Source organism: Streptomyces sp. NPDC002825 (assembly GCF_040295385.1).
Classification (GTDB): Bacteria; Actinomycetota; Actinomycetes; order Streptomycetales; family Streptomycetaceae; genus Streptomyces.
The window spans coordinates 54,253-111,923 of sequence record NZ_JBEOVH010000011.1; the positions used below are offsets into that span (position 1 = coordinate 54,253).

Below are 57,671 nucleotides of genomic sequence, written 5' to 3' on the forward strand. Positions count from 1 at the left end.
CGCCGCCGTGGCGGAGTTCCACTGGGTCGTACCGGCCGTCTGGTGCGCGAGCATCCTCCTGCTGATCACGACCCGCTTCTGGTCGGCATGGCAGAGCCTGTGACGTCCGTACGCACGCCATGGCGCGGCCCGGGCGCGCGGGCCGTGGGTCCGGGGGACGGCCGGACCGTGTCGAGGCCGGCGCACCGGGCCGCGGGGGTGAGTCGATCACGGCGGGCCGACAGTCCGATAGGGCTGTTCGGCCCTATCGGACCAGGGCCGTTCGGTCCGATGGAGGCGTTGCGATACTGGCGCTCGTCCCGTGCTTGGCCCGGCACCGCAGCAGCGGGTGGTCCACCGCTCACATCGCGGCTGTTGCCGCTTGATCAGGAGTTCTCCGTGAAACCCCGTCCTTCCCGTCAAGTCGCTCTCGCGGCCCTCGTGCTCTTTCTGCTCTGTACGGCCGCGGCCGTCGTGTCCTTCTCCCGGGGTTCCTGGGCCGGAGCCGTCTGGGTGCTCGCGGCGGGGTTCTGCTCCAACGCGGCCTGGTACTGCGCGCGGGGGACCCGTGTGGTGGCGCGGACGAGTGCGGCGGGCGCGGCCGTGACCTCCTGCGGGATCGGCGAAGCGTGCGGATCCTGTGCGAGGAAGGCATGCTGACCGCCCGCCACCCCGCCTCGTCATCCACCGCGCCCGTGCGGGTCTTTCTGCTCGACGACCACGAGGTGGTCCGGCGGGGCGTACGGGATCTGCTCGAAGCCGAGCCGGGCATCGTCGTGGTGGGCGAGGCCGCGAACGCCCGTGAGGCGCTCGCTCGGGTGCCTGCCGCGCGGCCGGACGTCGCCGTGCTCGACGTGCGCCTCGGCGGAGCGACCGGCGGCGATCACGAGGGCGTCGAGGTGTGCCGCGAGCTTCGCGCGGAGCTCCCGGACCTCGCCTGCCTGATGCTGACCTCGTTCGACGACGACGAGGCCTTGTTCGATGCCATCATGGCCGGTGCGGCGGGTTACGTCCTCAAGCAGATCGGGGGGTCGGACCTGGTCGCCGCCATCCGTACGGTGGCGACGGGCAAGTCGCTGCTCGACCCCCGGATGACGGGCCGGGTGATGGCCCGGATACGGGGCTCCGTACCCGATCCCGAGCCCAAGGCCGTCGCGCCCGGAGAGCTCGACCGCCTCTCGCCCCGTGAGCTGGAGATCCTGGACCTGATCGGCCTGGGGCTGACGAACCGGCAGATCGCCGATCGGCTGTTCCTGGCCGAGAAGACGGTGAAGAACCGCGTTTCGTCGATCCTGGGGAAGCTGGGTGTGGGGCGGCGCGTCCAGGCGGCGCTGATCGCCGAACGGCTCCGGGAGCCGCAGGGCACCCGACCATGAGGCGGAGGCCGCGGGCGGGAGCCGTTCCCCGTGTGTGCGGCTTCCCGCGTCTGCGTACGTGAAGGTGCGGCTTCCCGCGTCTGCGTGCGTGGAGGTGCGGCTTCCCGCGTCTGCGTGCGTGGAGGTATGCTTCCCGCGTCTGCGTGCGTGGAGGTGCGGCTCCCCGCGTCTGCGTGCGTGGAGGTGCGCTTCCCGCGTCCGCGTACCCGGATGTGCGGCTTCCCGCGCCTGTGTACGTGGAGGTGCGGCTCCCCGCGTCTGCGTACGCGGAGGTGTGCCCCCCCCGCGTCCGCGTACCGGGACGTCCGGCGCCCCGTGCCTGCATCCGCGGACCGGTCAGCCGGCGGGGAGCGGTGCGCTCCAGGTGACCCTCGTGCCGCCCTCCACGGGTGACTCCAGGCGGAGGGTGCCCCGGCACTGTTCCGCTCGCGAGCCCATGTTGAGCAGCCCGCTCGTCGGCCGGGCGTCCCCCAGGCCCGCACCGTCGTCCGTGACGGTGAGGACGAGCTGGTCGGCCGTGTCCGGGACGGCGAGCACGACATCCGCGCGGCTGGCCCGTGCGTGCCGCGCGGCATCGCTCAGCGCCTCCGCCGCCACGGCCAGCACATGCTCGGCCAGCTGCTCCGGAACGGCGCTGTCGACCGGCCCCGTGATGCGCAACGAGGGTGTGAACCCCAACTGCTGGGCGGCCAGTTGGGCCGTCTCGGCCAGCCGCCGGCGCAGCGCGGGACCGCCCAGGTCGTCGGCGGTCGTGCGCAGCTGGAGGATCGTCGAGCGGATGATCTGGATGGTGGCGTCGAGATCGTCCACCGCACGGGTGACCCGCTCGGCGGCCCCGGCGTCCCCGATCGTCCGGGTCGCGCCCTGCAGCGTCATGCCCGTGGCGAACAGTCGCTGGATCGCGACGTCGTGCAGGTCGCGGGCGATGCGGTCGCGGTCCTGGAGCACCGCCAGCTCCTCGGACTCGGCCCGCCGCCGGGCGCGTTCGAGGGCGATGGCCGCCTGATCGGCGAAACCACTGATCAGCAGGGTCTCCGTGGTGTCGAAGCCCGGCCGTCCTGCCCTACGGCTCAGCCGCAGAGCGCCGCACACAGCGGCGTCGACGGGCAGCGGCACGGCCACCACGGGGCCGTGCTCCTCTCCGGCCGTACCGCCGATGGGCAGGGCCCGGGGATCGGTACACGTCGGTCGTGACCACGGGCCCGCGGGTGCGCGCCGCGAGGCCGGCGAGCGAGCCGGACGCCGGCATCCGCCGCGCTCCCCGGACGAGTTCGGCGGCGTCGCCGTGCGCGACCCGTACGGTCAGGTCGCCGGAGCCGAGGGGAGGAGGACGGCGGCGAGGTCGGCATCGGCCACCTCCATGGCCCACCGGGCGATCAGACGCAGGACCTCGTCGGTGTCGGTGCCCGCGAGCAGCGTGCGGGTGATTTCGCCGAGCGCCTCCAGGCGGTGCTCGCGACGCCGACTGTCGTGGTAGGGCCGGGCGTTGTCGACCGCGACACCCGCCGCCATCGACAGCGTCGTGAGGACCGCCTCGTCGTCCGCCTCGAAGGTGCCGCCGCCCCGCTTCTCGGTCAGGTAGATGTTGCCGAACACCTCGTCCCGTACCCGGATCGGCGCTCCGAGGAAGGTGCGCATCGGCGGATGGTCCGGCGGGAAGCCGAAGCTGCTGGGAAGCCGGCCGAGGGATTGCGGATGAGCTCGCCGAGGATGCCGTGACCGCACCGCGCCGGACCGATCCGCGTCACCAGGCCGTCGGCCATGCCCACGGGCAGGAACTGGGAGAACTTCTGCCGGTTGTCGATCACGCCGAGGGCTCCGTACTCGGCGTCGGTGAGGCTGACGGCCGCCTCCACGATGCTCCGCAGCACCTGCGGGAGTTCGAGGTCGCGGCCGAGGTCCATGACCGCCGCGAGCAGGCCGTGCATCCGGTCGGGGACGTCGAGTCGCGGCCAGGCGGGGTGGGGTGCGGTGTCGAACACGTCCGCAGGGTACGTGGTGCACGGTCACCGCGAACGGCAGGGGTCGAACGGCCCTCCCGCCGCCCCGCCGTCGGGTACCGCTCGGCCCTGCCGGATCCCGGGACGCGGCCACGAGCATGGGTCGGCGGCCGGGAAGCGCCGCGGCAATCCCCCGTACGCGACCGCTTCCCGGCCCCTGGCAACAGAACGCGGAAGTGGAGGTCGTCGTCCGGTGGACGAGGCACGCAGTATTCAGGTGAAGGCAAGGGAGCCGCGACTCCCGCGAGCGGCCGAGGAGGGCGCCGCACGGCCGGCCCGGCCCTCGTGGGTGGGGTGGCTGACGACCACCGACCACAAGCAGATCGGCACGCTCTATCTCTGTTCCGCGCTCTTCTTCTTCGTCATCGGGGGTGTCATGGCCCTGATGATGCGCGCGGAGCTGGCCCGCCCCGGCACGCAGATCATGTCGAACGAGCAGTTCAACCAGGCGTTCACCATGCACGGCTCGATCATGCTGCTGCTCTTCGCCATGCCGCTCTTCACCGGCTTCGCGAACTGGATCATGCCCTTGCAGATCGGTGCGCCGGACGTCGCCTTCCCCCGGCTGAACATGCTGGCGTACTGGCTGTACCTCTTCGGCTCGCTGATCGCCGCCGGCGGCTTCCTGACGCCCGGCGGGGCGGCGGACTTCGGCTGGTTCCTCTACGCGCCGCTCTCCGACGCCATCCACTCGCCCGGCCTCGGCGCCGACCTGTGGATCATGGGCGTCGCGCTCTCGGGCTTCGGATCGATCGCGGGCGCGGTCAACTTCATCACCACGATCATCTGCATGCGCGCCCCGGGCATGACGATGTTCCGGATGCCCATCTTCACCTGGAACGTGCTGCTCACGTCCCTTCTCGTGCTGATGGTCTTCCCGGTCCTCGCCGCCGCGCTCTTCGCCCTCGAATGCGACCGGAAGTTCGGCTCGCACGTCTTCGACCCGGGCAACGGCGGCGCGTTGCTCTGGCAGCACCTCTTCTGGTTCTTCGGCCATCCCGAGGTGTACATCCTGGCTCTGCCGTTCTTCGGCATCATCTCCGAGGTCGTTCCGGTCTTCAGCCGCAAGCCGATGTTCGGCTACATCGGTCTGGTGGCCGCGACGATCGCGATCGCCGGCCTGTCCGTGACCGTGTGGGCGCACCACATGTACGTCACCGGTGGCGTGCTCCTCCCGTTCTTCTCCTTCATGACGTTCCTCATCGCCGTACCGACCGGCGTGAAGTTCTTCAACTGGATCGGAACGATGTGGAAGGGCTCGCTGTCCTTCGAGACCCCGATGCTCTGGGCCACCGGCTTCCTCATGACCTTCACCTTCGGCGGACTGACCGGCGTCATCCTGGCCTCGCCCCCGATGGACTTCCACGTCTCCGACTCGTACTTCGTCGTCGCGCACTTCCACTACACGCTGTTCGGCACCGTGGTGTACGCGATGTTCGCCGGCTTCCACTTCTGGTGGCCCAAGTTCACCGGCAAGATGCTCGACGAACGGCTCGGCAAGATCACGTTCTGGACCCTCACGGTCGGCTTCCACGCCACCTTCCTCGTCCAGCACTGGCTCGGCGCCGAAGGAATGCCCCGCCGCTACGCCGACTACCTGGACGCCGACGGCTTCACCGCCCTCAACACCGTCTCCACCATCGGCTCGTTCCTCCTCGGTCTCTCCTTCCTGCCGTTCTTCTACAACGTCTGGAAGACCGGCCGTTACGGGAAGAGGGTCGAGTCCGACGACCCCTGGGGGTACGGGCGTTCCCTGGAATGGGCGACCTCCTGCCCGCCGCCCCGGCACAACTTCCTCACCCTGCCGAAGATCCGCTCCGAATCCCCCGCCTTCGACCTGCACCACCCCGAGCTCGCGGCCCTCGACCGGCTGGAGAACCGGTCCGACGAGACGGCGGAGCACCGGTGACCGCGGCCGTCCTGGCCCTGGGCGTCGGTGCCGTGACCGCCTCCGGGTGTGTCTGGTACGTCCCCGCCCTCGTCGACCTGCGCGCGGGTGCGGACCGACCCGCCTCCCGGCGCCTGGCCGCGACGGCGTGCGTCACCGGCTGGGCCACCGCCGGCGTGACCGCTCTGCTGCTCCTCGCGGATGCTCCGGGCCCGTTCCTCCTGGCGGCGGCGGTGGCCGGTGCCGTCGCGAGCGCAACGACGCGCGCGGGCGCGGCGGTTCGGCGCAACCGCGAGGAGCGGGAGGACGCGGCGTGCTGGGTGGCCCTGGACTCCACCCCGCTGCGGAAGACACCCCCGCCGCCCCAGCATGCCTTCGCCCGCAGAATCGGCGCGGGGCTGGCCGCCTCGGTGGTCATCGCGTTGCTGCTGTCGACCTGGGGCCGGAACCGCGGAGCGGGCGGCGCAGTGACCGTGGCGGTGCCCACGATCCTCGCCACCCTCGCCGTCCTGGCGCTCGTCGCGGCGAGCGCGGTGCGGCGGGGCAGGGGGCGTGAGTGATCACCTCGCCCACCTCGAAGGCCGTGCCGGTCGCGCCGGTCGCGCCCGACCGTGTGGTGCGCCGGGCGGAACGGGAGGAGGAAGGGAAGGGGCCGAAAGACCCTGCCCGATGAGGCCGGACGGCAGGGAGACAGCGGTGCGAGACTGACGTGTCTTCCGGCCGCGGCCACGGTGCTGCCGCTGCCACCGGGTCTGTTCGGCGGAGTGTCCCGCCCCCGGTGTGTCATCGCCCCGAGACGGCATTGACGAAGCCTCGCTGCCGTCCGCCGGGGACGGGGGCGGAGACGCGGGACACACGCTAGGAATTGGGCCAGCAGGTGAGCACCACCACAAGCGACACGTACGACGAGTACCACGCGCTCCTCGCGCGCCACGACGCGATGCGGCTGCGCCGGCAGCTGCTCGCCCCGGCCGGGGCCGTCAGGCCGGCGGAGTCGGGGCGCGCCTGGTACGGGACCGACGACCAGGAGACGATCAACCGCCATCTGGCGCTGGTGACGCCGTTCAGCGACCTCATCACCCACATCTATCAGGCGATGTTCGAGCAGCATCCGTATCTGCGCGGGCTGTTCCCCGACTCGATGGACTTCCAGCAGGCTCATCTGGAACGGGCCTTCTGGTACCTCATCGAGCACCTGGACCGGCCGGAAGAGGTGGCCGACTTCTGCGCCCGTTTGGGCCGCGATCACCGAAAGCTGGGGGTGCGGCCCGTGCATTTCGAGGTGTTCGAGTCCGCGCTCGTCGCGGCCCTGCGCCGCAGTGCGGGCGAGCGCTGGGTCGAGGAACTGGAGCAGGCGTGGGTGCGGATGGTGAGGTTCGCCGTCACGTCCATGGTCGACGGCGCGCGTGAGGCATTGGCCGAGCCAGCCTACTGGAACGCGACGGTGACGGGGCACCGGGTGTGCGGGCCCGGTGTCGCCGTCCTCCGAGTCCGCACCGCAGAACCGTTTCCGTACCGTGCCGGGCAGTACACCAGGATCGAGTCTCCGCTGCTGCCGCACACCTGGCGGCCGTACACGGTCGCCCGCGCGCCCCGGACGGACGGGGAGCTGGAGTTCCACGTACGTCGTACCGGACCGGGCGGGGTGAGCGACGCGCTGGTGGCGCGCACACGTGTGGGCGACCAGCTGCGCCTGGGACCGGCGCAGGGATCCATGACGCTGGACGACGGCGTGGCACGCGACGTACTGATCGTGGCGGTCGGGACCGGATGGGCCACAGCCAAGGCACTGCTCGACGAGTTGGCCATGCGCCGCCCGTGCGGCCGCAGCGTGCACCTGTTCCTCGGTGCCCGCACACGGGACGACCTGTACGACACGACCGCCCTCGCCGAGCTGGAGACGCGCCACCCCTGGCTGCGTGCCGTCCCGATGCACGGTGAAGCCGGCTCGATGGCCGACACGGTGGCCCGGCACGGCGACTGGTCCGAGCATGTGGCCTATGTGAGCGGCCCGCCCGCCGTGGTCGCCGCCACGGTGCCGAGGCTGAGGGCCATGAGTCTGCCTGCGGACCGCATTCACCACGATCCGGTCGACGGGACGTCTGCCTCCTGCCGTTGAGGAGAGATCCGAGGAGGACGCACTCCGGATGCCGGGGAGATGAGTTCTGGTTCGACTTCCCGCTCCGCACGTCGGCGGCGTTCGATTCTTCTGTCCACAGGGTCAGCCGCTCTCCTCGGAGCAGGGTGTGATGCGGGCGGCGAGGAGTGCGACGTCGTCCTCGAAGGCGCCGCCGCGGGCTTTGATGAGTGCGTCGACGAGGTCCGGGAGAGGTTTGCCGGCATGCGTGGCGGCGATGCCGGCCGCCGCCTCCATGCCGGTGTCGAGGGACTCGCCGCGTTCTTCGACCAGGCCGTCTGTGTGCAGGAGGACGGCGCTTCCCACCGGGAGGTGTTGTTCGTGGTCGGGGCGCGGAAGGTCCGGGTCGACGCCCAGGGGCAGGCCGGTGTCGGCGTGCAGGTAGGCGGCCTCGTGTCCGGGGGTGACCAGGAGCGGAGGGAGGTGGCCGGCGCTGGCCCATTGCAGGAGGCGGCCGCTGCCCTGGGGTTCGAGACGGGCGATGATGACGGTGGCCATCGGGCCGCCGTGCAGTTCGTGCAGGACGGTGTCGAGGCGGTGCAGGATGCGGCTGGGCGGTTCCTGCTCGTCGAAGGCGATGACGCGCAGCATGTTGCTGATCTGGCTCATCACGGTGGCCGCGGGGAGGCCGTGGCCCATGACGTCGCCCAGCATCAGGCACGGCACGTGGTCGGGCAGGTGGATGAAGTCGTACCAGTCGCCGCCGATCCGCGGCGTCTCGGTGGAGGGCTGGTAGTGGGCGTGCAGCTCAAGGCCGTCCAGCCGCGGAATGTCGGGGAGGAGGCGCCGCTGGAACTCCTCGGTGGCCCGGCGCAGCTGCTCGTACAGGCGGGCGTTCTCGATCGCCACGCCGGCGGCGCTGGCCAGGCCGGTGACGACGGCCTCGTCGTCGTCCGTGAAGGCGCTGCCGTCGGTCTTGTCGGCGAGGTACAGGTTCCCGTACACGGTGCTGCGCACCCGGATCGGCACCCCGAGGAGGGTGCTCATCGGAGGGTGGCCCTCGGGGAACCCTGCGGCGTGCGGGTGGTGGGCGAGGTCCTGCACGCGCAGCGGCTTCGGGTCGCGGACCAGGTCTCCGAGGAGTCCGGTTCCGTGCGGGAGTGTGCCGCCGAGCCGGGCGGTCAGATCCGCGCCGAAGCCCGAGGTGATCAGGTCGATGAACTCGCCGTGCGATCCGAGGACGCCCAGGGCGGCGTAGCGGGTGTCGACCAGCTGCCGCGCCGTATCGATGATCTTGTGGAGGACCAGGTTCAGGTCCAGTTCACGGCTGATCAGAAGGACCGCGTCCAGCAGGTCGTGCATCCGCCCGTGCGCGCGGGCGATGTGCCGTAGCCCCTGCTCGAGCCGGTCCAGATTCTCCTCACCCGGGCTCCTGGACGACGGGACGAATCCGTCGTGGCTCTTGTTCTGGCTCATGCGCCGCCCCTCTCGTCGAGCACGAGCGAAGCCAAGCTGCCATCTACCCGCGGGGCGCGCCCGCATGCTCCCCGCCCGAAACCGCGCCACGGTGCACCAGCGCGGATGAGGCCTCCCTTCTACGGCGGCGGGCGACAACGACGAGATCGACCGCAACGGTCACGGTCGGTCGCGGACGCCGCCGGCAGCATCTGCCGAGCACGGAACTGAGCGACGACGGGCTCACCCGCCGCCGAGCTCCCTTCGCTCGGCATCACTCCACTTGCGGGTGTCGCGCGGCTCGACGTACGGCTCCTCATCGGCGGGGTGGCCGCCGATGATCGCGCGCTCGCGTGCCAGCTCGGCATCGAATTCCAGGCCCAACAGAATCGCCAGGTTCGTGATCCACAGCCACACCAGGAAGATGATCACCCCGGCCAGGGTGCCGTAGGTCTTGTTGTAGGCGCCGAAGTTCGCCACGTACAGCGCGAAGCCCGCCGAAGCGATCATCCAGAGGACCAGGGCCAGGAAGCTTCCAGGAGTGATCCACTTGAAGCCGCGGACCCTTGCGTTCGGCGACGCCCAGTACAGGATCGTGATCATGGCGGCCACCAGCACGACCAGCACCGGCCACTTGGCGATCGACCACACCGTCAACGCGGTGTTCCCCACGCCCAGGGCGGTGCCCACCTGCTTGGCCAGAGCCCCGGTGAACACCACGATCAGAGCGCTGACGCAGGCAAGGAGCAGCAGCACCAGTGTCAGAACGAGCCGGAGGGGCGTGACCTTCCACACCGAACGCCCCTCCGGGATGTCATAGACCGCGTTGGAGGTGCGGATGAACGCGGCCACATACCCTGACGCCGACCACAGCGCCAACAGCAGACCGACGATCGCCATGACGGATCCCGTGCCGCTGCTGGCCTGCAGCTGGGTCACCGCATCGGTGATGATGTCCCGGATCGAGCCCGGCGTGAGCTTCGTGATGTTGTCCAGGACGCTCTGCGTCGCCTCCTTGCCCGCGATGCCAAGCACCGAGACCAGCACGAGCAGGGCAGGGAACAAGGCCAGAATCCCGTAGTACGTCAACGCCGCCGCCCGGTCGGTGAGCTCGTCGTCCTTGAACTCCGCCACCGTCCGTTTGAGCACGGCCCACCACGACTTCTTCGGCACTTCGGTGGGCCGGTCCGGAGCACGGCTCTCCGGCTCCGGATCCGGTCCGGTCTCACCGCCACCATCTGTCCCACGGCCGGCGCCACGATGCCGACCGTCCAGCTGGTCCTGTGCACCCCGCTTGTTCTGCCATATCCGTGTCATGCCGTGCGGGTATCCCCATACTCGGACGCGAACCGTCGAAGCGGGTGGTTTTGTCCCGCTCACGTGATGTGCCGGCTCGGCTGCGCGGCGAGGGTGCCGTGTCCACCGTCGTCGTCAGCCACCGACGCCCAGTCGACGGTTTGCGTGAGAACTGCAACTGGCTGTCATTCTCTTGCGATGCTTGCGCTAGTCTTGCGTGTATGACGCGACGACTTGCTCAGGTGGCGAAGAAGGTGGGGGTCAGCGAGGCTACGGTCAGCCGTGTCCTCAACGGCAAGCCCGGAGTCTCCGAGGCGACCAGACAGTCGGTGCTCACCGCCCTCGACGTCCTCGGCTACGAGCGGCCCACTCAGCTCAGGGGTGAGCGCGCCCGTCTTGTCGGCCTCGTCCTGCCGGAGCTGCAGAACCCCATCTTCCCGGCCTTCGCCGAGGTCATCGGTGGCGCCCTCGCCCAGCAGGGGCTCACCCCCGTGCTCTGCACGCAGACCAAGGGCGGTGTCTCCGAGGCCGACTACGTGGAGCTCCTCCTCCAGCAGCAGGTCTCCGGCGTCGTGTTCGCCGGAGGTCTGTTCGCACAGGCCGACGCCCCGCACGAGCACTACCACCAGCTCGCCGAGCGCAACATCCCGGTCGTCCTCATCAACGCCTCCATCGAGGGCCTCGACTTCCCCTGCGTGGCCTGTGACGACGCCGTCGCCGTCGAACAGGCCTGGCGCCACCTGGTCTCGCTCGGCCACGAGAAGATCGGTCTGCTCCTGGGCCCCGCCGACCACATGCCCTCCGGGCGCAAGCTGCAGGCCGCTCGCGCGGCGGCCGAGGCGGCCGGCACCCCGCTGCCCGACGAGCAGATCGTGCGCTCGATCTTCTCCCTCGAAGGCGGGCAGGCCGCTGCCAACGGCCTTCTGGAGCAGGGCGTCACCGGCATCGTCTGTGCCAGCGACCCCCTCGCCCTCGGGGCCATCCGGGCCGCCCGCCGTCGCGGGCTCCGCGTCCCCCAGGACGTCTCGGTCGTCGGCTTCGACGACTCCGCCTTCATGAACTGCACCGAGCCGCCGCTGTCGACCGTCCGGCAGCCCATCGAGGCGATGGGGCGGGCCGCCGTCGATCTGCTCTGCTCCCAGATCCAGGGCGCCCACTCCCACCCGGGCGAGCTGCTCTTCGAGCCCGAACTGGTCGTGCGCGGATCGACCGCCCCGCCGCCGGCCCGCTAGCGGAGCACCGCACCCCCGGCCCGCTGGCGGAGCACCGCACCCCCGGCCCGCTGGCGGAGCACCGTACCGGTTCCTCCTCAAAGGCACCGTTTCCTGCCGTCGTACCGACGGCTCCGGAAGCGGTGCCTTTGTCATTTCCCTGTCCGATCCGTTGACAGCATCGTCATCCGGTAGAAACCTGTGCCACCAGATTCCGCAAAACATCGACTGAATTACTCAAAAGAATGCGAGTCGCTGTGTACGGACGACGACTGGTGAGGGCGCTGCTGATCGCGGCCCTGATCGCCCTCGGGCTGCTGCCCGTCCCCGCGCAGGCCGCCGGCGCTGCGGACACCGACCTCGCGCGCGGCAGACCCGCCGCGGTCTCCGGCGCGCTCGGCGGCTATCCGGCGGCCAATCTCACCGACGGCAGCCAGGCCAGCTACTGGGAGGGTCCGGCCGGTGCCTTCCCGCAATGGGCGCAGGTCGATCTCGGCGCGGCCGTCCGCGTCGACCGTGTCGTCCTCAAGCTGCCGACCGGCTGGGAGGCGCGCGACCAGGACCTCGCCGTCCTCGGCTCCACCGACGGCAGCGCCTTCACCACCCTGGCCGGCACTCAGACCCGCCGCTTCGACCCGGCCGCCGCCAACGCCGTCTCCCTCGCCCTGAACGGCAGCGAGGTCAGGTACGTGCGCGTCCGGATCACCTCCAACACCGGCTGGAACGCCGCCCAGCTCTCAGCCATCGAGGTGTACGGCGAGCCGGGTACCGTCGAGCCGCCCGTCGGAGGCACCGACCTGGCACGTGGCAAGGCGGTCGAGGCGACCTCGGTCACCCAGAACTACCAAGCCGCGAACGCCAACGACGGCTCGACCGCCACCTACTGGGAGTCGGCCGGACTGCCCGCGAGCCTCACCGTGAAGCTCGGCGCGGACGCCGACGTCGAGGGCGTCGTCGTCAAGCTCAACCCCGACCAGGCCTGGGGGCCGCGCACCCAGGCCTTCGAGGTCCTGGGCCGCGCCGCCGGCGCCACCGCCTTCACCACCCTCAAGCCGCGCGCCGACTACGCGTTCAGCCCGTCCTCCGGGCAGAACACGGTGACCGTCCCGGTCACCGGCCGCGTCACCGACGTCCGGCTCACCTTCCAGTCCAACACCGGCGCCCCAGGCGCGCAGATCGCCGAGCTCCAGGTCCTCGGCACCCCCGCCCCCGCCCCCGACCTCGTCGTCACCGACCTCACCTGGACCCCGGCCGCCCCGAGCGAGACCGACGCCGTCACCGTCCAGGCCACCGTGCGCAACTCCGGCACCGCGGGGGCCCCCGCGTCCGAGCTGAACATCAGCGTCGAGGGCACCGTGGCGGGAACCGCCCAGGTCGCCTCCCTCCCGGCAGGGGCCTCCGCCATCGTCGCCGTGCCCGTCGGACGCCGCCCGGTCGGCGCGTACACCGTCTCCGCCGCCGTCGACCCGGCCAACGCCGTCCCCGAGCTCGACGACACCAACAACAGCCGCACCTCCGCCGCCAAGCTGACCGTCGGCCAGAGCCCCGGCCCCGACCTCATGGTCACCGGCATCACCACCGCCCCCTCGGCCCCGGCGGTCGGCGCACCCGTCTCCTTCACCGTCGCCGTCCACAACCGCGGCACCGCCGCCGTTCCCGCCGGTACCGTCACCCGGCTGGCCGTCGGCACCACCACGCTGAACGGCACGACCGGAGCCGTCGCCGCGGGCCAGACCGTCACCGTCGTGATCTCCGGCACGTGGACCGCCACCAGCGGCGGCGCCACCCTGACCGCGGCAGCGGACGCCACCGGCACCCTCACCGAGACCGACGAGAACAACAACGTCTTCAGCCGGTCCCTCGTCGTGGGGCGCGGCGCCGCCGTCCCCTACACCGAGTACGAGGCGGAGGACGTCCGGTACCAGGGCACCCTGCTCACCGCCGACCGGCTGCGCACCTTCGGGCACACCAACTTCGCCACCGAGTCCTCGGGCCGACGGTCCGTCCGGCTCGACGCGAGCGGGCAGTACGTCGAGCTCACCTCGGTGAACCAGGCGAACGCCCTCACCGTCCGCAACTCGATCCCGGACGCGGCGGCCGGCGGCGGCCAGGAGGCCACCCTCAGCCTGTACGCGGACGACGTCTTCGTCCGGAAGCTGACCCTCTCCTCCAAGCACAGCTGGCTGTACGGCACCACCGACGACCCCGAGGGCCTGACCAACCGTCCCGGCGGAGACGCCCGCAGGCTCTTCGACGAGTCGCACACGCTGCTCGACCGCTCCTACCCGCCAGGCACCCGCTTCCGGCTCCAGCGCGACGGCGACGACCGGGCCTCGTTCTACGTGCTCGACCTGATCGACCTGGAGCAGGTGGCGCCGCCCACGCCGCAGCCCGCCGGATGCGTTTCGATCACCGAGTACGGGGCGGTGCCCAACGACGGCATCGACGACACGGACGCCCTCCAGCGGGCCGTCACCGCCGACCAGAAGGGCGAGATCGGCTGCGTCTGGATCCCGGCCGGAAAGTGGCGTCAGGAGCAGAAGATCCTCACCGACGACCCGCTGAACCGGGGGCAGTACAACCAGGTCGGCATTCGCGACGTCACGATCCGGGGCGCGGGCATGTGGCACTCGCAGCTCTACACGCTGACCCCGCCGCAGGACGCGGGCGGCATCAACCATCCGCACGAGGGCAACTTCGGCTTCGACGTCGACGACAACACCCGGATCTCGGACATCGCCATCTTCGGCTCGGGCACCATCCGCGGCGGTGACGGCAACGCCGAGGGCGGCGTGGGGCTCAACGGACGCTTCGGCAGGAACACGAAGATCAGCAACGTCTGGATCGAGCACGCCAACGTCGGCGTCTGGGTCGGTCGCGACTACTCCAACATCCCCGAGCTGTGGGGACCGGGCGACGGCCTGGAGTTCAGCGGCATGCGCATCCGCGACACGTACGCCGACGGCATCAACTTCGCCAACGGCACCCGCAACTCCACCGTCTACGACTCCTCCTTCCGCAACACCGGCGACGACGCGCTCGCCGTCTGGGCGAGCAAGTACGTCAAGGACACCTCGGTGGACGTCGGCCACGACAACCACTTCCGCAACAACACGGTCCAGCTGCCCTGGCGGGCCAACGGCATCGCCGTCTACGGCGGTCACGGCAACACCATCGAGAACAACGTGGTCGCCGACACCATGAACTACCCGGGGATCATGCTGGCCACCGACCACGACCCGCTGCCCTTCTCCGGGCAGACGCTCATCGCCGGCAACGCCCTGTACCGCACGGGCGGAGCCTTCTGGAACGAGGACCAGGAGTTCGGAGCCATCACCCTCTTCGCGCAGGGGCAGGACATCCCGGGCGTCACCCTCCGGGACACCGAGATCCTCGACTCGACCTATGACGGCATCCAGTTCAAGACGGGCGGGGGAGCCATGCCCGACGTCCGCGTCAGCAACGTCCGTATCGACGGCACGGTCAACGGCTCCGGGATCCTCGCCATGAGCGGGGCCCGCGGCAGCGCCACCCTCACCGGGGTGACGTTCGCGAACACGGCCGAGGGAGACGTCCTCGTCGAGTCCGGCTCTCAGTTCGTCGTGAACCGCGGCTGATCCAGGTCTCCGGAGCGGCGGTCCACGCGCGGTGGACCGCCGCTCCGGCATGCCCGCGCGCAGCTCCTGACGCCTTCTCAACTCACGCCGCGCAAGCGGTAGACGGTCCCACGATCCTCTGGAACTCTCTGAGCGTCCCGCGCAAAGAATTGACATTCGAGCGCGATTTCTGGACTCACTCCCGAAGGAGAACCGAGGAGCGATGAGGATCCGCAACTGGAGATCACGGTGCCTGGGTGCCGTGATCGCGACGAGCCTCCTGGCGCTGGGCGGTCCGCTGACGACCGCCCACGCGGCCGGCGGCCCCAACCTGGCCCTGGGCGACTCCGCCGCCGCGAGCAGCGCGCACGCCGAGTACGCCGCCGCGAACATCACCGACGGCAACCAGGGCACGTACTGGCAGAGCTCCGGCTCCGCCCTCCCGCAGTGGGTGCAGGCCGACCTCGGCACCACCACCCGCGTCGACGAGGTGGTGCTCAGGCTCCCGGCCGGATGGGAGAGCCGCAACCAGACGCTCTCCCTGCAGGGCAGCGCCGACGGCACCTCCTTCAGCACCCTGAAGACGTCCGCGACCTACGCCTTCGACCCGGGTGCCGGAAACACCGTCACCATCGCCTTCCCGGCCGCCCAGGCCCGCTTCGTACGGGTCGACATCACCGCCAACTCCGGCTGGGCCGCCGCCCAGCTCTCCGAACTGGAGGTGCACGGCGCCGACGCCACCTCCCCGAATCTCGCCGCCGGCAAGACGCTCACCGCCAGCAGCAGCACCCAGACCTACACGGCGGCCAACGCCAACGACGGCAACCGCGCCACCTACTGGGAGAGCACCGGCGGCGCCTTCCCGCAGTGGCTCCAGGCCGACCTGGGCGCCGCCCTCCGGGTCGACCGGGCCGTCCTGCGGCTGCCCGGCACCTGGGAGGCCCGCAGCCAGACCCTGAAGATCCAGGGCAGTACCGACGGCAGTTCCTTCACCGACCTGACCGCCGCACAGGCCTACGCCTTCGACGTCGCGAGCGGTCGCAGCGCGGAGATCACCTTCGGTGCCACCACCACCCGCTACGTCCGCGTCCTGGTGACGGCCAACACGGTCCAGAACGCGGCCCAGGTCTCGGAGCTGGAGGTCTACGGGCCGACGAGCGGCGACACGCAGGCGCCGACCGCTCCCGCGAACCTGGCCTACAGCGAGCCCGCCTCCGGCCAGATCCGTCTGACCTGGAACGCGGCCACCGACGACACCGGCGTCACCGCCTACGACGTCTACGCCAACGGCGCCCTGCTGACCAGCGTCGCAGGGAACGCCACCACCTTCACCGACACCCGCCCGGCGAACCAGACGGTGTCCTATAGGGTCCGTGCGCGGGACGCGGCCGGCAACCAGTCCGGCGACTCCAACACCGTCACCCGGATCGGCGACGCCGGCGACACCCAGGCGCCGACGGCACCCGCGAACCTGGCCTACACCGAGCCCGCCTCCGGCCAGATCCGCCTGAGCTGGACGGCGTCCACCGACAACACGGGCGTCACCGGTTACGACGTCTACGCGAACAACGTCCTGCGGGGCAGCGTCGCGGGAAACATCACCACCTACACCGACACCCAGCCCGCCTCCACGACCGTCACCTACCAGGTGCGGGCCAAGGACGCGGCGGGCAACCAGTCCGGCGCGAGCAACGGCGTCACCCGCAACGGCAGCGGGGGCACCGGCTCCAACCTGGCCGTCGGCAAGGCGATCTCCGCCTCCTCCATGGTCCACACCTTCGTCGCCGCCAACGCCAACGACAACAGCACGGCGACCTACTGGGAAGGCGCGGGCGGCAGCTACCCGAACACCCTCACCGTCAAGCTGGGCGCCGACGCCGACCTCGACCGGCTCGTCCTGAAGCTGAACCCCGACACCGCCTGGGGCGCTCGCTCCCAGACCATCGAGGTCCTCGGCCGAGCCCAGGACGCCACCGCCCTCACGAGCCTCGTCGCCGCGAAGAGCTACGCCTTCGACCCCGGCAGCGGCAACCAGGTGACGATCCCGCTCACCGCCCGTATCGCCGACGTGCAGCTCCGGATCACCGCCAACACTGGCGCCCCGGCCGGCCAGATCGCCGAGTTCCAGGCCATCGGCGTCCCCGCGCCCAACCCCGACCTGCGGGTCACCGGGCTGAGCGTCTCGCCCGCCTCGCCCGTCGAGTCGGACCCGATCACGGTCAGTGCCACCGTCCGCAACGACGGCAGTGCCCCCGCCCCGGCCAGCAGCCTCGCGGTCCGCCTCGGCGGCAGCAAGGTCGCCACGGCCGCGGTGGGCGCGCTCGCCGCCGGGGCCCAGACCACCGTCACGGCCGCGATCGGCGTCCGCGACGCCGGCTCGTACGAGCTCAGCGCCGTCGCCGACGAGGCGGACGCGGTCATCGAGCAGAACGAGACCGACAACACCTACACCAGCCCCACCGCCCTCGTGGTGCGGCCGGTGGACAGCTCCGACCCGGTCGCCGCCTCGGTCACCACCTCGCCCTCGAGCCCCTCCGCGGGCGACAGCGTCACCTTCAAGGTCGCGGTCCGCAACCAGGGCACGATCGCCACCGCCACCGGCCCGCACGGCGTCACGCTCACCCTGCTCGACGCGCAGGGCGGCACCGTGAAGACCCTCAGCGGCTCCTACGGCGGCGCGCTGCCGCCGGGGGCGCAGACCGAGGTGAGCCTCGGGCCCTGGACCGCCGCCGACGGTTCGTACACCGTGCGCACGGTCCTCGCCGACGACGCCGACGAGCTCCCGGTGAAGCGGCAGAACAACACCGCCACCCAGGCCCTCTTCGTCGGGCGCGGCGCGAACATGCCGTACGACATGTACGAGGCGGAGGACGGCACCACCGGGGGCGGAGCGACCGTCGTCGGCCCCAACCGCACGGTCGGCGACATCGCGGGCGAGGCGTCCGGCCGCAAGGCGGTGAACCTGGACGCCACGGGGGAGTACGTCGAGTTCACCACCCGGGCGTCGACGAACACCCTGGTCACGCGCTTCTCGATCCCGGACGCCCCGGGCGGCGGCGGGATCGACTCGACGCTCGACCTCTACGTCGACGGGGTGTTCAAGAGGGCCCTGCCGCTCACCTCGAAGTACGCCTGGCTGTACGGCTCCGAGACCGCGCCCGGCAACTCCCCGGGCGCGGGCGGTCCCCGGCACATCTATGACGAGGCACGTCTGATGCTGGGGGAGACCGTGCCGGCCGGCAGCCGGATCCGGCTCCAGAAGGACGCCTCGAACACCACCACGTACGCGATCGACTTCGTCAACCTGGAGCAGGTGGCCCCGGTGCCGAACCCCGACCCGGCCGCGTACACGGTCCCGGCGGGCTTCACCCACCAGGACGTGCAGAACGCCCTCGACCGGGTCCGCATGGACACCACGGGCGTTCTGGTGGGCGTCTACCTGCCGCCGGGCGACTACCAGACGGCGAGCAAGTTCCAGGTGTACGGCAAGGCCGTGAAGGTGGTCGGCGCCGGGCCCTGGTACACGACGTTCCACGCGCCCTCGACCCAGGACAACACGGACGTCGGCTTCCGTGCGGAGGCCTCGGCGAAGGGGTCGCTCTTCAAGGGCTTCGCCTCCTTCGGCAACTACACCTCGCGGATCGACGGGCCGGGCAAGGTCTTCGACTTCGCGAACGTGTCGGACATCGTCATCGACGACATCTGGAACGAGCACTTCGTGTGCCTCTACTGGGGCGCCAACACCGACCGGATCACGATCAAGAACTCCCGGATCCGGAACCTGTTCGCCGACGGCGTCAACATGACCAACGGGTCGACGGACAACCTGGTGACCAACAACGACGCACGGGCGACCGGCGACGACAGCTTCGCGCTGTTCTCGGCGATCGACGCGGGCGGCGCGGACATGAAGAACAACGTCTACGAGAACCTGACCAGCACGCTCACCTGGCGGGCGGCGGGAGTGGCCGTCTACGGCGGCTACGACAACACCTTCCGCAACATCCACATCGCCGACACCCTGGTCTACTCCGGCATCACGATCTCCTCGCTGGACTTCGGCTATCCGATGAACGGATTCGGAACCGGGCCGACGACCTTCGAGAACATCTCGATCGTGCGGGCCGGCGGGCACTTCTGGGGCGCGCAGACCTTCCCCGGCATCTGGGTGTTCTCCGCCTCGAAGGTCTTCCAGGGGATCAGGGTCAACCACGTCGACATCGTCGACCCCACCTACAGCGGGGTGATGTTCCAGACGAACTACGTGGGCGGCCAGCCGCAGTTCCCCATCAAGGACACCGTGTTCACCGACGTCTCCGTCACAGGGGCGCGCAAGAGCGGTGACGCCTTCGACGCGAAGTCCGGCTTCGGCCTGTGGGCCAACGAGCTGCCCGAGGCGGGCCAGGGCCCGGCGGTGGGCGAGGTGACGTTCAACGGCCTGCGGACGAGCGGCAACGCCGTCGACATCCGCAACACCACCTCCACCTTCAGGATCAACGTCAACCCGTAGTCCCACGGCACCCGGTGAGGCCGGTGCGCACCGCGTCGGGCGGTTCGCACCGGCCTCTCATACATGCCGGGTTGCGCATCACTGTCGAGCATTTACGAAATCAGCGCGATATCTTGCGTTCACTTGTCGTCGGTGGTTGAGTGTGGCGCACCCCACCCACGCACCCGAGTTGGGGTGACCTCCACGCCCAGGCCCGAAGGGGACCACTCATGAGAAGTGCCCGGCTCCGCCGTACCCGCCGACCCGTCGCCGTCGCCCTCGTCTCCGCCCTCACCCTCACCGCGCTCGCCGCCTGCGGCACGAGCAGCAGCGGCGACAACGGAAACGGCGGAGACGGGGCGAGCGGGTCCTCCGACCCCTCCGCGCCGCTCGACCCCAAGACGAAGGTCACGCTCACCATCGACTGCATGCCGCCGGCGGCCAAGGCGGCCGAGCTCAAGGAGTGGAAGGAGGACGTGGCCGAGTTCAACAAGACGTACCCGAACGTCACCATCGAGGGCCGCTCCACCCCCGGCCAGTGCCTGGAGCCCCCGCGCTTCACCGCGATGCTCAAGGCCAAGTCGCAGCCGGACGTCTTCTACACGTACTTCACCGACCTGCCGCAGGTCCTCTCCGAGGACGGCGCCGCCGACATCAGCGCCTACGTCACCGACAAGAGCGTCCCGCTCCTCAAGGACATCGACCCCAACGTCCTCGGCTCCCTCAAGCAGGACGGCAAGCTGTACGGCCTGCCCACCAGCAACTACACGATGGGCCTGCTCATCAACCGCAAGCTCTTCAAGGACGCCGGCCTCGACGCCGACAACCCGCCGCGCACCTGGGAGGAGGTCCGGTCCGCCGCCAAGAAGATCGCGGCCCTCGGCAACGGCGTCGCCGGCTTCGGCGAGTACAGCGCCGGCAACACCGGCGGCTGGCACTTCACCGCCCAGATGTACAGCCTCGGCGGGGACGTCGTCGACGCGAGCGGCACCAAGGCCGCCTTCAACAACGAGCTCGGCAAGCAGGTAGCCCGGAACCTCCACGCCATGCGCTGGGAGGACGACAGCATGGGCAAGACCCAGCTGCTCAAGTGGGGCGACCTCCAGAAGCAGATCGCCACCGACAAGCTCGGCATGTTCCTCGCCGCCCCCGACGACATCGCCTACATGGTCCAGCAGCTCGGCGCGAAGTACGAGAACTTCGGCATGGGACCGATACCCGGCGGCCGCAACACCCTCGCCGGGGGCAACAACTACATGATCAAGAAGGGCATCTCGCCCGACAAGATCAAGGCCGCCGTCGCCTGGCTCAACTTCAAGAACCTCACCGTCGGCAAGGGCCAGTTCGACTGGGCCCGCTCCAAGGCCGACGGCCTCCCGGTCGGCGTCCCGCAGCCCAACTTCTGGCTGAACGCCTCCAAGAGCACGGACGACGCCAACCGCGTCCAGGACGCGACCATGCCCGTCGCCAACTTCAAATCCTTCATGGACAACGCGGTCGCCGGAAAGGCCGAGCCTCCGAAGGCCCAGGAGGTCTACAAGGTGCTCGACAACGTGATGTCCGGCCTCCTCACCAACAAGGACGCCGACGTCGACAAGCTCCTCGCCACCGCCGAGACCCAGGTCAACCAGGTCCTGGCCAACCAGTGACCCGCCCGGGCGGCGGCGGACCGGCCCGGCCCGCCCCGCCCGCCAGCACCCTCAGCAGCGGCACCTCAGCACCAAGGAGCGACGATGCCGGCCCTCCGTACCATCCCGAGCACAGCGGGAGCGGACCCCCTGCCCTCCCCACCCCCCGAGGTCGACCTCCGCCCGGCCACCGGGCACTTCGCCAAGGCCCTGCGGCGCAACCTGACCGCCCACGGCTTCCTCATCGGCGCCGTCGTCTGCTTCGCGCTCTTCTCCTGGTACCCGATGATCCGCGAGTTCCTGCTCGCCTTCCAGAAGACCGAGAACGGCCGCACCACCTGGGTCGGCCTCGACAACTTCCGCACCGTCGCCAACGATCCCGCCTTCTGGCAGGCCTGGGGCAACACGGCCCTCTACACCGCCCTCGCCCTCGTCCTGGGCTTCGCCGTCCCCTTCGTCGCCGCCCTCGTCATCAACGAGTTCCGCCACGCCCAGGCCTACCTCCGGCTCCTCGTCTACCTGCCGGTCATGCTGCCCCCGGTCGCCTCGGTCCTCCTCTTCAAGTACCTGTACGACCCCGGCTACGGACTCCTCAACGAGCTCTTCGGCCTCCTCGGCCTGCCCGAGCAGCAGTGGCTCCAGGACCCCGACATCTCCCTGCTCGCCGTCGTCATCGCCTCCACCTGGATGAACATGGGCGGTGCGACCCTCATCTACCTCGCCGCCCTCCAGTCCATCCCCGGAGAGCTGTACGAGGCCGCCGAACTCGACGGCGCCGGCCTCCTCCGCAAGATCTGGCACGTCACCGTCCCGCAGACGCGGCTCGTCCTCTCGCTGATGCTGCTCATGCAGGTCATCGCCACGATGCAGGTCTTCGTCGAGCCGTTCCTGCTCACCGGCGGCGCCGGACCCGAAGGTTCCACCACCACCGTCGTCTACCTCATCTACCAGTACGCCTTCAGCTTCAACAACTACGGCGCCGCGGCCGCCCTCGGCCTGCTCCTGCTCGTACTCCTCGCCGGGTTCTCGGCGGCGTACGTCAGGCTCAGCCGCGTCGAGGACGAGTAGGACCGGGAGACACACATGTCCACACGCACGCTCATCGCACCCGCCCGGCTCGCCCGGCCCGGCGGCAAGGCCGCCTACCGGATCGTCCTCGGCCTCGTCCTCGTCCTCTTCACACTGGTCTTCCTCGGCCCCCTCTACTGGCTGGCCTCCAGCGGCCTCAAGGACGCCCAGGAGGTCATCCAGACCCCGCCCACCCTGGTCCCCGGCACCTTCACCCCGGGGAACTACAGCCGGGCCTGGGAGGTCATGGACCTCTCCACCCTCCTCCTCAACACCCTCTCCTACGCGTTCGGCGCCCTCGCCTTCCAGCTCGTCCTGGACGTCGCCGCCGCCTACTCGCTCTCCAAGCTGCGTCCCGTGCTCGGCAAGGCCGTGCTCGGCATGATGCTCGCCACCCTGATGATCCCGGCGACCGTCCTCGTCGTACCGCAGTACCTCACCGTGCTCGACGTACCCCTCGTGGAACGCAACCTGCTCAACACCCCCTGGGCCATCTGGCTGCCGTCCGTCACCAACGCGTTCAACATCTTCCTGCTGAAGCGGTTCTTCGACTCCATCCCCAAAGAACTCCTCGACGCCGCCTCCATCGACGGCGCCGGCCCCCTCCGGATCCTCTGGTCGATCGTCCTGCCGATCTCCCGGCCGATCCTCGGCGTCGTGTCGATCTTCGCCGTCGTCGGCGTCTGGAAGGACTTCCTCTGGCCGATGCTGACCCTCCCCGACCCCGGGAAGCAGACCCTCAACGTCGGCATCTACTCCCTCTCCAACGGCGTCCCCGTCAACGTCCTGATCGCCGCCCTCACCATCGCCGCACTGCCGACCCTCGTCGTCTTCCTGATCTTCCAGCGGAACATCATGAGCGGCCTCACCGCCGGCGGCCTCAAGGGCTGACCGGCCCTGCGGCATACCGGCAGTCCGGCCCCCGAGGACCGCCACCCCTTCGTCCCACCAGCCGCCCGGCCGCCGAGGCCCGCCGCCCCGCGCGGCTCCCCGCCCGACGCCCCCCCACGCCCCCACGGGCTTCCCCGCCTGCCCGCCCCGCCTCCCGCCTCCTTGGACCTCCCTCCCGCCCCCTTTCCTCACCTCCACCGCACACACCCCTGCCCGAAAGGACCTCACGTGGCAGCCCTCGACCCGTCCCGCTCCGCCGACTGGTGGCGTGACGCCGTCATCTACCAGGTCTACCCACGCAGCTTCGCCGACGGCGACGGCGACGGCACCGGAGACCTCGCGGGCGTCCGGGCGAGACTGCCCCACCTCGCGGAACTCGGTGTCGACGCCGTCTGGTTCACCCCCTGGTACGCCTCCCCGATGGTCGACGGCGGCTACGACGTCGCCGACTACCGCGCCATCGACCCGGCCTTCGGCACCCTCGACGAGGCCGAGAAGCTCATCGCCGAAGCCGCCGACCTCGGCCTCCGCGTCATCGTCGACATCGTCCCCAACCACGTCTCCGACCAGCACGCCTGGTTCAGGGCCGCACTCGCGGCGGGCCCCGGCAGCCCCGAACGGGCCCGCTTCCACTTCCGCCCCGGCCGGGGTGCCGACGGCGAACTGCCGCCCAACGACTGGCCCTCCCAGTTCTCCGGCGACACCTGGACCCGCGTCCCCGACGGCGAGTGGTACCTGCACCTCTTCACCCCCGAGCAGCCTGACCTCAACTGGTCCCACCCCGACGTCCGCCGCGAGCACGAAGACGTCCTCCGCTTCTGGTTCGAGCGCGGAGTCGCCGGCGTCCGCATCGACTCCGCCGCCCTCCTCACCAAGGACCCGGACCTCCGCGACTTCGTCGAGGGCGTCGACCCCCACCCGTACATCGACCAGGACGAGATCCACGACGTCTACCGCTCCTGGCGCGCCATAGCCGACGAGTACGACGGCGTCTTCGTCGGCGAGGTCTGGCTCCCCGACGCCGAACGCTTCGCCCGTTACCTCCGCCCCGACGAGCTCCACACCGCCTTCAACTTCAACTTCCTCGCCTGCCCCTGGGAACCCGGCAGGCTCCGTGCCACCATCGACGACACCCTCGCCGAACACGCCCCCGTGAACGCCCCCGCCACCTGGGTGCTCTGCAACCACGACGTCACCCGCACCGCCACCCGCTACGGGCGCAGCGAGACCGCGTTCGACTTCGCCACGAAGCGCTTCGGCACTCCCACCGACCTGGAACTCGGCACCCGGCGCGCCCGCGCCGCCGCGCTCCTCACCCTCGCCCTCCCCGGCTCCGTCTACCTCTACCAGGGCGAGGAACTGGGCCTTCCCGAGGCGGACATCCCGCGCGACCGCATCCAGGACCCCATGCACTTCCGCTCCGGCGGCACCGACCCCGGCCGCGACGGCTGCAGGGTCCCCCTCCCGTGGGAGGCCGAGTCCCCCTCGTACGGCTTCGGCACCGGTACGGAACCATGGCTGCCGCAGCCCGCCGACTGGGCCCGCTACGCCGTCGACCGGCAGAGCAGCGACGCCGACTCGATGCTCACCCTCTACCGCACCGCCCTCGGACTGCGCCGCACCTTGCCCGGCTTCGGTGACGGCCCACTCACCTGGCTCCCCTCCCCGGACGGCGTCCTCGCCTTCACCCGCGCACACGGCCTGACCTGCGTGGTCAATCTCTCCGACGGCCCCGTCGACCTCCCCGCCCACGACGAACTCCTCCTCGCCAGCGGCCCCCTCGACCCCGCCGGCACCCTCCCCCCGGACACCGCGGCCTGGCTGCACACCTGAGCCGCACCCGCGCCCCGAGAGGCACCCGGCGCGGCCACCCTGATGCGGGTCCGGACGCGGGATCCCGGAACTCGGTCCACTCACCGGTGTCGAGAAGGGACCGCCGGCTCCGTCCCCGGTATACCGGTGACTTCACGGAGCCGCGCAACACAGAGGAGAACCGTCATGACGCTTCAGCGGATGGACAACGTCGGCATCGTCGTCGAGGACCTGGACGCCGCCGTGGCCTTCTTCACCGAACTGGGCATGGAGGTCGAGGGCAGGGCACAGATCGAAGGCCTCTTCGCGGACCAGGCCGTCGGACTCGACGGGGTACGCAGCGACATGGCGATGATGCGGACCCCCGACGGCCACAGCAAACTGGAGCTCGCGCAGTACCAGACGCCGGCCGCCGTGCGCGACGGATCGCGCAACCCACAGCCGAACACGCTCGGCCTGCACCGCGTCATGTTCGCCGTCGACGACCTCGACGACACCCTCGCTCGCCTGCGCCCCCACGGCGCCGAACTGATCGGCGAGGTGGCGCAGTACAAGGACATCTACCGACTCTGCTACCTCCGCGGTCCCTCGGGCATCATCGTCGCCCTGGCCGAACAGATCGGTTGAGATCCCGGAGGGCCGCTGTCACCTCGGACGGGCGTCCGTGCCGTGGGGCGCCGGCGCCTGGGCGGTGGTGATACGGGGGAGTGCGCCCGGGTGCTCCCTGACGAGCCAGTCGACGAGTTCCTCCCGTACGGCGCAGCGGGTCGTCCACAGGTCGTCGGGGTCCTTGGCGGTCATCAGGGCGCGGACGGTGATGCCGGTCGGGGAGGTGTCGGTGACGGCGAGGTCCCAGGCCCGGCCGTCCCAACCGGGGCACGTGCCGAGGAACGTGCGCAGGTGGGCGCGCATCAGATCGACGGGCGCGGAGTGGTCGCAGTGGAGGAAGACCGTTCCCGTCAGCTCGTTGCCTCCGCGCGACCAGTTCTCGAAGGGCCGGGAGGTGAAGTAGGAGACGGGCAGGGTGACGCGGCGTTCGTCCCACGTCCGGACGGTGAGGAAGGTGAGCGTCACCTCCTCCACGGTGCCCCACTGTTCGTCGACGACCACCGTGTCGCCGATGCGGACCATGTCGCCGAAGGCGATCTGGAAACCCGCGAAGAGGTTGCCGAGCGTCGACTGCGCCGCGACGCCCGCCACGATGCCGATGATGCCGGCGGAGGCGAGCAGCGACGTGCCGAGCCCGCGGAACGTGGGGAACGTGACGAGTGCGAAGGCGGCGGCGATCACGCCCACGGCCACCGACACGACCCGGCTGAGCAGCGTGACCTGCGTCCGGACGCGGCGCAGCCGGGCCGTGTCGCGCGTACGACCCGCGTACCGCGCGTAGGCGGACTCGACGACGGCCGAGACCACGCGGACGGTCAGCCAGGCGCCGCCCCCGATCAAGCACAGCAGGAGGACGTGGTCCAGCACCGCGGCACGATTCAGCAGCGGTGGCCATTCGGTCACGCGGTAGGACCACCGGAACACGGCGCACAGCAGAACGGCGTAGAGCGGGGTACGACAGCGCCGCAGCAACCCCCAGAGCGGAGTGTCGGGGTGGCGGGCGTCCGCGTACCGCGCGAAGAGCTCCGCCGCCCTGCCGACGGCCAGAGCTGCCAGCACCGAGCAGCCGAGGACGATCGCGAGTCGCACAACGCTTTCCATGACTCCCCACTCGACGAAGGAACGTGGTCGTCCCTCTCGCCTCACCGCATGAGCGTCCGGCAAACACGCGGCGGGAGACCACCGCGCCCGTGCGGCCGACGGATTCAACGGCCCGTGTTGGCCGTCGCACGACACCAGGATGAGGCGGCGTGATCCCCGGGGACCCGGGTACGCGGACGGTGCAACGCCGCTCTGGAGGGAGCAACCATGCGTCTGGGACTTTTCATCATGATGATCGCTGTCGGTGCCATCCTCACGTTCGCGACCGACTGGGAACTCGAATCGGTCGACCTCGATCTGGTCGGGCTGATCCTGATGGCCGTCGGTCTCCTCGGCACCGCCGTCTACACGAGCGTTCTCCGGCGTCGCCGGGTGGTGGTCCCGCCGGTGGACCCGACGGTCACCGAAGACCGGCGCGACCTGCTCTGACTCGGCCGGCACGGCCGACGGCCGTGCGACAGCCCCGCACCGTGGTTCCTCCGGTGCGGGGCACGTGGGTCCGCCCGTCAGCGACGGGGCGGTGCCGGCCGACCGGCAGGAGGCCGTGTGTCACAGCTGCTCGAAGTGGAAGGAACGGATGAAGCAGTCCCTCGGCTGACCGATCGCGAACAGGACGCAGTCGATGACGGACTGGGCGGTCAACGGATCGCCGGCGGTCCGCGGGGCATCGTCCCAGGAGGGGGACAGCGGGTCACCGTCGCTGAAGTCGGGAGGGTAGAGGGAGATGACGCGGATGCCTTCGGGGCGCAGCCGCTGCGAGATGATGTCGGCGAATCCGGCCTGGGCCGCTTTGGCGGCGTAGAACGCGGGGTGCGCCTGGGAGCGGTGATCGCGGGGCTCCGCGGCCGAGGACACCAGATTGACCACGTCCGCGCCGGCGGAAGCACGCAGCAGTGGCAGGAAGTGCTTGCTCGTCAGCAGCGTGCCCGTGACTCCGGAGGCGACGGTGTCACCGATCGCGTCGTCGTCGGCATCCAGGAGGTCGGGACCGCCGAGGTAGCGGGCGCCGTTGTTGACCAGTACGTCCACCCGGTCGGTATGGCCCGCCACGCCTTGGGCGAAGCCCTGGATCGAGGCAGGGTCCGCCAGATCGCAGACGAACGGGTGAGCAGACGCACCGCTGTCCGCCGACACCTCGTCGGCCACTTTCCGGGCTGTCTCCAGCGAGCGCGCGGACACGAACACCTGCGCACCCAGCCGCCCGGCCCGCAACGCCAACGCGCGCCCGAACCCGCGTCCCGCTCCGGTGATGACCATGCTCCGGCCGGTGAGATCCATGGTGTACCTCCTCCACTCCAAAATGATCATCACGACCCTAGCCGCGTGGCGCGCCGACTTCTGGTCTCGCCCTGACAGGCGGGAGGCCCCCTCCGCGTACGAGCCGAACGACTCCCGCACCCCCCAGGGGGAGAGAGCGATCGGTCGCGCCGCACATGGGGGCTGGGGTCAGCGCGGCATGCGCCGTGCCAGCTCCCGCGCCCTCGCGCGCAGGCCCGCAGTCCAGGCTTCGCCGTCCGCGGGGACGGACATCCCGGTGCGGGCGGAGACCTGCACGTCCTCGAACGGTGTTTCCGGGGCGGCTCCATGCCGTGCCCAGTCCACCTTGATCCCGGCGCGCTCTGCGAGAACCAGAACAGTTGCAGTGAAGCCGTCGGAGAGCGCGAGCCAGATGGTGTGGCCCGTTGTCCGGTGCTTCGCGAGGAGGGCGTTCACGAAGGTCTCGAACGAGTCGAGGCTGATCTGGCACTCGTCGTTCTCCATCGGCCCGATGCCCGACGGGAGGTCCAGCTCCGCTTCGAAGACCGCTACCTGGCGCTGGAACAAGCGCGACGTCCCGTTGGACGGGTTCCACAGCGTCTCGTCGCCCAGGTCGAAGTACTGACTCATCGCAGCCCTTTCAAGTGGTCTTGACAGACCACCGTATCCAGCCGAGCGAGCCGAGCCGATGCCGTTGTCAGCTGTACGCGCCTGCCACGGCCGCAGGGGAGCGAAGGAGGCACGGTCCTCGCCGTCGGCCCGCGACCGCAGGGCCTTGCCCAAGGTCAGCGAGGAGTGAGGAGGCAGAACTCGTTGCCTTCGGGATCGGTGAGTACCCTCCAGGAGAGCGCGGACTGGTCGATCCCGGGGTCGGACGCGCCCAGGGAACGCAGCCGGGCTTCCTCCGCCGCCATGTCGTCACCGGGGTAGGGGCGGACGTCGAGGTGGACGCGGTTCCACACCTGCTTGGTGTCGGGAGTGCGGAGGAACTCCAGGTAGGGGCCGACACCCTTGGAGGAACGCAAGGTCGCCTGGCTGTCGGTGACCTCGTGCACCGTCCAGTCCATGGCCTCTCCCCAGAATCGGGCCATCGCTCGTGGGTCGGTGCAGTCGACCACCACCGCGGCGATCGGTCCGGTGCCGCGGTAGACCGGACGCGGCTCCAGGACGCAGAACTCGTTGCCCTCCGGGTCGGCCATGACCGTCCACGGGACGTCACCCTGCCCCACATCGGCGAGCGTCGCACCGAGATCCTGTAGGCGAGCGACCAACTCCGCGTGATGAGCGGCGGAGTCGGTGGCCAGATCGAGGTGCACCCGGTTCTTCACCGTTTTGGGTTCGGGGCTGAGCACGAGGTCGATGCAGACGGCCACGGGGTCGGGGTAGGTGAAGCCCCCGGGTTCGAGGTTGGTCACACCGGGGGCCTCGCTGTCGACCTCCCAGCCGAGCGCCTCCGCCCAGAACCGACCGAGCAGCGCGTCGTCCTGGGCTTTCATGTTGATCTGCACGAGTCGTGTCGCCATGTGCAGATCTTAAGATCTGCAGCCGATCGGCGTTCAGGCAAAAGGCGACCTGACCGTCGTCACTGACACCGCAGGCCGGGGGAGCGGGCCACCTCGAACGATCGGCCCGGACAGTCCTGAGGGCTGTCCCGTAAATGATCTCCGAGTCGCCTCCGCCTTTGAGGCGGCAGTCGCGGAGGATCTTCCAGGTCTCCATGCGCGCGAAGACGTGCTCGACGCGGGCGCGGACCGGCTTGTGAGTCTTGTTGTGATCCTCCTTCCAGTCGGCCGGCTCTTCTCCCTTGCGGCGACGGTGGGGCATGACGAGTCCGGTACAGGGGTAGCCGCCGTCGGCGATCGTGGTGGTCCGGCCGACGGCGGCTTTGGCGCCGGATTCCTCCCACGCCTTGCAGTCGTTGCGGTTTCCGGCAAGCGGCCGGCCGATCACGACGACCAGGCGGGTGTCGGCGTCGATGACGACCCGGTGGTTGGTGGAGTACCGGTAGTTCTTCGGCCGTGCGGCGATGGCGTGGTCGTGGGTGGGCACGAGGATGCCGTCCACGATGAGGACGGTGTCCTTGGCGAACCGTTTGCGGGGCTGGAGCGCGAGCATCGGCCCCGAGGTGGTTGATGATGCGGTCCGCTGCCGACGTGGACACCCCGAACAGCGGTGCGAGCCGGCGCGTCGTCAGGTTCGTGCGCCAGTACGCCGCGACCAGCAGTGCCCGGTCCTCCAGCGGAAGGCTCCAAGGCCGGCCCTTGCGGACCGCATCCGCGCCCTCGCGCCGCAGCACCGTCACCAGCTTCCCGAACTGCATCGGGCTCAGCCCGGTGAACGGGGCTATCCAGGACGGCTCCGACCCTTGATCACACCAGCCAGCAAGATCATCTCATTCTTGACCAGCGGTTGCCGGGCAGCCCGTGGGCCGCACATAGAGTGCGGCCGTGAGCCGCCGACATCCCGGGCGAGGAGGTACGCCTCACGGGCGCTCGCGGTGCCGATCACCCGCTCGGCAGCCGTCGACGCGAAGTCGAAGTACGACCACCACAGCGCGGCCAGGAGGATGAAGCCGAGGACCGCGACGACACCGGCCCGGACGGTCCAGGTGTGGTCGGTCGAGGTGATGAGGCCCAGGACCGATTCGCCCAGCACGATGATCACGAACAGGCCCACGCGTTCCACCAGGTGCCCGGTGTGGACCCGGCGGGGGATGCCGCGCCCGCGCGCGGTCAGCAGCAGGGCCATCTCCGCGAGGAGCAGGCCTGCCCAGACCGCGTACCGCCACGGCGCGGGTACGGCCGCGGAGCCCGCCCACAGCAACGCGGAGAGCAGGCAGTAGGTCAGCGGCCGCCACCGTGGGATCCTCCCGGGCGCGGGGAAGCGCGTGGCGGGCCACCACAGGGCCAGCAGAACCAGACGAGTCCCCGCGTAACCGAGCGCGTAGGCGGGGCCCCGGTCGCCGTCGGCCTCCGGGACGGCCGCGGCCATCACGGCGAGGCAGAGCATGGCGGCCAGCATGGAGAGGCGGCGACGGGCGCTGTCGTCCTGGAAGAGGTTGGCGGAGACGGTGAGGTTGGCCCACATCCACCAGGGCGGGAAGTACAGCCCGAGGAACACGCCGAACTCGCGCCAGCCGGGGTCGCCGTGCAACCCGTACGAGAGCTGGGCCACGAAGGCGACGAACACCAGGTCGAAGAAGAGCTCCAGCCATCCGGCGTGCCGGGGCTCGGGCTCGGTCTCCGAAGGGCCGGATGGGGGAGGCGGCGGCGACGGAACCGGAGGGTACGGAGTGCTCATCAGGCCATCCGGAGGGAGATACGACCGGACACGGACAGCCTGCATCAGACCACGGAACGGCCCCCACACCCGCGAACCGCCCCGTGGCCCCCGGCGAGGCACCGCCGGTACGGTCCAGCCATGTGCACCTACGCCTTCGTCCACTACAAGCTGCACTACGCGTGCGTCTCGTGCCGGATCAGCTTCAAGAAGCATCCCCGCGACGCCGGACACACATGCCCGCGCTGCGACGGGCCGCTGCTGTGCGCCGGCCACGACTTCGCGGCACCCCGCCGGAGCAACCGAAAGGCATGGTCGGTCGTCGCGGCGGTCCTGAACGCCGGTTTGCGTTACGAGGGCTTCGAAGCCTGCGGCTGTGGGCGAGAACCCAAGTTCCGCCCACGTACCCGCGCGCAGCTGCGTGTCCGCCGCACGATCGCCGCTCGTACCGGCACTCCACTCGCGGAGCTGCTCGGTCGGGCTGATCCGCTGGACCGCGAGCCCAGCAGATAGCCCAACGCCTCAGACCCCCGCCCCCCGACGAAGCAGCCATCGCCTTGGCAGCATCGCGGGCACGTCATGTGACGAGAGAACCCAGCGGATCGAACCGTCCAGGTACGGCTCCCTGATCCCTACGGAGGCGATGGGAACACGCTTCGGGGGCCCGCACAGCGGGCGCCTTCCCGCTCCACTCGTCGACGCAGCTCCCGGTCCGCCGTGACCACCAGGCACGGCCGACCGGTCGCGCCTCGGGCGAGCTCGGCGATCAGGTCGTCGCCGCTGCCGGAAGCCTCCTCGACTCGCACGCCGGGCACGGAGGCGATGCCTCGCGCGCCGCCCTCGACGACCAGGACGATCTCGTACGGGCCTGGAAACGGGCCGTCGGCAGGCCCGCCGGTCGCGGCAAGCCGGTCACGCAGCCGCTCGGCGGCTCCCCGCCGGTCGCGCCACCAGCCGTTCGGGACCGATCCCACGACATTGGCCCCGTCGACCACGAGCAGGGGACGAAGAGTCAGATCCTCTGGATTCACCGCTCCAGGATGTCAAAAGGCGGGGGAGTGTCCTGCCCCCGAAACCACCCCTCGGACAGCTCCCTCGCCCCCGCCGCACCTCGTCGAGGGAGACGTCCGTGTGCTCACAACGGCCGAGCTCCACGAGGCGGTGCGCCGCGCGCAGGGCAAGTGATCGTCGACGGCAACGCGGTCCCCACGCGCGCGATCACTGCTCTGGTGCGGTGACGGTCGTGGCTGTGTTGGGCGTGTCGGTGAGAGCGGGAGGCTCCCTTCCAAAGGATTGTGGCGGCCGCGCCATCGGCCTGACCAAACGACGAGCGTCCTAGTGAAATGGACAGGGTGTGACCAGAAGACACAGGCGGCACCAGGGCTTCGCCGCTGCGGGAGTGGCCGTAGCTCTCATCTGGGGATGCGCCACCGCTGGGAATGCCCGGCCCTCCGACGCGACACCCGGGGACTTCGAGCGGGCGGTCGAGCAAGCCGCAACGGAATTCGGTGTGCCGAAGGAAGTACTTCTCGGCGTCAGCTACGAGTCCTCGTGGTGGGAGGCCAATGACGGCCGCCCCAGCACGAAGGGCGGTTACGGTCCGATGCACCTGACGGACACGACGTCCGGAGGAACGTACGCCCATCGGCCAGGCGAAGGGCCGGTGGACGCCACGGGCACCGACGACCCGTCGGAGCACACCCTGAAGGCTGCCGCCGCCATGATCGGGGTCGCACCCCAGACCCTCAAGCGGGACGAGCTGCAGAACCTCCGAGGCGGCGCCGCGCTGCTCGCCTCGTATCAACGGCAGATCTCCCGGGAGATGCCACTCGACCCGGGTAGCTGGTACGGGGCGGTGGCGCACTACAGCCAGGCCCCCGACACCACCGCGGCCGGACGGTTCGCCGACGGGGTGTTCGAAGCGATCCGCAACGGCAAGCAGAGGGTGCGCAAGGACGGCCAGACGGTGTCGTTGCCGAAGACGCCGTACGTCCGTCCGAAGACGACACAGCTCGCATCCCTGGGACTGCGGACCCAGGCCGCCGCGGCAGTGCCGGAGTGCCCCGGCGAGCTGGATTGCCGATTCGTTCCCGCTGCTGCCTCGAACTACCAGGTGTCCGCGCGGAACTCGAACGGCATGGACGTCGAATTCATCGTCATCCACGACCTCGAAGGGTCCTACGACGGGGGAGTCAGCTGGTTCCAGGACCCCGCCAGCGGGGTCTCCACGCATTACGTGATGAAGGCCGACGGCAGTGAGGCAACGCAGATGGTTGCCACCAAGGACATCGCGTTCCACGCCGGCAACTACTGGACGAACCTGCACGGGATCGGCATCGAACTGGAGGGATACGCCGCCCAAGGGCCCACCTGGTTCACTCCGGCCCAGTACAAGGCGACTGCCGCGTTGGTGGTCTACCTGGCACGGCGCTTCGACGTCCCGCTGGACCGCAAGCACATCATCGGGCACGACAACGTCCTCCCACCGAGGCCGGCCCGCGCGCCGGACGCGCACTGGGATCCCGGCCCCTATTGGGACTGGGAGAAGTTCATGGCTCTCCTCGACGCCGATCACCGGCTGGAGCGCGAGGCCGGGGGAGCGGCGTCGGGCGGGAACATCGCCGTCGGACAGGCGGTCACGATCGCTCCGAAGTACAGCGAGAACCCACAGAGGGTGACGGTGTGCGGCACGACGTGCCGGACCCAGACACAGCCTTCGAACCTCCTCTACGTCCGCACGGAGCCCCGCGACGACGCCCCGCTCGTCTCCGACCTCGCCCTCCGCCCGGACGGGTCGGCGGGAACCGAGCGCATCGACGACTGGGGATCCACCGTGGTGTGGGGGCAGGAGTTCGTGGTCGCCGACGTGCGAGGCGACTGGACGGCCATCTGGTTCGGCGGGCAGAAGGGATGGATCCACAACCCGGCGGGCGTGAACACCCGCCTCGCCCCGAACGCTCGGATCGTCCGTCCCGCGAGCGGGGTCAAGTCGGTCTCCCTCTACACAACGGCCTACCCTCGCGCCGAGGAGTACCCCCAGGGAGTGCCCGCATCGGAACAGACGCGATTCAACATGTACGCGTTCCCCCAAGGGCAGGCGTACGTGGCGGCTCGCGCATCGGTGGGCGCCGACGACTTCTTCCCTGCCACACCCACGCGCCCGGAGGTCGTGGTCACCGGTGACCAGAAGTACGAGGTGATCCAGTACAACCGACGCCTGGCTACGGTGAACACCGTGCAGACGACAGTCCGATAGCGCCGAAGCCGACGCTCGGTTCAGACCGGCCACGGCAGAACCGCGGCAGCGCGGTCCCGACCAGCCGTCACCACCCCGCGATCCCGCTGCCCGTCCTGCACCGCACCCTGGACGCGGCAGCGGAAGCGTGGCGGGCCCCCGTTGAGATCCTCGCAGTGCGGCTCGTGCACAGTGCGGGCCCTGGAGTGCACCCCAAGCGTTTCCCGCGCCGGCGTATTGCGGCTGTGCCGGATGTCGGCCAGTCGGCCGCCGGCTCGGGCGAGGGTGAAGCTCGGCAACGGCAGACGGGGAGGAGACGCGTAGAGGCCCGGGGAAGGCGGGGATCAGGAGACCAGCTCGTAGATGCCGTGAGCCACGAGCCACACGCCGACCAGCAGGGAAAGCGTGACGATCAACTGTTCCTGGTGCTCACTCAGCCAGTTCCGCAGTGCGGTCAGGCGGGCGTTCGCGCTTGCGGGGGCCCAGACCACGTACATCTCCATGACGATGAGGCTGAGGGTGGCCAGCAGGCAGTAGCCAGTCAGTGAGAGCCAGTCGGTGACGGTGGAGAGGTCCGCGTCGAGGGCGGTGGCGGCGCCGGCGGCGACCAGCCCCCAGGGCTGAAGCACCCAGGCGAGACCGGCTGCGGTGAAGGGGGAGGCGTTGTCGATCCGGGCGGTCCAGCGGGGCGGCCCGTGGGGGCGGGGCGGTCGGCGGTGCCGGTGGGCGCCGTACAGCAGCAGTGCCACCCCGATGGCGAGTTTCGCGACAATGGCCGCGGTCGAGGGGGTGCTGTGACGTGCCGGGGGCTGCCCGTTCGTCAGCAGCATCACGAGGGTGATGACCACGACCAGATTGAGCAGCCATGACAACAGGAAGGCCAGCCCCTGACGGACACCGTGCAGCGAGGAGAGCAACAGGATGAAAGCGCTGTTGTGCAGAGGGCCCAAGGTGATGGCCAAACCGATCACTACCAGGTCGATGACCACCGGTTCCGTCACTCCTGGCACTCGGGGCTGCCCTGCCGCTCCCCGGACGAAGGAGCGGCCGACATCAGTACGGGACGCTGCCACGGCACCGCCGCACCCCGACTTTGCAGGGGACCGCACGGCCGGTCAAGCAGGCCACGCACGTGGCGCAGGGGTGACTCCGCACCGGGAAGGCCCGTGGATCCGTGGTTGATGGCGATTCTTGAAAACGACCGGGCCTACTCCTCGCCTCATTTGATCAAGTTCTCAAAAGAGTGGGGAAGTTCGGCGAGCGCCCCCCGGGGTGAGACGGGCCGCACGTTCGCTCAATGTCCGGGCCGAGCCGACCCCTCAAGGGCGCCTTCGCTGTCGCTCAGTGACTGGGAGCGGGCCAGGTTCGCGGGCCAGAGGCGCCGTATCAGGGACTGGAGTGCCTCTACGGGCCGGCACTGGCCACGCCGCTTTCGTTGACGGTGAACCGCCCGTTCATGGCGCCGTTGAAGGTCCCGTTCTTGATCCACTCGGTCAAAGCCGCCTTGAACGTGGCATGAGGGCCGGCCCAGGGTTCGCCGGGGCGCCCGCCGTAGGGCGTCCCGGAGTCCGGGGTGCAGCGCGGGCCGGAGCAGCCCTCGTGCTGCATCGCGTGGCTTGCGCACCGGACCCTCAGCAGCACCTTGTTCGTCATCGATGCCGGGAGGGCGTCGAAGGTGGCGGACGCGTTCGCCGCCGCGGCCGGCACGCCGGTGTCCTCAAGCCCCTGGATGACCAGTGTGGGTGGGGTCAGCTGCCCCGCCACGGTTGAGTTCCAGCCGTACGCGGAGAACGTGGGCGCGCGGTTGAGGCCAGTCGGATTGCTGGGGTCATCTCCTCCCCATTCGCGCCCAACGGTCTCCTCCTCCCTGAGCTGCGCCGAAAGCTGCTCAGGGCTGCCTGGGACGACGTGGCCGGTGCAGGCCGCCTCGCGCTCGGGCGGCATCCGCCAGGTTCCGGCCGCGGCAAAGGTGGACACATGCAGCGGGAAGGTGACGAAGCCTCCTGGCGGCGTCGTCTCCTCGGTCGGTCCACCGAAGAGCGCCGAGGCGAACACGGCACGGTTGACCTTCGCGATGACGGCTGCGCTCCCGGGAAGGACCGGGTTGGCGGCGTACAGTGTCCGCCCGACACTCCGCCCGCCGAGCGAATAAGCGATCAGGGTGACCTTGCCGTCCGTCGGCTGCGCCCGTGCGATGGCGTCGTCGATGACCTGGCGGATGTCGCGTACCCAGACGTCCATGCGTCCGAAGCGGACGTTGCTCGAGTGTGCGCGCCGCTCCCCGTCGAGCGGATTGGCCAAGAGCAGCTCCCCCTGCCGATCGAGGGGGAACGCCGCCGGGAGGTGTGTGCGGTCGCACCCCTCGGGCCAGGAACAGCTGCCGTCCGCGTTGTAGGGCCTGAGGCTCGCGTTGCCGGGATCATCCAGGCCGTTCTCGAAGCGCGTCGAGCGACCGTAGCCGAGCAGGCTCGGGGCGAAGGTGTCGATTCCCGCCCGCGCGAGTCCCTCCTGCGTGCTGAGTCGGCCGCCTTCCGGGGCGGGGTGGCGCAGGTCGAAGACCGCCGGGCCGGTCTGGGTGGCGCCATGGATCAGCACCGCGGCCCTGTTGGGCACCCCTGGGCATTTCCCATTCGCGTAGACCGGCCGCACGCGGTGCACCTGGATCCTCGCCGGGCGGCCGTCGAACTGGGCGTCCGGCATGAGCCCGGGCGGCACCCTGAAGCGCAGAAAGTGGTTGCTGGCAGCGACACGGGTCGGTACCGCGTCGCACTGCTGGGCCGACGGCGCGGTGGCAGCGGCAGTCGAAGCTGTGCCCGAGCCGAAGGCACTCACGATCAGGCAGACGCACAGCAGGAGCCAGCTCGTCCGGGCCCCGAACCTGTGGCGTCCCCTGGTCCGCTCCTGCTGCCCGCACCCTGGCCGCTTCGGGCCCTGGTTCGCACGCCTGCCTGACCCGCGCTCGTGGCTCTCTGGGGTGGCGTGCATGGCATCTCCCTACGGGGCGGCTGTGTATCAGTCCAGCACGGCCGCCGTTGGGCTGTGCTCGCCTGTCGACTGGGCAGCCGTCAGCAGCATCCTTCGGCGTGTCGTGACGCCCTGCCAGGCAGGCTCGGCCAAACAGACGGTCCACCCGCGCAGGCAGTCCGCCGCCGTCCGGGTCACAGAAATGCGGACGGTGCTCGCTGAGGCTTTGAGGATCGCAAGCAGGCACTCACGCAATGCGCTGCGCGCACAGGGGGACTTGCTACCACGGCCCTGGTGCTGGCTGAAACAGCCCCTCCCTTCTGGCGCCGTACGCAGGTCAGCGCGGTCCGCCTGGGGAATCAAGCCGAGCAGCTCTGAGGCCATCCCGATCAGGGGGTGGGGAATTTCAATGCCCCATCATGGTCGGTGATCTGCACCGCGCAGCGGGCGGGAGTACGCAGGTGGAGAGGCGGGTTGCTCCACTCGTCCGCAGGGGCCCGCGGGCGAGTCGAACAGCGGCGGTCCCGCGAGCGCGTCCTAGGACGAGGTGGCTTGTTGCGGGGAGCGGAGCACGAGCAGGGTGATCTCGCTGGGGGCGAAGACGCGGAAGGGCGGGCCCCAGAAGCCGGTGCCGCGGCTCGTGTAGAGCAGGGTGCGAGCACCGTGGTGGCTGAGGCCGGCGACGGCGGGCTGGTCGAGGCGCACCAGGTAGTGGAAGGGCCAGATCTGCCCGCCGTGGGTGTGACCGGAGAGCTGGAGGTCGATGCCGTGGGCCGCCGCCCTGTCGATGAACTTGGGCTGGTGAGCGAGGAGGAGCACGGGCAGGTCGGGATCGGCGCCCTGGAGGGCTCCGGCGAGGTGGGCGCGGTGTCCCGCCAGTCCGGAGGACTCGGCGGTGACGTCGTCGACGCCTGCGACCACCAGGGTGTCACCGCCGCGTTCGAGCAGCAGATGGCGGTTCCGCAGCGGCTCCCAGCCGAGCTCGTCCATCAGATCGACCCAGCCCTGGGCCTCGCTGTAGTACTCGTGGTTGCCGGTGACGTACACACGGGCCCGCGTCGCCTGCACGGTGCCCAGCGGAGCGGCCTGGGCGCGACGGCGTTCGGCAGTGCCGTCCGCGATGTCACCGGTGTGGCACACCAGATCGGCCTCCAGGCTGTTCACCGTCTCGCAGACACGTGCCGACCATCGGGCGCGGTCGAGCGGACCGTAATGGGTGTCGGTGATCAGAACGACTCGGGTGCCGTCCAACCCGGCTCCCAGACGCGGCAGCGGCACATCGAGGCGGCGCACGCGTGGCACCCGCCTGGCCTCGGCGTTCCCCCATGCGAGCAGTACGGCGGCGACACCGAGGACGGCCCACGTGACGAGGCGCGCCCGGTCCTGTCCATGACCGATACCGGCCACCGCAAGGACAAGCCGTAGCAGGACACCGAGCAGAACAGACCAGGTGAACAGGACCCAGATGCCGCCCAGGAGCGTGGCACCGACGATTGCCGCCCGGTCCTGCTGGCGACGACCGTGGCCGCGCATCATCGCGAGCGGCATTCCGATCAGGCCGGCCGCGAACAGCGCGGTGCCGGTCAGTGTGACAGGAAGCGGCCAGTGCTGGCCGGTGTACAGGAGGACCCAGCACGGTACGGCCCACAGGAGCAGGGGCGCGATCAGGGGGATGTAGCGCATCAGCCGCTGCAACGGGCTCCGTGACGCCCCCTGCCCCTCCCGGGATTCGGATCGGGTCTTGCTGGTCTCGGTCATGCTTCCCCTCCTGAAATTCCGTCCGGCGGATCGTGCTCGGAGCGGATCCGGGTGACGGCAGCGCCACCAAGTCGTACCGGCCATCCGCCGGCGGTCTCGCCATGACCCGCCGCCGACGCCCTTTCCCTGGCCCCACTATCCGGGTCTCCTGCAGAGCCCATTGTCCGCCGTGGAGAAATCGACTGCGCTCCAGGCCTCGGCGCGAGTCCGTTCGGAACAGGCTCGAGGCCGACGACCGCGTGGCGGCAGACAATCCGCCGCACCGATCCGCAGTGCGTCGAGCAGCTCGGCCGGTCCCTGACCAGCCTCCAGCGCGGCATCCGCCTCTCCCGCGTACTCCAGCTGGTACAGCACGCTCTCGACCCTGCTAGACCCGCCGTCCCTTGCCGCGCACATGCTGCGCCTGCTCGCACCACCGGCCCGCCGGAGGACGACGAGACGGCCCGCCGAACCGCTGACACCATGCGAGGAGGAGGTCACGACGCTGGTGGCCGCCGCCGTGCGGCGGCCGTGGAGCCACCGGCTTCGCCACCGTGATGACGACCTCCATCTGGCGCAGATCGATGGTCCGCTCTCGATCAAGCAGCGCTCATAGGGCGCGAGGGCGCCGGACGGGAATCGATCTTCAGCGCGTCGTATGCGGGGATAGGTCGGCATCCGGGGCGCTGTGCATGCCTGGGCGGATACCCGGCCGGGTCGGCCGGCCGAACAAAGACCGCGACCACGGAGACGTGGTGTCGGTAAGACTCATGCAACGAGGCGCGTCGAGGTCCGGCGGCGGTTCCTGCACGAATGTCCCGGCCACGTGCTGGACGGCTGGCCGTTGCCGGCCGAGTGTTTCCTTACAAAGGCGACCGCTCACGACACGCTAATTTGGGGCACCCCAGCGCAGAGGAGAGCCCCGTGGGCAAGGTGGTCATGTACAGCTCGGTGTCGGTGGACGGCTTCGTCGCGGACGAGAACGACCAGGCTGGACCACTGTTCCACTGGTTGACCAGCGGTGACGTCCCGTTGGACGAGAGCGGCGAGCTGAAGGTGTCGCAGACGTCCTACGACTACATCCGGCCGTACTGGGACCAGATCGGTGTGACGATCGTCGGCCGCCATGTCTTCGACCTGACGGACGGCTGGGACGGGAAGCCTCCGAGCGGGATCGACCACGTGGTCGTCGTGTCGCACCGGCCGATGCCCGAGGGCTGGGACCCCGAGGCGCCGTTCCACTTCGTCGACGGCGTCGAGGCAGCCGTGGCCAAGGCGCAGGAGCTTGCGGAAGACCGCATGGTTGAGGTCGCCGCCGGTGACGTCGGTGGCCAGGTGCTCGCCGCCGGCCTGATCGACGAGGTGCGCATGGACGTCGTACCCGTCGTGTTCGGGTCAGGCAAGCGCTACTTCGGGTCGGTCCACGCGCAGCACCTTTTGGAGGGGCCTGACGAGGTGATTCAGGGCGACCGGGTGCTTCACCTGCGCTATCGGGTGCGCCGTTGACCGATCATGGCGCGTTTGGTCCTCGTTCCGGCTGCCCCAGGCGACGGCCGGATCCTCGCGGCGACACCGCGATGTCGCGCCGGCGGAGGTAGGCGCGGATTCTGCAGGCTGAGTTGCCCTCGTCCGCCACGACCCGGTCGGGCGGGGTCCGGGGCCTGCCCGGTCCCGGCCGCGGCACGCGGAACTTGTCCAGGGCGGGCTCGAAACGGGTGCCGTCCGCCCGCTGGCCTGGAGTGACGAATCAGAGTCAGCGGCGGCAGCGGCCGTCTGTGCTCAGGTGGAGCCTGCTGGTGAACCCACCACGTGAGCGGCCCAGGCTCTCGCCTCCCACACACCTCCACCAAGTGGGCGCCCAGGCTCTGCCACGGTGTCTCGCCCTGGTGTTCTGCCTGCCCGGCCCCCTTTGAGGCGGGTGCCGGCGCCGGGCCGGTTCGGGCGCCGGCCGCGTGCTGGTACCCGTGGAACGACGGTGGAGTCGACCGAGATGTCCCGGTCGATCTCACCGGCCGCGTCTGCGGCATCCTGGACCCGCTGGAGCAGACGCTCCCACGTTCCGTCCGCGACCTCGCCGGTGGCGTTCGTAGACCGTCTTCCACGGCCCGAACCGTTCGGGCAGGTCACGCCACTGAACACCGGTCCGCACCGATGGGGAATCCCGTCGATCACCTCCTGCGGATGATCAGCCCCATGCGCACAGCAACGGCCTGGACAGACGGCAGTCACCTGATCAACCAGGCACGCTCTCGGAGTTCTGGGACCCCTGAGCACGCCGGAGTTGATGGATCCTGCGCACGCCATCGACGAGCAGGCTGGTTCCAGCCATGACGGCGAAGATTGAATAAGGGGGCGCAAAGACCTCGGACAGATAAAGGCCGAGGAGTACTGCACCCACTGCGATGGCCGCACAGGCTGTCCATTTGTTCACGATTGCTCCTGTGGCGCGTGAGGGAACAAAGGGTATATGGCGTCATGCCGGTGCCTGCTGGCAGAAAAAGTCGGCGCGGCAGGCTCCATGAGGCGGGACCGAATGTACAGCCGAATAGGGACACCATCGCGAACTCCGCCCTCGCCAGCAGGTTTCGCGGGGGTGGAGACTCATCGTCCGACACCGAGGCGGCCGGGGACCGCGCTGGCGAACGGACGCAGTTGTTCCTACTCGGCATCCATCAGCAGATCACCCAGTCTCCTGTTCAGCGACACAGCGACACAGCGACCCAGCGGCGGAGCCGTCACATGATCGGCCGGACAGCACCTACGGGGTGGGCGCCCGACCCGTGAGCAGCGGGAGGATGCGGTCGGGGGTCAGGGGGAGGTCTCGGAGGCGGACGCCGCACGCGTGGTGGACGGCGTTGGCGATCGCCGCCGCCGTGCCGACGATGCCGATCTCCCCGATGCCCTTGCTGCCCATCGGGTTGAGGTGGGGGTCGTGCTCGTCCACCCAGTGTGCCTCGATGTCCGGCACGTCGGCGCAGACAGGGACGTGGTAGGAGGCCAGGTCGCGTTCGCGGAAGTCGCCGAAGACGAGGTCCATGGTGCTGTGTTCGGTGAGCGCCATCCCGAGCCCCATCGTCATGCCGCCGATGAACTGGGAGCGGGCGGTGCGCGCGTTGAGGACCCGGCCCACCGCATAGACGCCGAGCAGCCGGCTCACCCGGACCTCGCCGGTGACGGTGTCGACGCGGACCTCCGCGAAGTGGGCGCCGAAGGCATGGCGGGCGTACGGGGACGTCCGCCTCGCCTCCTCGTCCGTGTCCGCCTCGACCGTGACGCCCTCGGGCGGCAGCGGACCGGGGTCGGCGGCCAGCGTCGCGCGCAGCGCGGCACAGGCCTTGTGCACGGCCCAGCCCCAGGACGCAGTCCCGGAGGAGCCGCCGGCGACGGGGGCGTCGGGCAGTCGGCTGCTGCCGAGTTCGACGCGTACGGAGTCCAGCGGGGCGTCGAGGGCGTCGGCGGCGATCCCGGCGAGGACGGTCCGCGCCCCGGTGCCGATGTCGGTGGCGTCGACGCGGACGACGAAGCGGCCGTCCGGGGCGGCGTGGGCGGAGGCGCGGGACGAGCTCAGGAGTACGGGGTAGGTGGCGGCGGCGACACCCGTACCGGCCAGCACGTCCCCGTCCCGCCGGACGCCGGGGCGCGGGTCCCGGTCCGCCCAGCGGAACCGGCGCGCGCCGTCCCGCAGGCAGGCGGCGAGGCCCCGGCTGCTGAACGGTTTGCCGCTGTCGGGCTCGGTGTCGGGTTCGTTGCGCAGCCGGAGCTCCACCGGGTCGACGCCGACCGCCTCGGCGAGCTCGTCCATGGCCGCTTCGAGGGCGTACATCCCGGACGCCTCGCCGGGGGCGCGCATCCACGACGGGGTGGGCACGTCCAGGGCGACCACCCGGTGGGTGGTGCGGCTGTGAGGAGAGGTGTACATGGTGCGGGCCGGGACGGCGGCCTGTTCGACGAACTCCTTCACCGTGGACGTCTGGGTGACCACCTCGTGGGCGAGGGCCGCGATCGTTCCGTCGGCGGCGGCGCCGATGCGGACGCGCTGGATGGTGGGCGCGCGGTGCCCCACGGTGGCGGGCAGGTCGCGGCGGGGCAGGGCGAGCCGGACGGGGCGGCCGGTGTGCCGGGCGGCCATCGCCGCGAGGACGGCCGGCGGCCGGGGCGTGCCCTTGGAGCCGAAGCCGCCGCCCACGTAGGCGGAGACGACGGTGACCTTCTGCTGGGGCAGCCGGAACAGGCGCGCGAGGATGTCCCGTACGGTCGTCGCGCCCTGGCTGGAGTCGTACACGGTCAGGCCGTCGTCGTCCCACCAGGCCGTGGCGGCGTGCGGTTCCATCGGGTGGTTGTGCAGGGCGCCCATGGTGTAGGTGGCGTCGATGCGGACCGGAGACGCGGCGAAGGCGGTGTCGAAATCGCCCCGCTCGCGTACGGCCGGGTGGCCGCCGTTGGCCTTCTCGGGCGTGTAGAGACGCGGGTGGTCGGCGCTCAGCCGGACGTCGTGCTCGCCCGGCGCGTAGTCGATCCGGAGCTCGTCAGCGGCGGCGCGGGCGTTCTCGGGCGTGTCGGCGACCACGACGGCCACGAACCAGCCCCGGTGGGGGACCCGGTCCTCCTGGAGCAGCGCGAGCGTCGGGTCGTCGGCGTCGCCAAGGCGCGGGGCGTTCTCGTGGGTGAGGACGGCGTGCACGCCGGGGCGCTGCAGGACCTGGTCGGCGTGGACTGCGGTGACCCGCCCGCGGGCGACGGCGGCGGGCACCGGACAGGCGTGGAGGCAGCCGGGCGGCGTCCGGTCGACGGCGTAGCGGGCCTCGCCCGTCACCTTCTGGCGGGCGTCACGCCTGACGGCCGCCGAAGGCTGCGCGGTCGCGAGTTCATGACGGGTCATGGCGTGGTGCCTCCTCCGGTCGGCGTACGACGGGGTGCGGGCGGTCGGACGTTCGGCGGGCCTACGGATGCCGGGCGTACAGGTGCCGGGCGTACGGATGCCGGGCGGGCGGACGCCGGGCGTACGGATGCCGGGCGTACCGATGCGATGGGCGGGGCGACGCCTGGCAGGACGTCAGGGGCCTTGGCGGACCGGTGCGGGCGCGTCATTGCCGTCACAAGGCGGCCGCGGCGGCGCGGGACGCGAGGTCACCCAGGAGGCTCACGGCGAGGTTGCGGGCCAGCGGCACCTTGAACCCGTTGTCGCGGAGGGGCTCGGCGGCGGCGAGTTCGGCATCGGCGGCCCGTCGGAAGGTCTCGGTGGTGGCCGGCGCGCCCCGCAGCACCTCCTCCGCCGCCTGCGCCCGCCAGGGCTTGTGGGCGAGACCGCCGAAAGCGAGGGCGGCGTGCCCCACCTGGCCGTCCTCGACGGTCAGGACGAGGGCGACGGAGGCGAGCGCGAAGGCGTACGAGGCGCGGTCGCGTGCTTTGCGGTAGGCGCTGAGCGCGCCGGGCGGCGGCGGGGGGAGCGTCACGCCCGTGATGAGCTCGCCGGGCGCGACGACGGTGTCCAGGTCCGGGCGGTCGCCGGGCAGCCGGTGGAACGCGGTGACGGGCACCGACCGCTCGCCGTCCGCCCCGCGCAGCCGGACCTCTGCGTCCAGGGCGGCGAGGGCGACGGCCATGTCCGAGGGGTGTGTGGCGACACAGTGGGAGGAGTGGCCGAGGACCGCGAGGTCCCGGTGGACGCCCTCCCGGGCGGGGCAGCCGGAACCGGGCAGACGCTTGTTGCACGCCGTGGACGTGTCCTGGAAGTAGAGGCAGCGGGTGCGCTGGAGGAGGTTGCCGCCCGTGGTGGCCGCGTTGCGGAGCTGGGGCGAGGCGCCGGACAGCAGAGCCTGGGACAGTACGGGGTAGCGGGTGCGCACGGCGGGGTGGGCGGCGACGTCGCTGTTGCGCGCGGTCGCCCCGATCAACAGGCCGCCGTCGGGGGTCTCCGCGATGCCGTCGAGGGGCAGGGCGCCGAGGTCGACGAGCAGCGGCGGGCCGGTGACGCCCAGTTTCATCAGGTCCACGAGGTTGGTGCCGCCCGCCAGGAAGCGGGCGCCGGGGTGGGCCGCGAGGAGTGCGATGGCCTCCTCGGTGCGTTCGGGACGCACGTACGCGAAGGGCTTCACCGTGCGACCTCCTCGATCGCGGCCACGATGTTCGGGTAGGCGCCGCAGCGGCAGACGTTCCCGCTCATGCGTTCTCGGATCTCGTCCGGTGTGAGGGCGACGGGCTCACCCGGCAGTCGTTCCGGCGGTGTCACGTGCGAGGGTTCGCCGCGCGCCGCCTCGTCCAGCAGGGCCACGGCCGAGCAGATCTGGCCCGGTGTGCAGTAGCCGCACTGCAGGGCGTCCCGGGCGACGAACGCCTCCTGGACCGGATGGAGGCTCTCGCCGTCCGTGAGGCCCTCGACGGTGGTGACGGAACGGCCCGCGCACGCGACGGCGAACAGCAGACAGCTGTTCACGCGCCGGCCGTCGAGGAGGACGGTGCAGGCACCGCACTGCCCGTGGTCGCAGCCCTTCTTGGTGCCGGTGAGGTCGAGGTGGTCGCGCAGCGCGTCGAGCAGGGTCGTGCGGTGGTCCAGGGTGAGCAAGCAGTCCGCGCCGTTGACGCGCAGCGCCACCGTGGACGCGCGATCCGGCAGGGTCTGGTCCACGGTCTCCTCCTCACCTCGGGGTTTTGCCGACGCGGGCCCGAACGTCCGCCGCGTGGCGGTACGTCGGCGGGCCCCGAACGTCCGCCGCGTGGCGGTACGTCGGCGGGCCCCGGACGTCCGCCGCGTGGCGGTACGTGGAAGGGCCCGACCGACCGGTCGCCGCTCGCCACGCCCGCCGGCCTGTCCGCACGCGGGTGCGGACTCGTGTCCGTCGGCGTGTCCATTCGTACGCGCCTGCGTCGACGCTATGCGACGACCGCCTCCCCCGCCTCCCGCGAGCCGAGCGTCCGGGCCCAGGGGGTGTCCGGAAAGTCATGGCAGCCCGAGTCGGAGGCAGGCGAGGGTGGCCATGGCCCGAACGCTACGGGCCGTGGAAGACGGTCCACGAACGCTTCCGCCACCTGTCGGTCGATGTCAGTGGCCCCGCGTACGGTCTGCACATGGTTGAACAGAGGCTTTGCAGAACGCGGATAGACGACTTCGCGACCTGGGCTCCAGTACTACGGCTCCTACTGGCCGAACAGGCGCATAGGCACGTGGCCGGGTCCGTCCGAGTGGCGGGACGCATAGGCCGAGGCGGCTGGAGTCTGCCTCTGACGCGACCGATGCCGCCCCCTGGCCGGGCCGCGCAGGCGGAAGACATGCGGGAGGAGTTCGATGCGGTGGAGCGGGTGCAGGGCGCTCTGGTGGACGCGGGAGTCGACGACGTCTCGTTCACGGCGGAGATAGAACCGACCGGCGAGACCACGCTCCGCCTGCTCGGGCCCAGCCCCGCAGTGGAACCCGGCATCGGCACCCCGCACCCGGGAGCGCTCATCCTGGTCGACGGCTCGCTTCCCGAGCCCTGGCGCCGTCTCCCCGAGCCGGCTCTGGTGGCAGCGCCGGCCCCGTCGGCGGACCCGGAGTTGCTGGAGCGGACGCTGCGCGATCGCCTGCCGCACGCCATCGGCGCGACGGCGGAGGAGATCTCCGCCGTGGAAGCGCGCCTGGGCGTGGCGCTGCCCGACGAGCTCAAGGTCCTTTACCGGGTGACGCGGGCACGGTGGGAAGATCTGGGGGACGACTACGAGGCAGCGGAACGTGAATCCGAGGCGGTGGGCTTCGAGCTGTTCGACCTCGACGGCCTGTACGTCGCCGACGCGTCGTCCCGCTACTGCCGCTGGGAGTTCGCGGCGATGGAGGCGGTCGACACTCCGGCCGACGCGGTGGTGCAGGGCCTCGTCGGCTCACCCGGCTGGATCGCCTTCGGTGACAACGGCGGCGGTGACCGGCTGGCCGTCGATCTGACACCAGGCCCCCGCGGCCACCTGGGTCAGGTCATCATGATCTCCCACGAGGAGAACGTCGGTGCCGCGCTCGTTGCCGACTCCCTCACCGACCTGGTGCTGGGGCGGCTCAGCGCGGAGCGCCGCAGCCCGCGGGGGCAGCGGCCGCCCCTCGTGGCCTGGGTCAACATCGCGAGCCTGAAGAGCCTCGAGGCGGCCGCCCACCCGGGCTTGGAAGCCCTGTCCATCGGGGTGTGGGACGGCGAGCCGTTCAGTCTCGCCCCGGTCGTCGGACTGCCCCGCCTGCGCACCCTCACGGCCTACCCCGGCACGCTGGCCGACCCCCTGCAGATCAGCGAGCTCGCCGGACTGGAGTTCCTGCAGCTCGGCCCGGAGGAGTGGCGCGTCCTGCTGGAAGCCGGAGCCGTACCACGCAGCCTGTCCGCCGCGGCCATCGTCGTACACGGCGACCGGGACCCGCTGCCCATCGTGGCTCTCGCGAACGAGATCCTGGCCCTCTGGAACAGGCCCCAGATCATCCAGACCGTCCTCGAAGGGGACCTCGAACCCCTGGCGTAGCGGGCGGGGCAAGCGATGCGTCGCACGGACGCGCGCACCTCGGCCACTGGACATCCGGTCAGGGGACCGCGGTCATCCCGAGCCGGGTCTGCGCGCGGCGCGCTGTGGTCCGTCGCTGCCGGGCAGAGGACGAGGTCTTTCCGGCCGCCGGCAGCAAGGCCATCGGACTGGACCGCTCGGCGGACGCGAGAGCCTCCTGCCTGTGCGTGTCCTGCGGGGACACCGGAGACGTGGCGCTCAGTTCCCGGCCGGTGTCGGCTCGGCGGGGTGCGGAAGCAGTTCGCTGGAACCGCGGACCACCAGACGGGTGGGAACCATGATGGTCCGGGCGCGGGTGCGGTCGCCGTCCAGGCGGGCGAGGGCGGTCCTGGCCGCCGCCTCGCCTATGGCCGCGGGGTCCTGGGCCACGACGGTCAGGGCCGGCTCGATGACATCGGCGAGCGGGAGGTCGTCGAAGGTGACCAGGGCGACGTCCTTGCGTCCCGCTCGGGTGAGCTGGGCGATGACTCCGAGGGCCGTCATGTTGTTCGCGGCGAACAGGGCGGTGGGCGGATGCGGCAGGTCGAGGAGGGCGGTGGTCTCCGCGGCGGCCGCGTCCTGGCTGTGGGCGCCGGTCACCAGGGTCCGGTCGTAGGGCAGGCCGGCCTCTTCGAGCGCCGAGCGGTAGCCGGCGAGCCGTTCGCGACGGGTGTAGAGCTTGGTGGGAAGGTCTCCGATGAAGCCGATACGGCGGTGGCCGCGGGCGATGAGGTGGGAGACGCCCTCGTGGACGCCGGTCCGATTGGAGCTGACGACGCAGTCGGCGGACAGCCCGACGCCCGGCCGGTCGAGGAACACCACCGGCAGACCGGCCGCGCGCGCCGCCTTGAGATGGGCGTGATCGGCTCCGAACGCGGGGACGACCATCAGCATGCTGACGCGCCGGGCGAGGAAGGTCTGGATCAACGACCTTTCCCGGTCGGGGTCTTCGGCCGATGACCCCATGAGCAGGGTGAGCCCCCTGCTGCCCACGAGGTCCTCTATGCCGCCGGCGACGGTTCCGAAGAAGGGGTTTCCGAGGTCGGGCACGACCAGGCCGACGGTGGTGTCGGGACCGCCGACACGGATGTTGCGGGCCATCAGGTTCGGCTGGAAGCCGAGCTTGGCGACCGCGGCGTGCACGCGCTCGCGGGTCTGCGGGGAACTGGGCCCGTCCTCGTTGAGCACCCGTGACACCGTCTTGGCGCTGACGCCCACCTCCCTGGCGACATCTGCCAGCGTGGGGCGACGGTTCGCGGCCATGTTCCACCGTTCCTGTGCGTTCGTCGGGCCCGGCCCCTGCCCGGGGCCGGGCCCGCTGTCCTGACCGTGCGGCGACCCTGAGGTCTGCGCGGTGTCGCCCCCGCGGCGACTCAGTGGGCGGACACGCCTGCCGCCTGGGCGGCATCCGCGTCGGTGACGACCGTACCTCCATCATCGTTCACCCTGAGCGCCCCCGTCATGATGGCGACGACCTCCGCCATGGAGTGGTCCGACGGCTTGATCAGCGCTTCGCGACGGCCGAGCCGGTGGATGTGGATGCGGTCGGCGATCTCGAAGACGTGCGGCATGTTGTGGCTGATCAGGACCACGGGCATGCCCTTGTCGCGGACCCGGCGGATCAGGTCCAGGACCTGTCCCGACTCCTTGACGCCCAGTGCGGCGGTGGGCTCGTCCATCACGACGACGCTCTTGGCCCAGGCGACGGAACGCGCGACCGCCACGGCCTGGCGCTGACCGCCGGACAGCGTCTCCACGGGCTGGGTCAGCGACCGCAGTCCGATCTTGAGGTCGGCCATGTGGGCCGCGGCCTCCTGGCGCATGCGCTTCTTGTCGAGCATGCGCAGCGTGCTGCCGAGGAAGCCCGGACGGCGCAGCTCGCGCCCGAGGAACATGTTGGAGGCGATGTCCATGGAGGCGGCGACGGCCAGGTCCTGGTAGACGGTCTCGATGCCGTGCTGCCGGGCGCTCTGCGGCCCGTTGAACCTGATGGGTTCACCGTTGAGGCGGATCTCGCCCTCGTCGGGGGTGAGCGCACCGGTGAGTGCTTTGATCAGGCTCGTCTTGCCGGCGCCGTTGTCGCCGATGACGGCGAGGACCTCGCCGGGCAGCAGGTCGAAATCGGCGCCGTCGATGGCGGTGACATGGCCGTACCGCTTGACCAGGCCACGGGCCTGCAGGACAGGAGTGACTTCGGCAGTGCTCATCGTGCCTTCCTCCGGGAGATCTGGTCGACGGTCACGGCCAGGATCACCAGCACGCCGGTGATCAGGGTCTGGTAGATGGAGGCGACGCCCATCAGCTGGAGGCCGTTACGGAACACACCGACGATGAGGACGCCGATGAAGGTGCCGAGGACGGAGCCGCGCCCGCCGAAGAGGCTGGTGCCGCCGAGGACTACGGCGGTGATGCTGTCCAGGTTGTCGGTCTGTCCGGCCTGCGGGTCGCCCACGCCGGTACGGGAGATCAGGAGCAGTGCGGCGATGCCGTAGACGGCTCCGGCCAGGGCGTACAGGCCGATCGTCAGCCGGGAGGTGCGGATGCCGTTGAGGCGGGCGGCCTCGGGGCTGTTGCCGAGCGCGTACACATGACGGCCCCAGGACGTGCCGCTCAGCGCGTAGGCGAAGAGCAGGAACAGGGCGATCGTCACGAGCGAGCCGTAGGTGATGTCGGTGTTGCCGAGCGGGAACGTCTCGCCCAGGGCGGTCAGCGGCGCCGGGAGGTTGGTGATCGTCTGCTCGGCCGAATAGATGTGGGTCAGGGCGAACGCCACGTTCAGCATGCCGAGGGTGACGATGAACGGCGGGAGTGGGATCAACTGCACCAGCAGCCCGTTGACCAGGCCGAAGACCGCGCAGACGACCAGGCCGAGAGTGATCGCGGCGAGTGGTGGCAGGCCGCCCTCGGCGGCCGTCTTGGCGATGACGATGCTGCCGAACGCCATGACGGCGCCACACGAGAGGTCGATGCCGGCGGTGAGGATGATGAGGGTCTGACCGATGGCCAGGGTGCCCACGACCATGACCTGCTGGACGATCAGGGAGAAGTTGCCGCCGGACAGGAACTGCTCGGTCGTCAGGGAGAAGAAGACACAGGCCGCCAGAAGGGCGACGAGCGGTCCCGTGGTCGGTGTGGCGAGCAGCCGGTGGACCGTCGTCGGTCCTTTCAGCTGGTCGTAGGGCAGGGGAGTGGCAGTCATGGTGGTCCTTGCCAGTGATGGATGGTCGGCGGAGTGGAGTTCGTCAGGGGGTACGTGCCGGAGGACCGCTCGCCCCGGGAGGCGTTCGCCGGGGGAGTCACGGGGGCTCCCCCGAAGGGCGCGGGGGTCCGACCTCGGTGAGGGGAGGCCGGGGGGTGGCCGGTGCGCCGCGGTCTGTTCCGTCGCGGGACCCGTCGTTGCCGCGGACCGGTTCGACCGCGGCAGCGACAGGTCAGGAGGAGCGGGCTTCCACCGCGCGCCTGACGTCGGGGGGTTCAGCCCCAGCACTTCTCCAGGCCGTAGGCGGTGTCCTTGGCTTCGACACCCGGCTTGGCCGCGTCGGTGATGAGCGTGACGCCGGTGTCGGTGTAGCCGGAGGCCTTCTTGCCGTCCTTGGCGAATTCGACGACCGCCTTGACTCCCCGGGAGGCCATGTCGAGCGGGTACTGCTGCGAGGTCGCCGCGATCTTGCCCTCCTTGACCGCCTTCGTTCCGGTGCATCCGCCGTCGACGGAGACGACCAGTACCTTCTTCTCCAGGCCCTTCGCCTTCAGCGCGGTGTAGGCACCCAGCGCGGCCGGCTCGTTGATCGTGTAGACGACGTTGATGTCCGGCGCCTTCTGGAGGCAGTTCTCCATCGCCGTCTGACCCTTGGCCTGGTCGCCGCCCGTGTCCTGCATACACACGACCGCCGGGTCGCCCTCCGAGACACCGAAGCCCTTGAGGAAGCCCTGGTGGCGCTGCACGCCCACCGCGACGCCGGGCGCGAGGTCCAGGGTGGCGATCTTCGCCTGCTTGCCGGCCATGGCGGCCTTGGCGTACTGGCCGATCAGCTCGCCCGCCTTGACGTTGTCCGTGGCGAAGAGGGCATCGGTGGCGTCCTGCGGCTCGGTCGGGCTGTCGAGTGCGATGACCAGGACACCCTTGGCGCGCGCCTTCGCGAGGGCGGGGACGATCGCCTTGGAGTCGTTGGGCGTGATGAGGATGCCCTTCACACCTGCGTTGACCATGTTCTCGATGGCGGTGACCTGGCCTGCGTTGTCGCCGTCGAACTTCCCCGCCGCGCTGACGAGTTCGACGCCGTTGTCCTTCGCGGCCTGCTCGGCGCCCTCCTTCATCTTCACGAAGAACGGGTTCGTGTCCGTCTTGGTGATCAGCCCGACCTTGGTTCCGCCGCCGGACGCTCCCTGCGCACCGGAGCCACAGGCCGTCAGGGTCAGGGCCGAGAGGGCGGCGAGAGCGGTGCAGGCGAGGGAGACGCGGGTGGTGCGGTTTCTGCGAAGCATGACTGATCTCCTGCTGGACGAGGGGAGGAACGACCGCGCGGATCGAGGGCTGCGGCGCAAGGACTGCTGCTGTCGAACGCACTGGAGGCGGTGTCATCGTTGACCTATGTCATCGTTGACACTGCTTGCGGAGGATGATGAACTCCGTGACCCGGAAACGTCAATGCCTTGGTGCCGTCACGAATCGGCAACGTCGTCGCCCGAGTCGCCTCACACGGAGAGCAAGCAGCGTTCCCCGTGAGTCCTTTCAAGGCCCCCGCACCGCAGCCTTCTCGAGCTGCCCACCTGGAGAGAACGAGTCATGCGCCTGCCTCTGGTCACCGTCCTCGGAGAATGCGTCGCGGACGCCTTCACCGTCCCCGCACCCACCCCGGGCGAGCTCGCCCTGCGGGTCCTGCCGGGCGGCGGTCCGGCGAACACAGCCGTGGCGCTCGCCCGGCTCGGCACGCCCGCCCGCTTCCTGGCACGGCTGTCCGACGATGTCTTCGGCCGCCTGTTCCGCGCTCACCTCGAGGCGTCGGGCGTCGATCTCACGGCCGCCGTACGCGCACCGGAGCCCAGCACGCTGGCCGTTGCCGAGCTCGACGGGCAGGGCCAGGCCACGTACTCCTTCCACGCCCGGGGCACCGCGGACTGGCAGTGGACGGCGGACGAACTCGCCGCGGCGGACCTCGCCTCCACAACGTGCCTGCACTCGGGCTCGCTGGCCCTGGTGCGCGAGCCCGGCGGCAGGGTCGTGGAGGAGTTCCTCGCCCGCGCCGCGGCCGCGGCCACGATCTCGCTCGACCCGAACGTCCGCCCGCTGCTCGTGGCGCCGGAGGTCTACCGCGAACGTCTGCCGCGCTGGTGCGAACTCGCGGACGTCCTCCGGCTGAGCGAGGACGACCTGGGACTGCTGCTGCCCGAGCACACGATCGAGCGCGCCTGCGACGTCTGGCACGCGGCGGGCGTCCCGCTCGTCGTGATCACGCGCGGGGAGCGTGGCGCGGTCGCCTCGCTGAACGGCGAGCGGATCTCCGTACCGACGCCCCCTGCCGACGTGGTCGACACCGTCGGCGCCGGCGACTCCTTCACCGCGGGCCTCCTGCACCACCTCGGCGTCAAGGGTCTCCTCGGTGGACGGCTGACGGAGCTGCGGATCGACGACGTCTTCGACGCCTGCGTCTTCGCCGCCCGGGTGGCAGCCCTGACCTGCGGTGTCGTCGGCCCGAACCCGCCGTGGGCCAACCAGTTGCGGCTGCCGGCACCCGCGGCCGGACACGCCGCCGGCTGAACGGCCGACCGGACGCGTGGCTGAACGGGCGGCCCGGACGAACTCGGGCCAAGCCATTGACGCGCCGCCCGCAGCCCGCACATCATCACTCCCCAGCGGATGTCATCGCTGTCACATGTCATCGATGACATCCGTTTCCCGGGTCGCCCCCACCGCCCGGCACTGCGAATCCCCCGGCGCCGTACCACCGCAGCGGACGCGGACACGACGCCGCCACCCCCAGTGCAGGAGAAACCATGAGCCGAGCCCCGGCCCGCCGTCGTGTCCCGCTGCGCCTCGTCGCCGCAGCCGCCGCGACCTGCGCACTCGCCGTCAGCGCCGTCGCCCCGCAGGCGGCGGCGGAGGACAGCCGGCCGTACGCGGAGACGTACCGCCCCCAGTTCCACTTCAGCCCCGCGAAGAACTGGATGAACGACCCCAACGGACTGGTCTGGTTCCAGGGCGAGTACCACCTCTTCTACCAGTACAACCCGAGCGGCAACACCTGGGGCAACATGTCCTGGGGCCACGCCGTCAGCAAGGACCTGGTGCACTGGCAGGAGCTCCCCCTCGCCATCCCGCACGACGACGAGGAGATGGTCTTCTCCGGCAGCGCCGTCGTCGACCACGACAACACCACGGGGTTCGGGACGAAGGAGAACCCCGCGATGGTGGCCGTCTACACCAGCCACTTCAAGGACGGCGGCAAGCAGGCCCAGTCCCTGGCGTACAGCACCGACCGAGGGCGCACCTGGACCAAGTACGCCGGGAACCCGGTGCTCGACATCGGGTCGAAGGAATTCCGCGACCCCAAGGTCCAGTGGTACGCCCCCACCAAGAGCTGGCTGATGACGGTGTCGCTGTCCACCGAGCACAAGGTCCGGTTCTATTCCTCCAAGGACCTCAAGAACTGGACGCATCTGAGCGACTTCGGCCCGCAGAACGCGGTGGGCGGCGTCTGGGAGTGCCCGGACCTGTTCCCGCTGCTTGTCGACGGCGACCCCAAGCGCGTCAAGTGGGTGCTCGTCGTCAACATCAACCCCGGTGGCATCGCCGGTGGTTCGGCCGCCCAGTACTTCGTCGGCGACTTCGACGGCGAGCGGTTCACGCCCGACGACGACGGCTCGTACACACCGCCGCCCGGCGTGGTGACGCAGGACTTCGAAGGGGCCGACTACGGCACCTGGCAGACGACCGGCACCGCCTTCGGCGACGCCCCGGTCCCCGCACCGGCCCCCGGGACATCGGGCACGAGCGGGGCCGAGGGCAGGGGACTCGTCGACAGCTTCCACAGCGGCGACATGGAGACCGGCACCCTCACCTCACCGCCCTTCACCGTCGACAGCCCGTACCTCAACTTCAAGGTCGCCGGTGGCCGCCACCCGCACATCCCCGGCTCGGTGATGGGTGATCCCCCCGCGCCCGCGGGAGAGGTGCTCGCCGACTTCGAGCAGGACGGCTACGGCTCCTGGACCACCACGGGCACCGCCTTCGGCAGCGGCCCCGCACGCGGCACGCTCCCCGGGCAGAACCCGGTGAGCGGCCAGGACGGCGGCGGCCTGGTGAACAGCTTCCTCGACGGCGACGCGACCACGGGCACCCTCACCTCGCCGGAGTTCACCCTCACCGCGAAGCACATCAACTTCCTCATCGGCGGTGGCAACCATCCTTCGGGCTCCGACGCGCCCACCGCCGTCCGGCTCGTGGTCGACGGCAAGACCGTGCGCAGCGCCACCGGCACCGACTCGGAAGAGCTCAACTGGTCCTCCTGGGACGTCGGCGACCTCGCCGGCCGGACCGCACACATCGAGGTCGTCGACCGTAACACCGGCGGGTGGGGCCACATCCTGCTCGACCAGGTCATGCTGTCCGACACCCCGGCGCGCCCCCGTTCGACCGAGACGGCGGTGAACCTCCTCATCGACGGCAAGGTCGTCCAGAGCGAGACCGGCGCGGACAGCGGCAGCCTGGACTGGGCCTCCTTCGACCTGCGCGCCCACCAGGGCAAGCAAGCCGTCGTCCAGATCGTCGACATGAACCGGGCCGGCTGGGGGCACGTCCTGGCCGACCACTTCGTCGCCGCCGACCAGCCGGCGATCCCGAGCGTCCGGCGGGCTTCGTGGGTCGACCACGGCAAGGACTACTACGCGGCCGTCTCCTGGGAGGGCGCCCCCGACGGCAGGCGCCGCATGATCGGCTGGATGAACAACTGGCAGTACGGCAAAGACATTCCGACCTCGCCCTGGCGCAGCGCGCAGAGCATTCCGCGCGAGATGGCGCTGCGCACCGTCAACGGCCGGCTGCGGCTGACGCAGCAGCCGGTGTCCACGGTGGAATCGCTGTACACCGGAACCCCGGTCCGGGTGCGCGACGTGCAGATCGCGGAAGGCTCCGCGCCACTGGCGGGAGGCCGCGCCCGCGGCAAGGCGCTCGACATCCGTGCCACCTTCGCCCTCGGTGACGCCGAGCGTTTCGGGTTCAAGGTGCGCACCGGCGAAGGGCAGGAGACCGTCATCGGTTACGACAAGGAGGCCGGGGAGCTGTTCGTCGACCGCACGCGTTCCGGCGCGGTCGACTTCCATGGCGACTTCCCCGGCATTCAGCGCGCACCGCTGGCGGCCAAGGACGGCAAGGTCGAGCTCCGGATCCTGGTCGACTGGTCATCCGTCGAGGTGTTCGGTGGCAACGGCGAAGCCGTCATCACGGACCAGGTCTTCCCCGACCCGGACAGCGACGGCATCCAGCTCTTCGCCGAAGGCGGTTCCGCCCGCCTGGACAGCGCCAAGGTCTGGCAGGTGCGGTCGTACCGCGGCTGACCGGCCGAGCAGTTCCGTCGACGGTGCGGAGGCGGGGGACCGATCCCCGGAAGCCGGCCTCCGCACCGCTCACCCCTGCCGGTGCCGCCGGCGAGAGACAGGAGACAGGACATGAGGAAGACCCTGCTGGCCGAGTTCACCGTGCTCCCCGGAAACGAGGAACGCGTCGCCGAACTCGTCAAGAACTACTCCGCCCGCGTCCGTGAAGAGCCCGGAAACCTGGTGTTCGAGGTGTACACCAAGGAATGCAGCCCCCTGGCGTACTGGATCTTCGAGGTGTACGCGAACGAGGCCGCCTTCCAGGCCCACTTGGCGGCACCCTATGGCCCTCCGTTCAACGCGGCGCTCCAGCCGTTGATCGAGGAAAAGGAGTCCGTGCTCACCTTCCTGAGCCCGCTCGACCGATGAACGGCGGCGGCACACCTCGTGTCCGCGTTCCGCCGCGAAAACGGTGAACAGCGGACGACAAGGTGGCCGGCGACACGGCGCGAAGACGGCCCTGGATCGGTGTTCCCACAGGACAGAGACCATGCCCGGGCCCAAGAAGAGCACGGTCATCGACGCGCGCTCTCGGCCAGGCGGTCGCGCCAAGCCGGGACAAGAGCGGTGAGCATCAGCGCGGCGGTGAGGGTGAAGGCCCAGGGGTAGCCGGTCCGGGCGGCGAGGATGCCGAAGCCGACGGCCCCGACGGCCATGCCCGCGTCGTAGGCAACGTTCCACAGGGCGCTGACGGTGCCGTAGCCGGACTCGGGGACACGCGCGTACATGAGCGACAGGGTCGCGTTCTGGGTGGCTCCGAAGCCGACACCGAACAGCGCCACGCCCACGACGACGGCGACCGGGCTGTGGGTCAGGGCGGTCAGCAGCGTGCCTGCGGCCGAGACGACCAGGCCGGGCACGACGAGTGAGCCCGGCCCGTGCCGGTCACCGTGCCGGCCCGCGACCCAGCGGGCCACGGTCGCTGCCGCGGACTGGACGAACAGGGCCACGACGACAACCCCGGTGGAAGCCGACGGGACGGCGAGGGGTAGGAAGGTGACGATGATTCCGGCAGCGAGTGCGGTGGCCGAGAAGACGACGACGGGCCGCAGAAGAGCGGCCGTCCGGAACCCCGCCAGCACCCCGAGCGACCGCCCCGAGGCCGACTCGCGCTCCGGCACCCCCTGCACCGAGACGATGGCGGCGAGCGCGGCCACCGCGCCGGCGGCGCACACCGCTCCGTACCCGACGTGCGCTGCCCACCACACGCCCAGTGGCAGGGCCGCCAGCGACGGAACCCCGGACACGACGCCGACCAGCGCCAGCCCCTCACCACGGCGTTCGGGCGGGATCAGCGATGCCGTCAGAGCACCACCCGCGACGACCGTGACCCCGAAACCCAGACCGCGCACGGCACAGACCGCCGTGATCCACACCGTGCTCCCGGACACCGTCAGCACCAGCGCGGGCGCACCGAGCAGGACCAGCCCCGCCATGAGCGGTGGGCGGTAGCCGAAGCGGGTCACGAACCGGGGAGCGGCCAGCCCGCCTCCGACCGTCGCGAGCATCAGCGCACCCGAGGCCAGTCCCGCGGCATGACCGCCTCCGTACGCCTCGGCGTAGAGGGGAACGACGGAGAGCAGCAGGTAGAAGCTGGTCGAGGCACCGACGACCGAGACGAAGCGCAGCAGCAGGGGCCGTGTG

At 70.5% G+C, this 57,671-nt stretch carries 39 protein-coding genes and 4 pseudogenes (2 of these 43 only partly in view); 21 read left to right on the forward strand and 22 right to left on the reverse strand.

The annotated features are described in order from the left end of the window. Both ABT041_RS16640 and ABT041_RS16645 read left to right on the forward strand, forming a co-directional pair. Positions 1-103 carry the 3' end of a vitamin K epoxide reductase family protein gene (locus ABT041_RS16640; protein ID WP_351184599.1) on the forward strand. It extends 533 nt beyond the left edge of the window, so 103 of the gene's 636 nt are visible here — the last part of the coding sequence; its start codon lies off the left edge, out of view; the stop codon is at positions 101-103. A gap of 529 nt (positions 104-632) precedes the next feature. Continuing rightward, positions 633-1,355 carry a response regulator gene (locus ABT041_RS16645; RefSeq protein ID WP_351184601.1) on the forward strand — a complete coding sequence of 241 codons (723 nt, stop codon included), beginning with the start codon at positions 633-635 and terminating at the stop codon, positions 1,353-1,355. A 336-nt stretch (positions 1,356-1,691) separates the two neighbouring features. On the opposite strand, the pseudogene ABT041_RS16650 reads toward ABT041_RS16645, so the two are convergent. Beyond that, a pseudogene (locus ABT041_RS16650) lies at positions 1,692-3,283 on the reverse strand (sensor histidine kinase). A gap of 265 nt (positions 3,284-3,548) precedes the next feature. Between ABT041_RS16650 and ctaD the strand changes: the two are divergent. From ctaD to ABT041_RS16665, 3 genes are all read left to right on the forward strand, one after another. Beyond that, positions 3,549-5,264 (forward strand): aa3-type cytochrome oxidase subunit I, encoded by a 1,716-nt coding sequence (ctaD, locus tag ABT041_RS16655; protein WP_502976501.1) that lies wholly within the window; start codon positions 3,549-3,551, stop codon positions 5,262-5,264. Further along, positions 5,261-5,803 carry a hypothetical protein gene (locus tag ABT041_RS16660; protein ID WP_351184603.1) on the forward strand — a complete coding sequence of 181 codons (543 nt, stop codon included), beginning with the start codon at positions 5,261-5,263 and terminating at the stop codon, positions 5,801-5,803. Before ctaD ends, ABT041_RS16660 begins: the two co-directional genes overlap by 4 nt. A gap of 317 nt (positions 5,804-6,120) precedes the next feature. Then, positions 6,121-7,362, forward strand: coding sequence for a globin domain-containing protein (locus ABT041_RS16665; RefSeq protein ID WP_351184605.1), 1,242 nt, complete (start codon positions 6,121-6,123; stop codon positions 7,360-7,362). Between the two features lie 102 nt (positions 7,363-7,464). Here the strand turns inward: ABT041_RS16665 and ABT041_RS16670 are convergent, their stop codons facing one another. Then, a complete protein-coding gene (locus ABT041_RS16670; RefSeq protein ID WP_351184607.1) occupies positions 7,465-8,796 on the reverse strand; it encodes a PP2C family protein-serine/threonine phosphatase in 1,332 nt (443 codons plus the stop codon). Positions 8,797-9,018: 222 nt separating this feature from the next. Beyond that, positions 9,019-10,092 carry a YihY/virulence factor BrkB family protein gene (locus ABT041_RS16675; protein ID WP_351184609.1) on the reverse strand — a complete coding sequence of 358 codons (1,074 nt, stop codon included), beginning with the start codon at positions 10,090-10,092 and terminating at the stop codon, positions 9,019-9,021. Positions 10,093-10,292: 200 nt separating this feature from the next. On the opposite strand from ABT041_RS16675, the gene ABT041_RS16680 reads away from it, so the two are divergent. The 8 genes from ABT041_RS16680 to ABT041_RS16715 all read left to right on the forward strand — a co-directional run bounded on the left by ABT041_RS16680 (position 10,293) and on the right by ABT041_RS16715 (position 25,393). Beyond that, positions 10,293-11,303 (forward strand): LacI family DNA-binding transcriptional regulator, encoded by a 1,011-nt coding sequence (locus tag ABT041_RS16680; RefSeq protein ID WP_351184611.1) that lies wholly within the window; start codon positions 10,293-10,295, stop codon positions 11,301-11,303. 224 nt (positions 11,304-11,527) lie between these two features. Continuing rightward, the gene (locus ABT041_RS16685; RefSeq protein ID WP_351184613.1) at positions 11,528-14,899 is read left to right on the forward strand and encodes a CARDB domain-containing protein; all 3,372 of its coding nucleotides are present in this window, start codon (positions 11,528-11,530) and stop codon (positions 14,897-14,899) included. A gap of 202 nt (positions 14,900-15,101) precedes the next feature. Beyond that, a complete protein-coding gene (locus ABT041_RS16690; RefSeq protein ID WP_351184615.1) occupies positions 15,102-19,388 on the forward strand; it encodes a discoidin domain-containing protein in 4,287 nt (1,428 codons plus the stop codon). A 209-nt stretch (positions 19,389-19,597) separates the two neighbouring features. After that, positions 19,598-21,016, forward strand: coding sequence for an extracellular solute-binding protein (locus ABT041_RS16695; protein ID WP_351184617.1), 1,419 nt, complete (start codon positions 19,598-19,600; stop codon positions 21,014-21,016). Between the two features lie 84 nt (positions 21,017-21,100). Further along, positions 21,101-22,063: a carbohydrate ABC transporter permease gene (locus tag ABT041_RS16700; protein WP_351184619.1), complete on the forward strand. Its 963-nt coding sequence runs from the start codon at positions 21,101-21,103 to the stop codon at positions 22,061-22,063. 15 nt (positions 22,064-22,078) lie between these two features. After that, the gene (locus ABT041_RS16705; protein ID WP_351184621.1) at positions 22,079-22,954 is read left to right on the forward strand and encodes a carbohydrate ABC transporter permease; all 876 of its coding nucleotides are present in this window, start codon (positions 22,079-22,081) and stop codon (positions 22,952-22,954) included. Positions 22,955-23,182: 228 nt separating this feature from the next. Then, on the forward strand, positions 23,183-24,787 hold the full coding sequence (locus ABT041_RS16710; protein WP_351184623.1) for a glycoside hydrolase family 13 protein: 1,605 nt from the start codon (positions 23,183-23,185) through the stop codon (positions 24,785-24,787). Between the two features lie 165 nt (positions 24,788-24,952). Next, positions 24,953-25,393 carry a VOC family protein gene (locus ABT041_RS16715; protein ID WP_351184625.1) on the forward strand — a complete coding sequence of 147 codons (441 nt, stop codon included), beginning with the start codon at positions 24,953-24,955 and terminating at the stop codon, positions 25,391-25,393. Positions 25,394-25,411: 18 nt separating this feature from the next. Here ABT041_RS16715 and ABT041_RS16720 read toward each other — a convergent pair whose 3' ends face one another. Then, positions 25,412-26,476, reverse strand: a complete 1,065-nt coding sequence (locus ABT041_RS16720) for a mechanosensitive ion channel family protein (protein WP_351184627.1) — start codon at positions 26,474-26,476, stop codon at positions 25,412-25,414. A 207-nt stretch (positions 26,477-26,683) separates the two neighbouring features. Between ABT041_RS16720 and ABT041_RS16725 the strand changes: the two genes are divergently transcribed. Then, on the forward strand, positions 26,684-26,905 hold the full coding sequence (locus tag ABT041_RS16725) for a DUF6458 family protein (RefSeq protein WP_351184629.1): 222 nt from the start codon (positions 26,684-26,686) through the stop codon (positions 26,903-26,905). A 120-nt stretch (positions 26,906-27,025) separates the two neighbouring features. Here ABT041_RS16725 and ABT041_RS16730 read toward each other — a convergent pair whose 3' ends face one another. The 5 genes and pseudogenes from ABT041_RS16730 to ABT041_RS16750 form a co-directional block, all read right to left on the reverse strand. After that, positions 27,026-27,754 carry an SDR family oxidoreductase gene (locus ABT041_RS16730; RefSeq protein WP_351184631.1) on the reverse strand — a complete coding sequence of 243 codons (729 nt, stop codon included), beginning with the start codon at positions 27,752-27,754 and terminating at the stop codon, positions 27,026-27,028. A 168-nt stretch (positions 27,755-27,922) separates the two neighbouring features. Further along, complete coding sequence (locus ABT041_RS16735) at positions 27,923-28,363, reverse strand: DUF6086 family protein (RefSeq protein ID WP_351184633.1); 441 nt, start codon at positions 28,361-28,363, stop codon at positions 27,923-27,925. 155 nt (positions 28,364-28,518) lie between these two features. Then, positions 28,519-29,256: a VOC family protein gene (locus ABT041_RS16740; RefSeq protein WP_351184635.1), complete on the reverse strand. Its 738-nt coding sequence runs from the start codon at positions 29,254-29,256 to the stop codon at positions 28,519-28,521. 121 nt (positions 29,257-29,377) lie between these two features. Further along, positions 29,378-30,115 (reverse strand): annotated as a pseudogene (locus ABT041_RS16745) (transposase family protein); the annotation flags it as partial. Between the two features lie 120 nt (positions 30,116-30,235). Continuing rightward, positions 30,236-31,228 (reverse strand): annotated as a pseudogene (locus ABT041_RS16750) (low temperature requirement protein A); the annotation flags it as partial. Here ABT041_RS16750 and ABT041_RS16755 point away from each other — a divergent pair. Beyond that, positions 31,154-31,525 (forward strand): hypothetical protein, encoded by a 372-nt coding sequence (locus ABT041_RS16755; RefSeq protein ID WP_351184639.1) that lies wholly within the window; start codon positions 31,154-31,156, stop codon positions 31,523-31,525. The pseudogene ABT041_RS16750 and the gene ABT041_RS16755 sit on opposite strands and share 75 nt — an antisense overlap. Before the next feature lie 119 nt (positions 31,526-31,644). Here the strand turns inward: ABT041_RS16755 and ABT041_RS16760 are convergent, their stop codons facing one another. Next, complete coding sequence (locus tag ABT041_RS16760; RefSeq protein WP_351184641.1) at positions 31,645-32,043, reverse strand: NTP pyrophosphohydrolase; 399 nt, start codon at positions 32,041-32,043, stop codon at positions 31,645-31,647. Between the two features lie 479 nt (positions 32,044-32,522). Between ABT041_RS16760 and ABT041_RS16765 the strand changes: the two genes are divergently transcribed. Further along, on the forward strand, positions 32,523-34,268 hold the full coding sequence (locus tag ABT041_RS16765) for an N-acetylmuramoyl-L-alanine amidase (protein WP_351184643.1): 1,746 nt from the start codon (positions 32,523-32,525) through the stop codon (positions 34,266-34,268). Between the two features lie 323 nt (positions 34,269-34,591). Here ABT041_RS16765 and ABT041_RS16770 read toward each other — a convergent pair whose 3' ends face one another. The 3 genes from ABT041_RS16770 to ABT041_RS16780 form a co-directional block, all read right to left on the reverse strand. After that, the gene (locus ABT041_RS16770; RefSeq protein WP_351184645.1) at positions 34,592-35,236 is read right to left on the reverse strand and encodes a GAP family protein; all 645 of its coding nucleotides are present in this window, start codon (positions 35,234-35,236) and stop codon (positions 34,592-34,594) included. 415 nt (positions 35,237-35,651) lie between these two features. After that, positions 35,652-36,947, reverse strand: a complete 1,296-nt coding sequence (locus tag ABT041_RS16775; protein ID WP_351184647.1) for an alpha/beta hydrolase — start codon at positions 36,945-36,947, stop codon at positions 35,652-35,654. An 801-nt stretch (positions 36,948-37,748) separates the two neighbouring features. After that, positions 37,749-38,969, reverse strand: a complete 1,221-nt coding sequence (locus tag ABT041_RS16780; RefSeq protein WP_351184648.1) for a metallophosphoesterase — start codon at positions 38,967-38,969, stop codon at positions 37,749-37,751. 903 nt (positions 38,970-39,872) lie between these two features. On the opposite strand from ABT041_RS16780, the gene ABT041_RS16785 reads away from it, so the two are divergent. Continuing rightward, a complete protein-coding gene (locus tag ABT041_RS16785) occupies positions 39,873-40,454 on the forward strand; it encodes a dihydrofolate reductase family protein (protein WP_351184650.1) in 582 nt (193 codons plus the stop codon). Positions 40,455-40,707: 253 nt separating this feature from the next. Here ABT041_RS16785 and ABT041_RS39040 read toward each other — a convergent pair. From ABT041_RS39040 to ABT041_RS16805, 4 genes and pseudogenes are all read right to left on the reverse strand, one after another. Beyond that, a pseudogene (locus ABT041_RS39040) lies at positions 40,708-41,091 on the reverse strand (transposase); the annotation flags it as partial. 615 nt (positions 41,092-41,706) lie between these two features. Next, positions 41,707-43,827 (reverse strand): xanthine dehydrogenase family protein molybdopterin-binding subunit, encoded by a 2,121-nt coding sequence (locus ABT041_RS16795; protein ID WP_351184654.1) that lies wholly within the window; start codon positions 43,825-43,827, stop codon positions 41,707-41,709. Between the two features lie 214 nt (positions 43,828-44,041). After that, a complete protein-coding gene (locus ABT041_RS16800) occupies positions 44,042-45,043 on the reverse strand; it encodes an FAD binding domain-containing protein (RefSeq protein ID WP_351184656.1) in 1,002 nt (333 codons plus the stop codon). Further along, positions 45,040-45,573 (reverse strand): 2Fe-2S iron-sulfur cluster-binding protein, encoded by a 534-nt coding sequence (locus ABT041_RS16805; protein ID WP_351184658.1) that lies wholly within the window; start codon positions 45,571-45,573, stop codon positions 45,040-45,042. Before ABT041_RS16805 ends, ABT041_RS16800 begins: the two co-directional genes overlap by 4 nt. A gap of 440 nt (positions 45,574-46,013) precedes the next feature. On the opposite strand from ABT041_RS16805, the gene ABT041_RS16810 reads away from it, so the two are divergent. Further along, positions 46,014-47,417, forward strand: a complete 1,404-nt coding sequence (locus ABT041_RS16810) for an SMI1/KNR4 family protein (protein WP_351184660.1) — start codon at positions 46,014-46,016, stop codon at positions 47,415-47,417. 237 nt (positions 47,418-47,654) lie between these two features. Here ABT041_RS16810 and ABT041_RS16815 read toward each other — a convergent pair whose 3' ends face one another. From ABT041_RS16815 to ABT041_RS16830, 4 genes are all read right to left on the reverse strand, one after another. Beyond that, positions 47,655-48,698: a LacI family DNA-binding transcriptional regulator gene (locus tag ABT041_RS16815; protein WP_351184662.1), complete on the reverse strand. Its 1,044-nt coding sequence runs from the start codon at positions 48,696-48,698 to the stop codon at positions 47,655-47,657. A gap of 110 nt (positions 48,699-48,808) precedes the next feature. Next, a complete protein-coding gene (locus tag ABT041_RS16820) occupies positions 48,809-49,642 on the reverse strand; it encodes an ATP-binding cassette domain-containing protein (protein ID WP_351184664.1) in 834 nt (277 codons plus the stop codon). Further along, complete coding sequence (locus ABT041_RS16825; protein WP_351184666.1) at positions 49,639-50,634, reverse strand: ABC transporter permease; 996 nt, start codon at positions 50,632-50,634, stop codon at positions 49,639-49,641. Before ABT041_RS16825 ends, ABT041_RS16820 begins: the two co-directional genes overlap by 4 nt. A 275-nt stretch (positions 50,635-50,909) precedes the next feature. Continuing rightward, entirely contained in the window at positions 50,910-51,920 is a 1,011-nt protein-coding gene (locus tag ABT041_RS16830) for a sugar ABC transporter substrate-binding protein (RefSeq protein ID WP_351184668.1), read from the reverse strand. A 301-nt stretch (positions 51,921-52,221) separates the two neighbouring features. Here ABT041_RS16830 and ABT041_RS16835 point away from each other — a divergent pair, with 301 nt between their 5' ends. The 3 genes from ABT041_RS16835 (at position 52,222) to ABT041_RS16845 (ending at position 56,396) form a co-directional block, all read left to right on the forward strand. Then, a complete protein-coding gene (locus ABT041_RS16835; RefSeq protein WP_351184670.1) occupies positions 52,222-53,193 on the forward strand; it encodes a carbohydrate kinase family protein in 972 nt (323 codons plus the stop codon). A gap of 236 nt (positions 53,194-53,429) precedes the next feature. Further along, on the forward strand, positions 53,430-55,988 hold the full coding sequence (locus ABT041_RS16840; RefSeq protein WP_351184672.1) for a GH32 C-terminal domain-containing protein: 2,559 nt from the start codon (positions 53,430-53,432) through the stop codon (positions 55,986-55,988). Between the two features lie 111 nt (positions 55,989-56,099). Beyond that, entirely contained in the window at positions 56,100-56,396 is a 297-nt protein-coding gene (locus tag ABT041_RS16845) for a putative quinol monooxygenase (RefSeq protein WP_351184674.1), read from the forward strand. Positions 56,397-56,542: 146 nt separating this feature from the next. On the opposite strand, the gene ABT041_RS16850 is transcribed toward ABT041_RS16845, so the two are convergent. Further along, on the reverse strand, positions 56,543-57,671 hold the 3' portion of the coding sequence (locus tag ABT041_RS16850) for an MFS transporter (RefSeq protein WP_351184820.1). It continues 47 nt past the right edge of the window; 1,129 of the gene's 1,176 nt are visible here — the last part of the coding sequence; the start codon falls outside the window, past its right edge; its stop codon occupies positions 56,543-56,545.

What these genes read in the sequence shown, in the direction of transcription:
- ABT041_RS16645 (WP_351184601.1), top strand. Translation starts at nt 633, where the DNA reads ATGCTGACCGCCCGCCACCCCGCCTCGTCATCCACCGCGCCCGTGCGG.
- ABT041_RS16670 (WP_351184607.1), bottom strand. Translation starts at nt 8,796, where the DNA reads ATGAGCCAGAACAAGAGCCACGACGGATTCGTCCCGTCGTCCAGGAGC.
- ABT041_RS16675 (WP_351184609.1), bottom strand. Translation starts at nt 10,092, where the DNA reads ATGACACGGATATGGCAGAACAAGCGGGGTGCACAGGACCAGCTGGAC.
- ABT041_RS16680 (WP_351184611.1), top strand. Translation starts at nt 10,293, where the DNA reads ATGACGCGACGACTTGCTCAGGTGGCGAAGAAGGTGGGGGTCAGCGAG.
- ABT041_RS16685 (WP_351184613.1), top strand. Translation starts at nt 11,528, where the DNA reads ATGCGAGTCGCTGTGTACGGACGACGACTGGTGAGGGCGCTGCTGATC.
- ABT041_RS16690 (WP_351184615.1), top strand. Translation starts at nt 15,102, where the DNA reads ATGAGGATCCGCAACTGGAGATCACGGTGCCTGGGTGCCGTGATCGCG.
- ABT041_RS16695 (WP_351184617.1), top strand. Translation starts at nt 19,598, where the DNA reads ATGAGAAGTGCCCGGCTCCGCCGTACCCGCCGACCCGTCGCCGTCGCC.
- ABT041_RS16700 (WP_351184619.1), top strand. Translation starts at nt 21,101, where the DNA reads ATGCCGGCCCTCCGTACCATCCCGAGCACAGCGGGAGCGGACCCCCTG.
- ABT041_RS16705 (WP_351184621.1), top strand. Translation starts at nt 22,079, where the DNA reads ATGTCCACACGCACGCTCATCGCACCCGCCCGGCTCGCCCGGCCCGGC.
- ABT041_RS16715 (WP_351184625.1), top strand. Translation starts at nt 24,953, where the DNA reads ATGACGCTTCAGCGGATGGACAACGTCGGCATCGTCGTCGAGGACCTG.
- ABT041_RS16720 (WP_351184627.1), bottom strand. Translation starts at nt 26,476, where the DNA reads ATGGAAAGCGTTGTGCGACTCGCGATCGTCCTCGGCTGCTCGGTGCTG.
- ABT041_RS16725 (WP_351184629.1), top strand. Translation starts at nt 26,684, where the DNA reads ATGCGTCTGGGACTTTTCATCATGATGATCGCTGTCGGTGCCATCCTC.
- ABT041_RS16730 (WP_351184631.1), bottom strand. Translation starts at nt 27,754, where the DNA reads ATGGATCTCACCGGCCGGAGCATGGTCATCACCGGAGCGGGACGCGGG.
- ABT041_RS16735 (WP_351184633.1), bottom strand. Translation starts at nt 28,363, where the DNA reads ATGAGTCAGTACTTCGACCTGGGCGACGAGACGCTGTGGAACCCGTCC.
- ABT041_RS16740 (WP_351184635.1), bottom strand. Translation starts at nt 29,256, where the DNA reads ATGGCGACACGACTCGTGCAGATCAACATGAAAGCCCAGGACGACGCG.
- ABT041_RS16755 (WP_351184639.1), top strand. Translation starts at nt 31,154, where the DNA reads ATGTGCACCTACGCCTTCGTCCACTACAAGCTGCACTACGCGTGCGTC.
- ABT041_RS16775 (WP_351184647.1), bottom strand. Translation starts at nt 36,947, where the DNA reads ATGCCGGACGCCCAGTTCGACGGCCGCCCGGCGAGGATCCAGGTGCAC.
- ABT041_RS16780 (WP_351184648.1), bottom strand. Translation starts at nt 38,969, where the DNA reads ATGACCGAGACCAGCAAGACCCGATCCGAATCCCGGGAGGGGCAGGGG.
- ABT041_RS16795 (WP_351184654.1), bottom strand. Translation starts at nt 43,827, where the DNA reads ATGACCCGTCATGAACTCGCGACCGCGCAGCCTTCGGCGGCCGTCAGG.
- ABT041_RS16810 (WP_351184660.1), top strand. Translation starts at nt 46,014, where the DNA reads ATGGTTGAACAGAGGCTTTGCAGAACGCGGATAGACGACTTCGCGACC.
- ABT041_RS16815 (WP_351184662.1), bottom strand. Translation starts at nt 48,698, where the DNA reads ATGGCCGCGAACCGTCGCCCCACGCTGGCAGATGTCGCCAGGGAGGTG.
- ABT041_RS16820 (WP_351184664.1), bottom strand. Translation starts at nt 49,642, where the DNA reads ATGAGCACTGCCGAAGTCACTCCTGTCCTGCAGGCCCGTGGCCTGGTC.
- ABT041_RS16825 (WP_351184666.1), bottom strand. Translation starts at nt 50,634, where the DNA reads ATGACTGCCACTCCCCTGCCCTACGACCAGCTGAAAGGACCGACGACG.
- ABT041_RS16830 (WP_351184668.1), bottom strand. Translation starts at nt 51,920, where the DNA reads ATGCTTCGCAGAAACCGCACCACCCGCGTCTCCCTCGCCTGCACCGCT.
- ABT041_RS16835 (WP_351184670.1), top strand. Translation starts at nt 52,222, where the DNA reads ATGCGCCTGCCTCTGGTCACCGTCCTCGGAGAATGCGTCGCGGACGCC.
- ABT041_RS16840 (WP_351184672.1), top strand. Translation starts at nt 53,430, where the DNA reads ATGAGCCGAGCCCCGGCCCGCCGTCGTGTCCCGCTGCGCCTCGTCGCC.
- ABT041_RS16845 (WP_351184674.1), top strand. Translation starts at nt 56,100, where the DNA reads ATGAGGAAGACCCTGCTGGCCGAGTTCACCGTGCTCCCCGGAAACGAG.